The organism is Bradyrhizobium sp. USDA 3311, from assembly GCF_054062495.1.
Genome location: NZ_JBSSFI010000001.1, coordinates 6,481,030 through 6,535,346, shown reverse-complemented (window position 1 = coordinate 6,535,346; position 54,317 = coordinate 6,481,030). Strand labels below are relative to the sequence as shown.

General features: G+C 64.5%; 60 protein-coding genes (2 of these 60 only partly in view). 32 read left to right on the top strand and 28 right to left on the bottom strand.

Features of this window, described 5'->3' with window-relative positions; all coding sequences use genetic code 11:
* Window positions 1-106: the 3' portion of a phosphoribosylformylglycinamidine cyclo-ligase gene (purM, locus tag ACVWW6_RS31560; protein ID WP_456682012.1), read on the top strand. Its footprint begins 968 nt before the window's first position; the window shows 106 of its 1,074 coding nt (coding positions 969-1,074); its start codon lies beyond the left edge, outside the window; the stop codon is at window positions 104-106.
* Window positions 106-759: a phosphoribosylglycinamide formyltransferase gene (gene purN / locus ACVWW6_RS31555; protein ID WP_304565163.1), complete on the top strand. Its 654-nt coding sequence runs from the start codon at window positions 106-108 to the stop codon at window positions 757-759. The genes purM and purN overlap by 1 nt, the downstream gene beginning before the upstream one ends.
* Before the next feature lie 86 nt (window positions 760-845).
* Here the strand turns inward: purN and ACVWW6_RS31550 are convergent, their stop codons facing one another.
* Window positions 846-1,052, bottom strand: a complete 207-nt coding sequence (locus ACVWW6_RS31550) for a cold-shock protein (RefSeq protein ID WP_008129967.1) — start codon at window positions 1,050-1,052, stop codon at window positions 846-848.
* A 378-nt stretch (window positions 1,053-1,430) separates the two neighbouring features.
* On the opposite strand from ACVWW6_RS31550, the gene ACVWW6_RS31545 reads away from it, so the two are divergent.
* A complete protein-coding gene (locus ACVWW6_RS31545; protein WP_456682011.1) occupies window positions 1,431-2,594 on the top strand; it encodes an autotransporter outer membrane beta-barrel domain-containing protein in 1,164 nt (387 codons plus the stop codon).
* An 18-nt stretch (window positions 2,595-2,612) separates the two neighbouring features.
* Here the strand turns inward: ACVWW6_RS31545 and ACVWW6_RS31540 are convergent, their stop codons facing one another.
* Window positions 2,613-3,653: a LysR family transcriptional regulator gene (locus ACVWW6_RS31540; protein ID WP_011086903.1), complete on the bottom strand. Its 1,041-nt coding sequence runs from the start codon at window positions 3,651-3,653 to the stop codon at window positions 2,613-2,615.
* 74 nt (window positions 3,654-3,727) lie between these two features.
* On the opposite strand from ACVWW6_RS31540, the gene ACVWW6_RS31535 reads away from it, so the two are divergent.
* From ACVWW6_RS31535 to ACVWW6_RS31515, 5 genes are all read left to right on the top strand, one after another.
* Window positions 3,728-4,339 (top strand): hypothetical protein, encoded by a 612-nt coding sequence (locus ACVWW6_RS31535; RefSeq protein WP_456682010.1) that lies wholly within the window; start codon window positions 3,728-3,730, stop codon window positions 4,337-4,339.
* Window positions 4,326-4,946: a GNAT family N-acetyltransferase gene (locus ACVWW6_RS31530; protein ID WP_011086905.1), complete on the top strand. Its 621-nt coding sequence runs from the start codon at window positions 4,326-4,328 to the stop codon at window positions 4,944-4,946. Before ACVWW6_RS31535 ends, ACVWW6_RS31530 begins: the two co-directional genes overlap by 14 nt.
* 25 nt (window positions 4,947-4,971) lie before the next feature.
* The gene (locus tag ACVWW6_RS31525; protein ID WP_028171114.1) at window positions 4,972-5,535 is read left to right on the top strand and encodes an isochorismatase family protein; all 564 of its coding nucleotides are present in this window, start codon (window positions 4,972-4,974) and stop codon (window positions 5,533-5,535) included.
* 34 nt (window positions 5,536-5,569) lie between these two features.
* Window positions 5,570-5,743 (top strand): hypothetical protein, encoded by a 174-nt coding sequence (locus tag ACVWW6_RS31520; RefSeq protein ID WP_165448152.1) that lies wholly within the window; start codon window positions 5,570-5,572, stop codon window positions 5,741-5,743.
* Window positions 5,744-5,886: 143 nt separating this feature from the next.
* The gene (locus tag ACVWW6_RS31515; RefSeq protein ID WP_456682009.1) at window positions 5,887-7,269 is read left to right on the top strand and encodes an aspartate aminotransferase family protein; all 1,383 of its coding nucleotides are present in this window, start codon (window positions 5,887-5,889) and stop codon (window positions 7,267-7,269) included.
* A 197-nt stretch (window positions 7,270-7,466) separates the two neighbouring features.
* Here the strand turns inward: ACVWW6_RS31515 and rnd are convergent, their stop codons facing one another.
* The gene (rnd, locus tag ACVWW6_RS31510; RefSeq protein WP_011086908.1) at window positions 7,467-8,615 is read right to left on the bottom strand and encodes a ribonuclease D; all 1,149 of its coding nucleotides are present in this window, start codon (window positions 8,613-8,615) and stop codon (window positions 7,467-7,469) included.
* 354 nt (window positions 8,616-8,969) lie between these two features.
* Window positions 8,970-9,869: a LysR family transcriptional regulator gene (locus ACVWW6_RS31505; protein ID WP_456682008.1), complete on the bottom strand. Its 900-nt coding sequence runs from the start codon at window positions 9,867-9,869 to the stop codon at window positions 8,970-8,972.
* A gap of 102 nt (window positions 9,870-9,971) precedes the next feature.
* Between ACVWW6_RS31505 and ACVWW6_RS31500 the strand changes: the two genes are divergently transcribed.
* Window positions 9,972-10,961, top strand: coding sequence for a zinc-dependent alcohol dehydrogenase family protein (locus tag ACVWW6_RS31500; RefSeq protein ID WP_456682007.1), 990 nt, complete (start codon window positions 9,972-9,974; stop codon window positions 10,959-10,961).
* Window positions 10,962-11,038: 77 nt separating this feature from the next.
* Here ACVWW6_RS31500 and ACVWW6_RS31495 read toward each other — a convergent pair whose 3' ends face one another.
* From ACVWW6_RS31495 to ACVWW6_RS31475, 5 genes are all read right to left on the bottom strand, one after another.
* Window positions 11,039-12,373 carry an ABC transporter substrate-binding protein gene (locus tag ACVWW6_RS31495; RefSeq protein ID WP_028171118.1) on the bottom strand — a complete coding sequence of 445 codons (1,335 nt, stop codon included), beginning with the start codon at window positions 12,371-12,373 and terminating at the stop codon, window positions 11,039-11,041.
* Window positions 12,374-12,384: 11 nt separating this feature from the next.
* Window positions 12,385-13,254, bottom strand: a complete 870-nt coding sequence (locus ACVWW6_RS31490; RefSeq protein ID WP_060911762.1) for a carbohydrate ABC transporter permease — start codon at window positions 13,252-13,254, stop codon at window positions 12,385-12,387.
* Window positions 13,251-14,201 (bottom strand): carbohydrate ABC transporter permease, encoded by a 951-nt coding sequence (locus tag ACVWW6_RS31485; RefSeq protein ID WP_456682006.1) that lies wholly within the window; start codon window positions 14,199-14,201, stop codon window positions 13,251-13,253. The genes ACVWW6_RS31490 and ACVWW6_RS31485 overlap by 4 nt, the downstream gene beginning before the upstream one ends.
* A gap of 1 nt (window position 14,202) precedes the next feature.
* Entirely contained in the window at window positions 14,203-15,054 is an 852-nt protein-coding gene (locus ACVWW6_RS31480; RefSeq protein ID WP_456682005.1) for a phosphodiesterase, read from the bottom strand.
* A 210-nt stretch (window positions 15,055-15,264) separates the two neighbouring features.
* Window positions 15,265-16,740 (bottom strand): protein adenylyltransferase SelO, encoded by a 1,476-nt coding sequence (locus ACVWW6_RS31475; protein ID WP_456682004.1) that lies wholly within the window; start codon window positions 16,738-16,740, stop codon window positions 15,265-15,267.
* Between the two features lie 196 nt (window positions 16,741-16,936).
* On the opposite strand from ACVWW6_RS31475, the gene aspS reads away from it, so the two are divergent.
* A complete protein-coding gene (gene aspS, locus ACVWW6_RS31470; RefSeq protein ID WP_456682003.1) occupies window positions 16,937-18,709 on the top strand; it encodes an aspartate--tRNA ligase in 1,773 nt (590 codons plus the stop codon).
* Window positions 18,710-18,864: 155 nt separating this feature from the next.
* On the opposite strand, the gene ACVWW6_RS31465 is transcribed toward aspS, so the two are convergent.
* Window positions 18,865-20,835 carry a hypothetical protein gene (locus ACVWW6_RS31465; RefSeq protein WP_456682002.1) on the bottom strand — a complete coding sequence of 657 codons (1,971 nt, stop codon included), beginning with the start codon at window positions 20,833-20,835 and terminating at the stop codon, window positions 18,865-18,867.
* Window positions 20,836-21,081: 246 nt separating this feature from the next.
* Here ACVWW6_RS31465 and ACVWW6_RS31460 point away from each other — a divergent pair, with 246 nt between their 5' ends.
* A complete protein-coding gene (locus ACVWW6_RS31460; RefSeq protein ID WP_456682001.1) occupies window positions 21,082-23,391 on the top strand; it encodes an NADP-dependent malic enzyme in 2,310 nt (769 codons plus the stop codon).
* A gap of 354 nt (window positions 23,392-23,745) precedes the next feature.
* Window positions 23,746-24,198, top strand: a complete 453-nt coding sequence (locus ACVWW6_RS31455; protein ID WP_011086919.1) for a DoxX family membrane protein — start codon at window positions 23,746-23,748, stop codon at window positions 24,196-24,198.
* 33 nt (window positions 24,199-24,231) lie between these two features.
* Here the strand turns inward: ACVWW6_RS31455 and ACVWW6_RS31450 are convergent, their stop codons facing one another.
* The 4 genes from ACVWW6_RS31450 to ACVWW6_RS31435 form a co-directional block, all read right to left on the bottom strand.
* Entirely contained in the window at window positions 24,232-24,783 is a 552-nt protein-coding gene (locus ACVWW6_RS31450; RefSeq protein WP_404522516.1) for a dihydrofolate reductase, read from the bottom strand.
* A 7-nt stretch (window positions 24,784-24,790) separates the two neighbouring features.
* Window positions 24,791-25,798, bottom strand: coding sequence for a polysaccharide deacetylase family protein (locus ACVWW6_RS31445; RefSeq protein WP_011086921.1), 1,008 nt, complete (start codon window positions 25,796-25,798; stop codon window positions 24,791-24,793).
* 163 nt (window positions 25,799-25,961) lie between these two features.
* Complete coding sequence (locus tag ACVWW6_RS31440) at window positions 25,962-26,531, bottom strand: glutathione peroxidase (RefSeq protein WP_011086922.1); 570 nt, start codon at window positions 26,529-26,531, stop codon at window positions 25,962-25,964.
* A 135-nt stretch (window positions 26,532-26,666) separates the two neighbouring features.
* Entirely contained in the window at window positions 26,667-28,280 is a 1,614-nt protein-coding gene (locus ACVWW6_RS31435) for a L,D-transpeptidase family protein (protein WP_456682000.1), read from the bottom strand.
* A 208-nt stretch (window positions 28,281-28,488) separates the two neighbouring features.
* Between ACVWW6_RS31435 and ACVWW6_RS31430 the strand changes: the two genes are divergently transcribed.
* Window positions 28,489-29,037, top strand: coding sequence for a CreA family protein (locus ACVWW6_RS31430; protein ID WP_456681999.1), 549 nt, complete (start codon window positions 28,489-28,491; stop codon window positions 29,035-29,037).
* Window positions 29,038-29,049: 12 nt separating this feature from the next.
* Here the strand turns inward: ACVWW6_RS31430 and ACVWW6_RS31425 are convergent, their stop codons facing one another.
* Entirely contained in the window at window positions 29,050-29,259 is a 210-nt protein-coding gene (locus ACVWW6_RS31425) for a hypothetical protein (protein WP_028171130.1), read from the bottom strand.
* Window positions 29,260-29,673: 414 nt separating this feature from the next.
* Between ACVWW6_RS31425 and ACVWW6_RS31420 the strand changes: the two genes are divergently transcribed.
* The gene (locus tag ACVWW6_RS31420) at window positions 29,674-29,838 is read left to right on the top strand and encodes a hypothetical protein (RefSeq protein WP_166466013.1); all 165 of its coding nucleotides are present in this window, start codon (window positions 29,674-29,676) and stop codon (window positions 29,836-29,838) included.
* A gap of 34 nt (window positions 29,839-29,872) precedes the next feature.
* Complete coding sequence (locus ACVWW6_RS31415; protein WP_038966792.1) at window positions 29,873-30,235, top strand: hypothetical protein; 363 nt, start codon at window positions 29,873-29,875, stop codon at window positions 30,233-30,235.
* Window positions 30,236-30,247: 12 nt separating this feature from the next.
* Here the strand turns inward: ACVWW6_RS31415 and ACVWW6_RS31410 are convergent, their stop codons facing one another.
* Together ACVWW6_RS31410 and pdxR are read right to left on the bottom strand one after the other, a co-directional pair.
* Window positions 30,248-30,493: a DUF6719 family protein gene (locus ACVWW6_RS31410; protein WP_011086926.1), complete on the bottom strand. Its 246-nt coding sequence runs from the start codon at window positions 30,491-30,493 to the stop codon at window positions 30,248-30,250.
* A gap of 67 nt (window positions 30,494-30,560) precedes the next feature.
* A complete protein-coding gene (gene pdxR / locus ACVWW6_RS31405) occupies window positions 30,561-32,030 on the bottom strand; it encodes a MocR-like pyridoxine biosynthesis transcription factor PdxR (protein ID WP_456681998.1) in 1,470 nt (489 codons plus the stop codon).
* Between the two features lie 75 nt (window positions 32,031-32,105).
* Between pdxR and ACVWW6_RS31400 the strand changes: the two genes are divergently transcribed.
* From ACVWW6_RS31400 to kynU, 5 genes are all read left to right on the top strand, one after another.
* The gene (locus ACVWW6_RS31400) at window positions 32,106-32,831 is read left to right on the top strand and encodes a pyridoxamine 5'-phosphate oxidase family protein (protein WP_028171134.1); all 726 of its coding nucleotides are present in this window, start codon (window positions 32,106-32,108) and stop codon (window positions 32,829-32,831) included.
* Window positions 32,832-32,884: 53 nt separating this feature from the next.
* Window positions 32,885-34,162, top strand: coding sequence for an ArgE/DapE family deacylase (locus ACVWW6_RS31395; protein WP_456681997.1), 1,278 nt, complete (start codon window positions 32,885-32,887; stop codon window positions 34,160-34,162).
* Window positions 34,163-34,392: 230 nt separating this feature from the next.
* The gene (locus ACVWW6_RS31390; protein WP_271556804.1) at window positions 34,393-35,202 is read left to right on the top strand and encodes an alpha/beta hydrolase; all 810 of its coding nucleotides are present in this window, start codon (window positions 34,393-34,395) and stop codon (window positions 35,200-35,202) included.
* Between the two features lie 34 nt (window positions 35,203-35,236).
* Window positions 35,237-36,076: a tryptophan 2,3-dioxygenase gene (gene kynA, locus ACVWW6_RS31385; protein ID WP_011086931.1), complete on the top strand. Its 840-nt coding sequence runs from the start codon at window positions 35,237-35,239 to the stop codon at window positions 36,074-36,076.
* Between the two features lie 2 nt (window positions 36,077-36,078).
* Window positions 36,079-37,293 (top strand): kynureninase, encoded by a 1,215-nt coding sequence (gene kynU, locus ACVWW6_RS31380; RefSeq protein WP_011086932.1) that lies wholly within the window; start codon window positions 36,079-36,081, stop codon window positions 37,291-37,293.
* A gap of 114 nt (window positions 37,294-37,407) precedes the next feature.
* On the opposite strand, the gene ACVWW6_RS31375 is transcribed toward kynU, so the two are convergent.
* Window positions 37,408-38,196: a cobalamin-binding protein gene (locus tag ACVWW6_RS31375; protein ID WP_456681996.1), complete on the bottom strand. Its 789-nt coding sequence runs from the start codon at window positions 38,194-38,196 to the stop codon at window positions 37,408-37,410.
* Between the two features lie 119 nt (window positions 38,197-38,315).
* Here ACVWW6_RS31375 and ACVWW6_RS31370 point away from each other — a divergent pair, with 119 nt between their 5' ends.
* Window positions 38,316-38,717, top strand: a complete 402-nt coding sequence (locus ACVWW6_RS31370) for a PaaI family thioesterase (protein ID WP_038966793.1) — start codon at window positions 38,316-38,318, stop codon at window positions 38,715-38,717.
* A 150-nt stretch (window positions 38,718-38,867) separates the two neighbouring features.
* Window positions 38,868-39,473 (top strand): GNAT family N-acetyltransferase, encoded by a 606-nt coding sequence (locus ACVWW6_RS31365; protein ID WP_011086935.1) that lies wholly within the window; start codon window positions 38,868-38,870, stop codon window positions 39,471-39,473.
* A gap of 60 nt (window positions 39,474-39,533) precedes the next feature.
* Here the strand turns inward: ACVWW6_RS31365 and ACVWW6_RS31360 are convergent, their stop codons facing one another.
* The 4 genes from ACVWW6_RS31360 to ACVWW6_RS31345 all read right to left on the bottom strand — a co-directional run bounded on the left by ACVWW6_RS31360 (window position 39,534) and on the right by ACVWW6_RS31345 (window position 42,177).
* Window positions 39,534-39,839: a hypothetical protein gene (locus ACVWW6_RS31360; RefSeq protein WP_028171140.1), complete on the bottom strand. Its 306-nt coding sequence runs from the start codon at window positions 39,837-39,839 to the stop codon at window positions 39,534-39,536.
* A gap of 103 nt (window positions 39,840-39,942) precedes the next feature.
* Window positions 39,943-40,629, bottom strand: a complete 687-nt coding sequence (locus tag ACVWW6_RS31355) for a DUF2161 domain-containing phosphodiesterase (RefSeq protein ID WP_456681995.1) — start codon at window positions 40,627-40,629, stop codon at window positions 39,943-39,945.
* Window positions 40,630-40,729: 100 nt separating this feature from the next.
* Window positions 40,730-41,410, bottom strand: a complete 681-nt coding sequence (locus ACVWW6_RS31350) for an SDR family oxidoreductase (protein ID WP_271612824.1) — start codon at window positions 41,408-41,410, stop codon at window positions 40,730-40,732.
* A 23-nt stretch (window positions 41,411-41,433) separates the two neighbouring features.
* A complete protein-coding gene (locus tag ACVWW6_RS31345) occupies window positions 41,434-42,177 on the bottom strand; it encodes a tyrosine-protein phosphatase (RefSeq protein WP_011086938.1) in 744 nt (247 codons plus the stop codon).
* 48 nt (window positions 42,178-42,225) lie between these two features.
* On the opposite strand from ACVWW6_RS31345, the gene ACVWW6_RS31340 reads away from it, so the two are divergent.
* The gene (locus ACVWW6_RS31340) at window positions 42,226-42,552 is read left to right on the top strand and encodes an MliC family protein (protein WP_456681994.1); all 327 of its coding nucleotides are present in this window, start codon (window positions 42,226-42,228) and stop codon (window positions 42,550-42,552) included.
* 110 nt (window positions 42,553-42,662) lie between these two features.
* Here ACVWW6_RS31340 and ACVWW6_RS31335 read toward each other — a convergent pair whose 3' ends face one another.
* Together ACVWW6_RS31335 and ACVWW6_RS31330 are read right to left on the bottom strand one after the other, a co-directional pair.
* Entirely contained in the window at window positions 42,663-42,866 is a 204-nt protein-coding gene (locus ACVWW6_RS31335) for a DUF2735 domain-containing protein (RefSeq protein ID WP_011086940.1), read from the bottom strand.
* A complete protein-coding gene (locus ACVWW6_RS31330) occupies window positions 42,844-43,131 on the bottom strand; it encodes a hypothetical protein (protein ID WP_162185834.1) in 288 nt (95 codons plus the stop codon). The genes ACVWW6_RS31335 and ACVWW6_RS31330 overlap by 23 nt, the downstream gene beginning before the upstream one ends.
* A 273-nt stretch (window positions 43,132-43,404) precedes the next feature.
* Between ACVWW6_RS31330 and ACVWW6_RS31325 the strand changes: the two genes are divergently transcribed.
* From ACVWW6_RS31325 to ACVWW6_RS31310, 4 genes are all read left to right on the top strand, one after another.
* Window positions 43,405-44,439, top strand: a complete 1,035-nt coding sequence (locus ACVWW6_RS31325; protein WP_011086942.1) for a glutamine synthetase beta-grasp domain-containing protein — start codon at window positions 43,405-43,407, stop codon at window positions 44,437-44,439.
* 196 nt (window positions 44,440-44,635) lie between these two features.
* Entirely contained in the window at window positions 44,636-45,337 is a 702-nt protein-coding gene (locus ACVWW6_RS31320) for a GrlR family regulatory protein (protein ID WP_456681993.1), read from the top strand.
* Between the two features lie 18 nt (window positions 45,338-45,355).
* The gene (locus ACVWW6_RS31315; protein WP_456681992.1) at window positions 45,356-46,042 is read left to right on the top strand and encodes a substrate-binding domain-containing protein; all 687 of its coding nucleotides are present in this window, start codon (window positions 45,356-45,358) and stop codon (window positions 46,040-46,042) included.
* A gap of 32 nt (window positions 46,043-46,074) precedes the next feature.
* Window positions 46,075-46,896: a tetratricopeptide repeat protein gene (locus ACVWW6_RS31310; protein WP_161535132.1), complete on the top strand. Its 822-nt coding sequence runs from the start codon at window positions 46,075-46,077 to the stop codon at window positions 46,894-46,896.
* 97 nt (window positions 46,897-46,993) lie between these two features.
* Here the strand turns inward: ACVWW6_RS31310 and ACVWW6_RS31305 are convergent, their stop codons facing one another.
* Window positions 46,994-47,452, bottom strand: a complete 459-nt coding sequence (locus ACVWW6_RS31305) for a hypothetical protein (RefSeq protein ID WP_304553053.1) — start codon at window positions 47,450-47,452, stop codon at window positions 46,994-46,996.
* 114 nt (window positions 47,453-47,566) lie between these two features.
* Here ACVWW6_RS31305 and ACVWW6_RS31300 point away from each other — a divergent pair, with 114 nt between their 5' ends.
* The 4 genes from ACVWW6_RS31300 to ACVWW6_RS31285 all read left to right on the top strand — a co-directional run bounded on the left by ACVWW6_RS31300 (window position 47,567) and on the right by ACVWW6_RS31285 (window position 50,625).
* Complete coding sequence (locus ACVWW6_RS31300; protein ID WP_271612829.1) at window positions 47,567-48,037, top strand: hypothetical protein; 471 nt, start codon at window positions 47,567-47,569, stop codon at window positions 48,035-48,037.
* A gap of 57 nt (window positions 48,038-48,094) precedes the next feature.
* On the top strand, window positions 48,095-48,244 hold the full coding sequence (locus ACVWW6_RS31295) for a hypothetical protein (protein ID WP_007609497.1): 150 nt from the start codon (window positions 48,095-48,097) through the stop codon (window positions 48,242-48,244).
* A 265-nt stretch (window positions 48,245-48,509) separates the two neighbouring features.
* A complete protein-coding gene (locus tag ACVWW6_RS31290) occupies window positions 48,510-49,214 on the top strand; it encodes a hypothetical protein (RefSeq protein WP_028171147.1) in 705 nt (234 codons plus the stop codon).
* 61 nt (window positions 49,215-49,275) lie between these two features.
* Window positions 49,276-50,625, top strand: coding sequence for an IS701 family transposase (locus tag ACVWW6_RS31285; RefSeq protein WP_456680778.1), 1,350 nt, complete (start codon window positions 49,276-49,278; stop codon window positions 50,623-50,625).
* 201 nt (window positions 50,626-50,826) lie between these two features.
* Here ACVWW6_RS31285 and ACVWW6_RS31280 read toward each other — a convergent pair whose 3' ends face one another.
* The 3 genes from ACVWW6_RS31280 to ACVWW6_RS31270 all read right to left on the bottom strand — a co-directional run bounded on the left by ACVWW6_RS31280 (window position 50,827) and on the right by ACVWW6_RS31270 (window position 53,917).
* Complete coding sequence (locus tag ACVWW6_RS31280) at window positions 50,827-51,354, bottom strand: hypothetical protein (RefSeq protein WP_039184394.1); 528 nt, start codon at window positions 51,352-51,354, stop codon at window positions 50,827-50,829.
* A 124-nt stretch (window positions 51,355-51,478) separates the two neighbouring features.
* Window positions 51,479-51,712: a DUF3551 domain-containing protein gene (locus tag ACVWW6_RS31275; protein ID WP_074077712.1), complete on the bottom strand. Its 234-nt coding sequence runs from the start codon at window positions 51,710-51,712 to the stop codon at window positions 51,479-51,481.
* A gap of 1,242 nt (window positions 51,713-52,954) precedes the next feature.
* Window positions 52,955-53,917, bottom strand: coding sequence for a cupin domain-containing protein (locus ACVWW6_RS31270; RefSeq protein ID WP_456681991.1), 963 nt, complete (start codon window positions 53,915-53,917; stop codon window positions 52,955-52,957).
* A gap of 215 nt (window positions 53,918-54,132) precedes the next feature.
* Between ACVWW6_RS31270 and ACVWW6_RS31265 the strand changes: the two genes are divergently transcribed.
* Window positions 54,133-54,317 carry the 5' portion of an alpha/beta hydrolase gene (locus ACVWW6_RS31265; protein ID WP_456681990.1) on the top strand. The gene runs 586 nt beyond the window's last position, so 185 of the gene's 771 nt are visible here — the first part of the coding sequence; its start codon is at window positions 54,133-54,135; its stop codon lies off the right edge, out of view.

The window sequence follows — 54,317 nt, the reverse complement described above, 5'->3', positions numbered from 1 at the left end:
GGTCTTCACCGAAGCAGGCGAGAGCGTGGCGCAGCTCGGCACCGTGATCCCCGCCGAGGGCGAGCATCGCGTCGTCTACAATGGCCATCTCGATCTGGCGCCGTGATGAAGCGCCGCGTCGCCATCCTGATTTCCGGCCGCGGCTCCAACATGGTCGCGCTGATCAAGGCAGCCAGCGCGCCGGATTTTCCGGCGGAAATTTCCCTCGTCATCTCGAACAAGGCCGATGCACCTGGGCTCGAACGGGCCAGGGCGAGCGGCGTGAACACGCTGGTGATCGAGAGCAAGCCGTTCGGCAAGGATCGCGCCGGCTTCGAGGCGGTGCTGCAGGCCGCGCTCGATCAGCACGGCATCGAGCTGATCTGTCTTGGCGGCTTCATGCGCCTGTTCACGGCCGAATTCACCAGGGCCTGGTACGGGCGGATGCTCAACATCCATCCCTCGCTGCTGCCGTCCTTCCCCGGCCTCGACCCGCACGGTCAGGCCCTGCGCGCCGGCGTGAAACTGTCTGGCGCGACGGTGCACTTCGTGATCCCCGAGACCGATGCCGGCCCGATCGTGATGCAGGGCGCGGTTCCCGTCAGCGACCACGATACGGCGGACACGCTGTCGGAACGCATCCTCGAAGTCGAGCACCGCATCTATCCGGCCGCGCTGCGGCTATTGGCGACCGGCAAGGTCCAGATCGAGGGCGATGTCTGCAAGACGGCGGGCAGCGGACCGTCGGAGAATTTCCTGGTTTCGCCCGTGGCGAGCTGAGGCGCCGTCGCGTTTCGTCGTCACAAACAAAATCCCCCGGCAGAGCCGGGGGCATCGTCGTGATGTCTCGCGTGTGGAACGAGAGATCAGGAGACCTTGAGGTTCTCCGCGGATGATTTTCCGCGGTTCTCCACGAGGTCGTATTCAACCACCTGGTTTTCGTTGAGGGTGGAGAGTCCAGCACGCTCGACGGCGGAGATGTGGACGAACACGTCCTTGTCGCTGCCGTTCGGCTTGATGAACCCATAGCCCTTGGTCGGGTTGAACCACTTGACGGTGCCCTTTTGTGGCATCGTTCGTCTCCTCCGCTAGATACAAAAAAGACGCGGCCGCTTTTCGCGTGCCACGCCACAAACGGGCTTCCGGAAGTCTGTTCGAGTCTTGAGTCTCAATGTCGCGAAACGCACAGCCGAGCGCCAATTCCGATTGTGTCGGATATTGCAACACGAAAATCGCGCGTTAGCAAGCCATGCGCGAATTTCAAGGCCGGGCCGGGAGTGCCCGTCTGCAATTTCCGACCTGTGGCCGCGGAACCACAATCGGGAGCAATCACCCCCGTCTCAAGGCGCCAGCCGGTTGACCCTCCGTAACAGTTCGGCGCAAATCGCAGCATGCGTGCGCCGCTCGTGTTGCATTTTTGCGCGCCGCCATTTGCTTCGGGATTTGTCGTCATGCGCTGCACATCGCAGCCCTCCGGGACACGGCAGACGATCGGGCTGAACCGCGTCCGCCGGGGCGCGGCAGCGATCGCGATGTTGCTTGCGCTCGTCGTGGCGATGTTGGCGGCGACGCCCGGCTACGCGCAGACCCCGACGCCAACGCCGACCCCAACCCCAACGCCCACGCCGTCGCCGACGCCAATTCCGATGCCGACCTCGACCAATTACGACCAGTCGGTCGGTAACAGCACGCTCAATCTCGGGTCGGGGTTTCTGGAGCGGCTCGGCAACCAGGCGTCGGGTGGTTTCAACCGGGCGTTCCGGACCAATCCGGGCGGCGGCGGCGCGTCCGCAAGCACGGAAGATCCCCGTTACCGCACCTGGTTCGAGGGCTACGGTATTTCGGTCCGCACCGATGCGCAGGGGGATTTCGTCGGCGACAAGCGCAAGACGTTTGGCGGCGTCGCCGGCTTCGGCGCGCGACTCGCGCCTGGCGTCAATCTCGGCTTCTCCGTCGATCAGAGCCACACCGATATCGACGTGCCGCTCGCGCTCCAGTCGGCGACGCTCGATTTGACCCAGGTCGGTTTCAACGGCTCGATCGACAAAGGCCCGTGGACCTGGGCGTTCGCGGTGGTGCGCGGTTTCGGCAAGGTCCGTTCCAGCAGGGATACCGGCTTTGGCGTTGCCTCCGCCGGCTATCGCGCCGCGGTCGACGGCGCACTGACCGAGATCAGCTACTACTGGACCAAGGATCAGATGCGCGTCGTGCCCAAGGGCGCGCTCGAATATGTCCGCGCCACCAGTGCGGCATTCCAGGAGGCGGGCGGCCTCGATCCGCTCAACGTCGGCTCGACGGCGCTCTCGCGCGCGCGTGTCATGATCGGGGCCGAGGTCGGGCGCTACTTCATCTTCGACCAGAAGATTCTGGATCTCTCAGCGTACGGCAAGTTCGTTGACAATTTTTACCAGAACCTCGGCTCGGTCCAGGTCAGCCTCGGGACCCAGAGCATCGCCGTCCCCGGCATCGGTGAGAGCCGCTACGGCATGGATGCCGGCGCCTCAGCCTCGCTCAGCCTGACCAACACCGCGCGGCTCTACGTCAATTACGACGGCAAGTTCCGCAACGAGCTCACCTCGCACCAGGGCACGGTCGGCTTCGAGTATCGGTGGTGAGGCACAGCTCGCCTGCGCCTATGTCGGCGTCGTCGCGACATAGCCTTTCAATCCAAAGCCTTCGCGCGCGGCCGTCATCATCGGCACCAGCGCATTCGGATGGATGAATTCGTCGCGGAAGCAGGGATAAGTCTTGGGGTCGAAGATCTTCTTCAGCCAGTCGACCACGATCTTGTGGCGCTCGGAATCGCGAAACTCCTTGTGATAGGTGAGCCATAGGTCGGCGTGGTGGCTCACGCCGAGATCGACGGCAATGAACGGTGCGCCGAGCGCGATCGACACCGTCGGCAGGAAGCCGATGCCGGCGCCGCGCTCAACCGCATAGAGGACGCCGACCGAGGAGTTGGTCTTGATTCCGACGATGCCCTCGAGCGTTTCCAGCCCGAGCACGCGGGCGTAGGCGGTGTCGTCGACCTGCGGAGCACTCTGCTTGATGATGCGGTGGTTCTTCAATTCGGCGAGCGTCGCCGGCAGGCCGTAGAGGCTTTCGTACTCCTTGGAGACGAAGGGATAGATGTGCAGACGGCCGAGCTTTGCGACGATCAGATCGGGGTTGGTCGGCGGCTCGAGCTGGATCGCGATATCGGACTCGAGCCGCGCGACGTCGGCCTGCTCCATCGCACAGCGCAGATCGACGGTGATCTTGCGATAGGTTTTCTGGAAATCGATCAGCCGCGGCAGGATCCAGAAATTGCCGGGACCTTCCGTCACTGCGACGCGCACGGTGCCCGACGTGTCGTTCGACGAGCGCGAGGCGCGCCGGAAGACGTTGAAGGCATGACGCTCCATATGCGCGACGTCGGCAATCATTGCCGTGCCTTCGTCGCTGAGCGTGAGCCCGCTCTGATCGCGCAGGAACAGCTTGCAGTCGATGCTCTCTTCGAGCCGGTCGATCCGGCGCATCAGCGTCGTCGAGGTGAGGCCAAGCTCTTCGGCGGCGTTGCGGAAACTTTTATATTTTGCGCACGCTAGAAATAGCTTCAAATCGTCCCAGGACGCGTCCAGGGCTTCTTCACGGTGCTGCGTCATCGCAGCACCCCGGTGCAATAACTGCTGCATACTCCAGGTCCCCAACCGCTAAGCTCGACATAGCGGGGCACGAAAGCCGCAGACGATAGAAGGGCGATCAGGCTATGGAAAGGGGCTCCTTTGCCGCAAGGCATGATTTCGACGCGCTGCCGCTCAGTCCGGATGTCGACGTCCGTTGCGCGCAATTTTCTGAAATTGCGGCACTTTCCGAGATGGCGCGCCGGCTGGTGCCCGGCGTGCAGCTCGGAACCGCGGAGCTTGCAAAATACTTCACCTTCGATCCTCAGAGCATCCTGACGTTCAGCCGGAACGGCAAGCTGCTCGGTGGCATGGCCTTCCTGTTCCTGAGCGACCGCGGGCACGATGCCTTGTTGCTCGACGAGATTTGCCTCACCGCGCCGGAGACGCACTATCTGGCTTCCGCGACGGAGGAGGTTGCTGCCATCTACATCTGGGCGGTCGCGGCGACGGGCCGTGGCATCGCTGGTCTCGGCGAGGCCGCGGCGCACCTCCGACAGCCGAGATTTCGCGGCGCGGATTGCTATGCGCAGCCTTCAACCGTGGCCGGACGCGACATCATGAGGGCGACCGGCTTCGAGCCTGTTCCGAGCTTCCAACCCGACCTGTGGTGCTACGAGCGCCCATGGCACCGGCGGCCGATGCGCATGCCGGGCGCGATCATCCAAGCAAGGAGTTTTGCAGATGCACGGCACTAGGATTCCCCCGGCGAAGCCCGACTCCCGCGCCATCACCATCCGCCTTGCGCGCAATCCCAACGATCTCATGCTGGTCACCGCCATCCGCTCGGCGGTCTATCTCGCCGAGCAGGATTGTCCGTTCGAGGAGGAGTTCGACGGCAACGACATGGTAGCCGCGCATTTCATCGGCTTTGTCGGCAGCGAGCCTGCGGGCTGCCTGCGGGTGCGCTTCTTCGGCGATTTCGCCAAGGTCGAGCGGCTCGCGGTGCGACACCAATATCGGCGCTCGCGCGTCTCGTTCAAGCTGGTGCAGGCGAGCGTCGACTATGTGAAGCGCAAGGGCTTTCGCAAGATCTACGGCCAGGCGCAGGACCGGCTGGTCGATTTCTGGGCCCATTTCGGCGCCAAGCCGCTCGGCCACAATCGCAAGATCACCTTCTCGGATTTTTCCTACACGGAAATGCTGCTGGAGATCGAGCCGGGTCCGGATGCAATCACGCTGGACAGCGATCCCTATGTCATCATCCGTCCCGAGGGCGATTGGGACCGGCCGGGCGTGCTTGACGCCTCGGCGGGGCGGGCGGTGACCTCGCCGCTGCGGGATCTCGCGCTCGCCGATCACTGAAACTGGTGCAGCTCTGCGCAAGATAATGCTGACTTCCAACACCGATGATCCGCCAATCCTGGTTTGTGCGGATCTCCAGGTCGAATATCTGACCCCAGGGCGTCGCCACGTCATCCTCGACGGCGAGGCGGCCACTGCGCGCTGCCTGGAACTCCTGATGCTGTGGCGCGACAATCTCTGGCCCGTGATGCATCTGAAGCGCATCGCCCAGGCGGCCTGGTTCAATCCGGCATCCAGGCTGACCGATTGGATCGCCGAGACCAAGCCGCGGCCCGGCGAGATGACGTTCGAGCACCCGCTGCCCTCGGCCTACAGCTCGGCGCGGTTTGTGGATTACATGTCCAATATCCGCAATGTGCGCTGCGTGTTGGTCGGCTTCTCCCTGGACGAGACCATCCTCGCCACCGCCATTGACGGGTTTCACCGCAGCCATCGTTATCAGGTGGTGGCCGACGCCGTGGCCTGCCGCCAGCCGGGCGCGGGCGATGCCGCCGCCTACAAGCATGCGGTAGTGAATGTCATCGGTAACTTTGCTACAATCCAGTCCAGCGCCGAACTGATCAGAACCAGCGGCGCCGTTGCGGTATAGGCGGCCGCGATCGGCGGATGGATGGGGTGGGACATTGTCACGGGGAGACGAGCTCAAGGAGCTGGCAAGCGACCTGTCGCGTGCCGTCGAGACGGCGCGCCGCGTCGGCTTGCCCACGACCGTCTATCTGCTCTCGATGGCGCTCGTGGAGGTGCGGGAAGCCGCTGCTGCCGCCGACGATGGTGATGATGATGACAGCGCGGCCTGAGAGCTGTTCCGCATGCGGCTTTGTGCAACGCTGCTGAGCGCCTGCTGCCGACGAATTGGCGTTGCAAGTTCTGCGTTGTCGCAATAGCCAAGAGATGACGCTGGCCGCGCCGGCGATGTGACGACCTTGAGGATCTTTCGCAAATGTCCATGCTGCCGAATTCGCAAGAGGCCCGGGATGTGGCCTACCAGCTCCATCCCTACACCAACGCGCGCACCCATCAGCAGGCCGGTCCCCTGGTGATCGAGCGCGGCGAGGGCCCTTACGTCTTCGACGCATCGGGCAAGCGCTATTTCGAGGCGATGGCCGGCCTGTGGAGCGTCGGGCTCGGCTTCAATGAGAAGCGCCTGGTCGAGGCTGCGCACAAGCAGATGCTGGCGCTGCCGTTCTACCACACGTTCTCCGCCAAATCGCACGGGCCCTCGATCGATCTCGCCGAGAAGCTGGTGGCGCTCGCGCCGGTGCCGATGAGCAAGGTGTTCTTCACCAATTCCGGCTCGGAGGCGAACGACACCGTCCTGAAGCTGATCGCCTATCGCTCCAATGCGCTCGGCCAGCCGCAGCGCAAGAAGGTGATCAGCCGGATGCGCGCCTATCACGGCGTCACCATCGCGTCGGCCAGCCTCACGGGCCTGCCGAACAACCACCGCTCGTTCGACCTGCCGCTGCCGAACATCCTGCACACGGGCTCGCCGCACTTCTACAAGGACGGCGCGCCGGGCGAGAGCGAGGAGGCGTTTGCCACGCGCCGGGCCGAGGAGCTCGACGCGCTGATCCAGAAGGAAGGGCCGGATACGATCGCAGCCTTCTTCGGCGAGCCGGTGATGGGAGCGGGCGGCGTCATCGTGCCGCCGGCGACCTATTGGGACAAGATCCAGGCGGTCCTGAAGAAGTACGACATCCTGCTGGTCGCCGACGAGGTGATCTGCGGCTTCGGCCGCACCGGCAAGATGTTCGGCTGCGAGACCTATGGCATCAAGCCGGACGCGATCGTTGTCTCCAAGCAGATCACCTCGAGCTATTTCCCGCTGTCGGCGATCCTGATGAACGACCGCATGTTCGAGCCGATCGCGGATGAGAGCAACAAGATCGGCGTGCTCGGCCACGGTTTCACCGCGGGCGGCCATCCGGTCGGCTCGGCGATTGCGCTGGAGAACCTCAAGATCATCGAGGAACGCGGCCTGGTCGCGCATGCCGCCGAGCTTGGCGGCTACATGCAGGGCAAGCTGCGTGAGCTTGCCAGCCACCCGCTGGTCGGCGAGGTCCGCGGCGTCGGCATGATCGCGGCGCTCGAGCTGGTGCTCGACAAGCAGCGCAAGACGGCAGCGGCGACACCCGGCGCCGTCGGCGGCATTGCCAGCCGCATGCTCCAGGAGCGCGGTGTGATCTCCCGCAACATGCTCGATGCCATCGCCATCTGCCCGCCGCTGATCGTCAACAAGACCCAGATCGACGAGCTGGTGGCGGCGATATCGGGCGTGCTGGAGGATATGAAGGCGGAGGTGGCGAAGCTGACGCCGGCGTAAGGTCGAGCGTTTCAGTGTGGCCGGAGCAGCCGACCACATTCACCGGTGTCGTCCTGGCGAAAGCCAGGACCCATACCGCGTGATCCATCGATTTGTGGCGGTTGGAGTACCGAACGCAGAGTCTTCGCCAAACTCCGCCATGGAGTAATGGGTCCTGGCTTTCGCCAGGACGACGACGGAGGGAGAGCGGGGCGCGCTTACGCCCGCTCGACCCCGATCACGCGACCCTTCTCGATCGCCAGCGCCAGCTCGCCGCGCTTCAGTTTCAGTGCGGCATCGCCGAACAGCTCGCGGCGCCAGCCGCGCAGGGCAGGGACGTCGGCCTCGTCACTGGCTGCGATCTCCTCGAGATCGTCGACAGTCGCGATCACCTTGCTTGCGACCGCATGGCGCTCCGCGGTCATCCGCAGCAGGACCTTCAAGAGCTCGACGATGGCCGCGCCGTTGGAATTGTTGCGCGGCTTCTCCAGCTTCGGCAGCGTCGAGAAATCCCGCGCCAGGCCGCGCTCGACCGCGGCGACGATGTCCGCGCCCCATTTGGATTTCTCGAACCCCTTCGGCACCGAGCGCAGATGGGCGAGCTTTTCCAGCGTGTTGGGGGCGTGGGTGGCGATGTCGCTGACGGCCTCGTCGCGCAGCACGCGGCCGCGTGGCACGTCGCGGCTTTGCGCCTCCTGCTCGCGCCAGGCCGCGACCTCCATCAGCACCGCGAGGTCCTTCGGCTTGCGCACCCGCGTCTTCAGCCGCTCCCAGGCGCGCTCGGGGTGGAAGTCGTAGGTGCGGGGCGAGGTCAGGACCTCCATCTCGATGGAGACCCATTCGCTGCGGCGGCGCTTCTTCAGGTCGGCATCGAGCGCCGCGAATACGTCGCGCAGATGGGTGACGTCGGACACCGCGTAGTGCATCTGCTCCTTGGTCAGCGGGCGGCGCGACCAGTCGGTGAAGCGGTGGGTCTTGTCCGGGCGGTGGCCGGTGACCTTCTCGACCAGCTGGTCGTAGGCGATGCTGTCGCCATAGCCGAGCACCATGGCCGCGACCTGGGTGTCGAACACCGGATGCGGGATGATGTTGGCCTGGTGCCAGATGATCTCGATGTCCTGCCGGGCGGCGTGGAACACCTTCAGCACGGCCTCGTTGCCCATCAGCTCGAAGAACGGCTTGAGGTCGATGCCCACGGCCAGGGTGTCGATGACGATCGCTTCCTCGGGGCTGGCCATCTGCACCACGCACAGCAGCGGGTAATAGGTGGTCTCGCGCAGGAACTCGGTATCGACAGTAATGACGGGGTGCTTGGCCAGTCGGCTGCAGGCAGCCGCAAGGTCAGCGGTGGTGGTAATCAAATCCATGAACGGCCCATGACACTTGATATCAGCCGTTCTGCCGAAAGCGCTGTGATGTCAAGGGGCTCGAAGCGAATTCGAGCCTTGCAATTGGGCCGGAATCGCTCCTTCCGACGAAATTCCTATTCGTAACGGACCCTTTGCGAGGGTTTTCGGGCGCAGGGCAGCGCCACCACGACCACGCACATGGCGACCAGCGCCAGTCCCAGGAACTCGAAAACCAACAGATCCACGGCAAAATCCCCCGACAGAACCGTTAGACTTGTCGGGAGCGTGTTGACGGTCTGTTAATTCCAATGGTTACCGGCGGTGCGGGCGGCCGGATGGTGGACAGCGGGTTAACGGCGCGGACGACCACCATCACGTCATCAGTTTCGGCAAGACGGCGGTGAGGGCGTCCACGGTGGCGCGGACCTTTAGCGGCATCCGCGGCGAACGTGGCCACAGGGCGTGGCAGTCGTACAGGAATTCCGGCTGGCCCCCGAAGAGACCGACCAGCGCGCCGTTGTTGAGGCGTTCGCGGACCAGCCAGCAGGGTAGCCAGGCGAGCCCCATGCCCTGTGCCGCGGCGTCCGCGATCGCCTCGAGATCGTCGAGCCTGAGCCTGCCGGCCGGCATGATCTCGCGCGGAGGCTGACCGTCCCGCGGAAACAGCCAAGGCCGGACCCGCCCGGAGCGGCGATAGATGATCGCCTGGTGGGCGGCGAGATCGTCGATCGATTTCGGTTTGCCATGGGCGCGCAAATAGGATCGCGCGCCGCACACCACCATTCGCTGGCGAGCGATGCGCCGCGTAATCAGGCCGGACTGGTTATCGAGATCACCGGTCCGGATCGCAAGATCGTAGCCGCCCTCGACGATGTCAGCGATCGGGTCGCCGAAGGAGAGGTCGAGCTCGAGATGCGAATGTTTGCGCGCCAGCTTCATCAACAAGGGCGCGATGCAGTGCCGCCCCAGCAGCGCGGGCATTGTCACGCGCAGCCTGCCGCGCGGTTCGGATAATTCGTCGGCAACTACGGCGTCAGCCGCTTCAGCCGCGTTGAGCACGGCACGGCAGCGCTCGTAATAGGCTTGCCCTGCGTCGGTCAGGCTCTGGCGCCGCGTGGTACGGTTGAGGAGGCGGGCGCCGAGGCGCTGTTCGAGGAAGCGCACATGCTTGCCGACCATCGGCCCCGACAGCTCCAGCGCGTCGGCGGCGGCTGCGAACGAGCCGAGATCGACGGCCTTGACGAACACGGCCATGCTGGTCAGGCGGTCCATATTGAAAACTCCTGGTTTCGACTGTTCGCTTGTTTGGGTGATTTATCCGCTTCCACGGGACCGGCATAGCTCCATTCAGTTCAACTGATTGGAGTATATCCCATGACCCGCATCGTTCGCTTTCACCGGCACGGCGGTCCCGAAGTGCTGTGCATCGAGACCGCCAGCGTTCCACCGCCGGCAAAGGGCGAGGTTCAGATCCGGGTCAGGGCACTCGGTCTCAACCGCGCCGAGGCGCTGCTGCGGAGGGGCACGTATATCGAGTCCGCGAAATTTCCGTCCGGCCTTGGTCTGGAGGCGGCCGGCATCGTTGAGGCGGTCGGCGAAGGCGTGGCCGGCTTTGCGCCCGATGACACTGTGAGCATCGTGCCGCCGCTGTCGATGGTGCGATGGCCGGCCTACGCCGAGCTCGCGACGTTTCCGGCCGAGCTCGTCGTGAAGCATCCGCCCGAGCTTGGCTTCGAGGTCGCGGCCGCGATGTGGATGCAATATCTGACGGCCTACGGCGCGCTGGTCGATATCGCCGGAGTAGGGCGAGGGGACGTCGTCGCCGTCACGGCGGCATCGAGCAGCGTCGGGCTTGCGGCCACCCAGATCGCGAACCGGGTCGGCGCTGTCCCGGTTGCGCTAACGCGGACCTCGACCAAGCGGCGCGCCTTGCGCGATGCCGGCGCCGCGCACGTGATCGCCTCGGACGAGGAGGACATCGGAGCGCGGCTCGCGGAGATCGCCGGTTCAAACGGCGTCCGCGTGGTGTTTGACGCCGTCGGCGGTCCCGCATTCGAGCCGCTGACCGCGGCGATGTCGCCGGGCGGCATTCTGATCGAGTATGGCGGGCTCAGTCCGGCGCCGACGCCGTTCCCGCTCTTCAACGTGTTGACCAAGAGTCTGGTCCTGCGCGGCTACCTCGTGCACGAGATCATCCGCGATCCCGTGCGCCTTGCGAAGGCCAAGGCATTCATTCTTGATGGGCTGTCGGACGGCACGCTGAAGCCGATCATCGCCAGGACATTCCGATTCGAGGAGATCGTCGAGGCGCATCGCTTCCTGGAGTCGAACGATCAGTTCGGCAAGATCGTGGTGACGATCTAAACGCGCGCATCTCGCGAAACGCATTCGGCGCCCCGCATGACGGAGCGCCGAAGTTCGTTTGGACGTTAGCGTCGGCCTTACGGCAGCTTCAGCGACGTCTCGGCATTGTAGGGCTTCAGCGTCTCATCCGCGGCCTTCTGGGCGGCGGCGAGCGCCTCCTTCGGCTGCTTCTTGCCGTTCAGGACCAGCATCACCTCGTCCTCCAGCGTCTTGCGGACCGGGACGGTCTTGTAGGTCGCGAACCAGGGCTTTGCGACGTCGAGCTGCTCGACGGCGGTCTTGGCGTCCGGGTTCTTGTTCAGGAAGTCGACCATGTCAGGCGTCTTGTAGGCGGCCATGTTGGGGGCGAAATAGCCGGTGGCGCGGCTCCACCAGGCGCTCTTCTCGGGCGAGGTCATCCACTTGATCAGCGTCCAGGCGGCCTTCTGCTTGTCGGCTTCGAGACCGGCCGGAACGATCAGCGAGGCGCCGCCGATCGGCACGGCGTTGCGGACGTTGCGCGGGATGAAAGCGACCTTGTAGTTGAACTTGGCGTTGTCGCGCACATAGGTCAGCGAGCCCGTGGACAGCATCATCATCGCGGCGTTGCCGGAGATGAAGGAGGTGCTGACGGCGGGACCGGGCGTCGCGCCAGGCGCGTGGACCTTGTGCTTGTAGACGAGGTCGTTCCACCAGGTCAGCGCGCCGAGCATCGAGGGCGTGTCGTAATAGACCTCGCCGCCGAACTCCTCGTTGTAGTAGCGCCCGCCATTGGTCATGGTGAGCGTTTCCATCATCCAGCCGCAATAGTCATAGGCGCAGGGGATCGCGATGCCCCATTGGGTCACCTTGTCGCCCTCGCGCTTGGTGAGCTTCTTGGCCCAGTCGGTCAGCTCCGCCCAGGTCTGCGGCGGCTTGTTCGGATCAAGGCCCGCTTCCTTGGCCTTGTCGGCGTTGATGTAGAGCAGCGGCGTCGAATTGTGGAAAGGCACGCCATAGACCGAGCGGTTGATCACCGCGTTGCCCTGCAGTGCCGGGAAGAACTGGCCGAGGAACTGGTCCTTGGTCTTGCCGTCGGCGGCGATCAGGCCGTCGAGATTGGTGAGCTCGTTCTCGATCTGCATGTCGAGCAGGAAGTTCGCCGACATGATCACGGCGGACGGCGGCTTGCCGGCCTTGATGGCCGCGCGCGTCTTGATCAGCGTGTCGTCATAGGAGCCGGTGTAGACCGCGGTCGCCTTGACCTCGGGATGGGTCTCGTTGAACTCCTTGATCAAGGTGCCCATGTCGCGGGCGAGCTTGCCGTCGACGGGGACGGGGAAGAACAGGTCGATCTCGGTCGGACCTTCGCCGGCGAGCGCGGGAAAGGCGAGGGCGCCTGCCATAGTGCCTGCCATGGCGAGGCCGAGCATGAGCCTGCGGGAAAACAGCATCGGAAAATCTCCTATTTGATGCCTGAGGTGACGAAAGAGCTGATGAAGCGCTTCTGGAAGATCAGGAAGGTGACGAGCAGCGGCGCGATTACCATCAGCGTGCCGGCGGCGATGGTGCCCCAGGCCTGGGTGCCTTCGGCCGTTGCGGTGAAGACGGAGAGGCCGACGGTGAGCGGCCGCTTGTCCGGCGAATTGATCACCATCAGCGGCCACAGGAAGTCGTTCCAGTGGCTGGTGACCGAGATGATGGCGAAGGCGGAGAAGCTCGGCATCGACAGCGGCACGTAGATGTGGCGAATGCGCTGGAACAGGCTGGCGCCGTCGATCAGCGCGGCATCTTCCAGCTCGGTCGGGATCGCCTCGAAGGCCTGCCGCATCAGGAAGGTGCCGAAGGCGGAGGCGAAGAATGGCATCATCACGCCGGTGAGCGTGTCATAGAGGCCGAGCTGCGCCACGAGCGTCAGGTTCGGCACGATCAAGAGCACCGGCACCAGCATCAGCTGCATCAGGAACAGATAGAAGATCAGCGTCTTGCCGGCGAAGGCGAGGCGCGCAAAGGCAAAGCCCGCCAGCGTGATCGTGACGAGCTGCACCAGCAGGATGCCGGTGCAGATGATCGTGGTGTTGAGGGCGTAGCGCGGGAAATCGCCGATCTCCCAGGCATCCCTGACATTGTCGAGCGTCGGCTTCAGGCTCGGCATCAGCTCGGCCATGGCGTTGATGCCGTCCGAGGCGGGGCGCAGTGTCGCAACGCCCATCCAGAGGAAGGGGATGAGCCAGATGATCGCGAGCAGCACGGTCAGCACGAAGCCGAGCTTCGGCGTGATCTCGCGGCGCGTGGCGAGCGGGGCGTCCTTGAGCAGCCAGTCGATCAGCTTCACGGCCCGCCCTCCCGGTTCGCCATCGTCCGGAACGAGAGCGCGGTGAGGCCCATCAGCACGGCGAGCGTCAGCAGCGTGGCCGCCGAGGCCTTGCCGATGTCGTAGTGCTCGACGGCCTGCTGGTAGATGTAGAACAGCACGAGATTGGTCGCGTTGGACGGTCCGCCCTTGGTCATGACGAAGACGTGGTCGACCTGTGTCACCGCATTGAGCGTTGCGATGACAGTGACGAACAGGAAGGTGGGCTTGAGCTCCGGCAGGATGATGTGGCGCAGGCGCTGGTACGGACCGGCGCCGTCCAGATGGGCGGCTTCCATCACGTCCTCAGGCACCGCTTGGAGGCCGGCGAGGAAGAACAGCATGTAGTAGCCGGCGTTCTTCCAGATGGTGATGACCATGATGGCGTAAAGCGCGATGTCGGAATCGCCGAGCCAGTTCGGCAGCACCGGCAGCACGCGGCCGATGTAGTAGTCGAGCAGGCCGACATTCGGCAGGAAGATGAACAGGAACAGCGCGGACGCCGCGACCATCGGGATCAGCACCGGCAGGAACAGCGCGGCGCGCAGCACGCTGTTGAAGGCGTTGGTGCGCGACAGCGCCAGCGCAAACAAGAGCGCCAGGCCGATGCTGGGGATCGCGGTGCCGACGGCATAGACGAGATTGTTGACGATCGCCCCGGTGAAGGCGGGATCGGCGAGCACCGCGTTGATGTTCTCAAAGCCGACGAAGCGGACCGGCGCCTTGGGCGTGGCGCGCTGATACAGCGCGTCGATCATCACGCGTCCCATCGCGCCGTAAGTGAACAGCGCGAGGAAGATCAGCGAGGGCAGCAGCAGGAGATAGGCCGGCAGCGAGGTTTTGAAGCGGGCGGAGAACCGCTTCAGGAGAAGCAGGCGCGGCGGCGCAGTTGCCGCGACCGGGAGAGTCGCGGGTTCAGCGAGGCTCATCTCACCGCGCCGGGAAGTTGAGCGCATAGTCGCGGCCGTCCACTCCTGCCGGTGGCTCGAAGGGGAAGCGCAGACTTTCGTCGAGGAAGTCGTGGCTGTGCACGACCAGGTTCTCGCCGTCGATCAGCACCACGCCATAGGCCGGCGGCTCGTGGCTGGCGAGATGCTCGGCGGCGGCAGCGTCAAGCTCGAACCAGACCTGGTGGTTGGTGCCGCGCAGCGTCGAGAACGGAATCTTGCCGTAGCTGCCGAAGATCGGCCGGTGGACATGGCCGAAGAAGAGGTGGCGGATGCGCGAGCGATAGGGCGCGATGACTTCCGCGAATTCGGGGCTCTGCTTCAGCGCGATCTCGTCCATCGCGTGGACGCCGACCGGGAAGGGCGGATGATGCATGAAGACGACGAACGGCGTGTCGGCGGGCGCTGCGGCCAGCGTGCTTGCGAGCCAGCCGAGACGCTTGGCGCACATCTCGCCGGCGTGGCTGGTCTCGTCCAGCGTGTCCAGGAAGACGAACAGGCCGTGCTCGGTGGTGCGCGTGCCCTGCACGAAGCCGTCGGAATCGCGCGGTGCGGCCTTCAGGCCGTCGAGGCAAGCTACGCGTTTGTCGTGGTTGCCGACCATGGCGATGTACGGGATTTTCAGCGCAGCCATCGCGTCTGCGAAATTGGCGTAGGATTCAGGCTCGCCCCAATGGGTGAGGTCGCCGGTCACGACAGCAAATGCAGCGTCGGACTGGTGCTTGTTGATGTCGGCGATCGCCGCGTCCAGCCGGGCGCGCGGATCGAGCCCATAGAGCTTCAGCCCGGGGTTCGCGAGATGCGTATCGGTGATGTGAATGAATTTGAAGGGCATGGCGCGCTTTGTCGGGACTTGTTGGAGGACGGGCGCCTCCGGCAAGATGGCGCTGACAGGCCGTTAGAGCGCGAGTGTTTCAGTTTGATGACAGCGGTTCCCGCGGGCAGGACGTGTCCACAACGTCCACCGGACAGGAATGGATTAGCGCAAGGCGCAATCCATGCCGTGAATCAATTAGAGATGGTGATGGGGGGGGCGTGCGAGCTTTCACGTCCCGCAGAACGTCTGCAACACCCGCTGGTCCGGTAGCGGCGGATCGGCGTAGGCGGCGTAGTCCGGCTGGTCCTCGAACGGTTTCGCCAGCACCTTCACCAATTCCTCGAACGGTGCGTAGTTGTCATCGCTGACGGCCGCCTGGATCACGGCTTCGACGCGGTGGTTGCGCGGGATGAAGATCGGGTTGACGGCGTTCATGGCGGACTGCCGCTCGGCGGCGGATTGCGGCTCGGCGGCGAGACGCTCGCGCCACCGCCGGGCCCACTCATCGAAGGCTGCGGGGTCCATGAACTCTGCGCGGGCGTCGTCCGCGGCCGGATCGCCTGCGGCGTCACCCAGCCTGCGGAAGGTCAGGGTGAAGTCGGCCTGGTTCTTCGCCATGGTGTCGAGCAGGTCCTGGATCAGGGCCTCGTCGCCGTCGCGCTCCGTGAACAGGCCGACCTTCTTGCGCAGGCCCGCCTGATAGGCCTTGCTGAATGTCTCGGGGAATGCGCCGAGAATGTCCTGTGCCTGCTCGACCGCCTTCTCCTGCTCCTCGCCGAACAGCGGCAGCAGGCACTCGGCCAGCCGGGTCAGATTCCACAGCGCGATGCGCGGCTGGTTGGCGTAGGCGTAGCGGCCCATCTCGTCGATTGAGGAGAAGACCTGCGCGGGGTTGTAGGCATCCATGAAGGCGCAGGGGCCGTAATCGATGGTCTCGCCCGAGATCGAAGAATTGTCGGTGTTCATCACGCCGTGGATGAAGCCGACCAGCAGCCAGCGCGCGACGAGCTCGGCCTGGCGCGCGACGACGCCGGCAAGCAGCGCGTGATACGGCCGCTCGGTGCCGAGCAACTCTGGGTAATGACGGGCGATGACGTGATCGGCGAGCCGGCGGATCGCGTCGGTATCGCGGCGGACGGCAAAGAACTGGAAGGTGCCGACGCGGATGTGGCTCGCGGCGACGCGGGTCAGCACCGCGCCAGGCAGCGCGGTCTCGCGGATGACGTGCTCGCCGGTGACGACGGCGGCAAGCGAGCGTGTGGTCGGAATACCCAACGCGTACATCGCTTCGCTGACGATGTATTCGCGCAAGACGGGCCCGAGCGCAGCGCGGCCGTCGCCGCGGCGGGAGAACGGGGTGGGACCGCTTCCCTTGAGCTGGATGTCGCGGCGGACGCCGTCCCGGTCGATGACCTCGCCGAGCAGGATCGCCCGGCCGTCGCCGAGCTGGGGCACGAACTGCCCGAATTGGTGGCCGGCATAGGCCATGGCGATGGGGTCGGCTCCATCAGGAACCGTCTTGCCCGCCAGGATCTCGGCGCCCTCAGGGGTCTCCAGCATATCCGGGTCGAGGCCGAGCTGGACCGCCAGCGGCCGGTTCAGCTTGATGAGCCGGGGGGCTGCGACCGGGGTCGGCGCGACCCGGGCAAAGAAGCTGTCCGGCAGCGCCGAATAGGAGTTCTGGAAGGGGAAATGGACGGTCATGGAGGTAAAGATAGGCGGGGAACGCCTGATGGCAAAGGCTTGAGCCCAGATCGGCCAAAAATGGGCCTTCCGGGCCCCAAACAGGCCGTTCCCTTGGTTGCCGCCTTGGGCCTCGTCGGGTAAACCCTGCCGCAACTTTCGGACCGGCCACCTCAGTCGTCCGATTCGCTTCCTCAGACATCAATTTGGGACGACCATGCATCGCTACCGGTCACATACATGCGGCGCGCTCCGCGAGAGCAACATCGGCGAGACGATCCGCCTCTCGGGCTGGGTCCATCGCGTTCGCGACCATGGCGGCGTGCTGTTCATCGACCTGCGCGACCATTACGGCCTGACCCAGTGCGTGGTCGACCCGGACTCGCCAGCGTTCTCGCTGGCCGAAAAGCTGCGCTCGGAATTCGTGGTCAAGATGGACGGCAAGGTCCGCCGCCGCCCTGAAGGCACCGACAACGACGATTTGCCGACCGGCAAGATCGAGATCTATGTCAGCGAGATCGAGGTGCTGGGCCCGGCCGGCGACCTGCCGCTGCCGGTGTTCGGCGATCAGGAATATCCTGAGGATATCAGGCTCAAATATCGCTTCCTGGATCTGCGTCGCGAAAAACTGCACCAGAACATCATGACGCGCGTCGAAATCATCAAGTCGATGCGTCGGCGCATGGAGGGGCAGGGCTTCTTCGAGTTCAACACCCCGATCCTGACCGCGTCCTCGCCGGAAGGCGCGCGCGACTTCCTGGTGCCCTCGCGCATCCATCCCGGCAAGTTCTACGCGCTGCCGCAGGCGCCGCAGCAGTACAAGCAATTGCTGATGATGTCGGGCTTCGACCGCTACTTCCAGATCGCGCCGTGCTTCCGCGACGAGGACCCGCGCGCCGACCGTCTGCCGGGCGAGTTCTACCAGCTCGACGTCGAGATGAGCTTCGTCACGCAAGAAGACGTCTTCGGGGCGATGGAGCCCGTCATCACCGGCGTGTTCGAGGAGTTTGCCAAGGGCAAGCCGGTGAGCAAGAACTGGCGCCGCATCCCGTTCGCCGAAGCGCTGCGCAAATACGGCAGCGACAAGCCGGACCTGCGCAACCCCATCGAGATGCAGGACGTCTCCGAGCACTTCCGCGGCTCCGGCTTCAAGGTGTTCGCGCGCATGCTCGAAGACCCCAAGAACCAGGTCTGGGCGATCCCGGCGCCGGGCGGCGGCAGCCGCGCCTTCTGCGACCGCATGAATTCGTGGGCGCAAGGTGAAGGCCAGCCCGGTCTCGGCTACATCATGTGGCGCGAGGGCGGCGAGGGCGCCGGTCCCTTGGCGAACAACATCGGACCTGATCGCACCGCTGCGATCCGCGCGCAGATCGGTGTCAAGGAAGGCGATGCCGCCTTCTTCGTCGCCGGCGATCCCGACAAGTTCTGGAAGTTCTCGGGTCTTGCCCGCAACAAGGTCGGCGAGGAATTGAACCTCACCGACAAGGAGCGGTTCGAGCTCGCCTGGATCGTCGACTTCCCGATGTACGAGTACAATGAGGACGACAAGAAGGTCGACTTCTCGCACAACCCGTTCTCGATGCCGCAGGGCGGCCTCGAGGCGCTGAAGGGCCAGGATCCGCTGACCATCAAGGCGTTCCAGTACGACATCACCTGCAACGGCTACGAGATCGCTTCGGGCGGCATCCGCAACCACGTGCCGGAAGCGATGGTGAAGGCGTTCGAGATCGCCGGCTATGGCGAGCAGGAGGTGGTTGACCGCTTCGGCGGCATGTACCGCGCCTTCCAGTACGGCGCGCCGCCGCATGGCGGCATGGCCGCGGGCGTTGACCGCATCGTGATGCTGCTGTGCGGCACCACCAATTTGCGCGAGATCTCGCTGTTCCCGATGAACCAGCAGGCCATGGACCTCCTGATGGGCGCACCGTCGGAAGCCACGACCAAGCAGCTCCGCGAGCTGCATGTGCGAGTGAACCTGCCGCAGAAGTGAATGCGTACCCCGGACGCAGCGCAGCGCTTCTTCAGCGGTGCGCTGCAGAGCCGGGCCCAGACTTCACGGACGGTGACCCTGGGTCCCGGCTCTGCGTCGCGTCATTTCATGCCGCGCCGCGTCCGGGACACGAGACCGCCGAGCGAACGCTCGGCCTACAACCCCGTCGACGCCTCGATGCGGAATTGTGCCAGCGCGACGATCGGCTCGTTGTTCAGGGCGCCGAGCAGCTGAAGCATCGGCACCTTGCCGAGCGGCGTCAGCTTGATGGTGAGCGTTTGCCCTGACGTCTCGACGAAGCCGGCGATGGCATCGACCGCGGTCTTGGCATCGGGATTGGCGGCCGCGATCTTCTCGCCCTGTGCCCGGATCATCTCGACGATGGCGCCGCGCGCCGCGTCGCGGCTGACATTCTGCATGCGGGAGAACTGCGCCACGAGCAGATCGACGACGCCGCTGTCGCGCAGGGAGAGCTCGATCGCGCCGGCTTCGATCTGCCCGGCCTGGCTCATGGCTTGCACCGGGTCGGCCGTGAACACGCCGCGTGGCACGTTGGCGAGTGCGAGGCGGGCCTGCGCCTTGGCGAGGTTGCCGAGGTCGATGGTGGCCGGCGCGAGCGCCAGCGCGCCCGAGGACTCCGTCCAGGCCGCGCCGAGATCGAGGTTGATTGCCAGTTTGTCGATGCCGGCCATCGTCAGCGGCAGCTGCGTGGGATTGGCCGGATCGGTGGGAGCGACCATCTTCACGACCAGATTGGCCTTGCTCGGGATCGAGCCGACCAGCTGGCCCCAGTTCAGGCTGATCGTGTCGATGGTGACGAGCTGCCGCGTGTTCTTGTAGGGCGAGACCACGCCCTTGATCTCGGCGCCTTCGAGCACCCGGAACAGGCCCAGCATCTGATCGGGCGAGGGCGGCTGCCCGGGCGTGGTGAGGCTCGCGGCCCAACGAAACAGGTTCGCCAGGCTGAGCGATTTGAGCGCGAAGCGCTCCATCTTCACTTGGCCTTGCGGCGTCGGCGCATCGAGGCCTTCGAGCGCGAACTCGCCCTCCTGGTACCTGATTGCCCTGAGCCGGGGCGTCCCTTGCGGGGTCGTGATCGACATGGTGCCGATCTCGATCTTGCCGACGCGAAGGCCGTCATAGAGGCCGGCGAGCTTCTCCATCATCTCGCGCGATTGCGCCGGGGTCGGCTGGATGGAGCGGTCCGTCGGCAGCAGTGCCAGAATCTCGACCGGCCGGAATTTTGACGGCTGGACCGCGATATCGGCGATCGCGATGCCGTCGACCTGCATCCGCACGCCGTGCGTCGACGTCGCCACGTAAAGGCCGCTCGACATTTGTCCGTAAACGCGATGGTAGCTGTCGTCGTTGGCCTTCTGCGGATCGAGGGCGGCGGCGATTGCGGTCGAGTCGAAATCATTGATGATGAGGTCGGACATCTCGCCGGTCAGCTTGTCCGCCTTGCCGGCCTGCTCCACGTTGATCGTGAAGGAGGCGCGGTCGGCCTTCATCGCGTCGACCTTGCCCTTGCCGAGCTTCTGGATCGCGAGCCCCGAATAGACGACCTCGCCACTGCCGGCGGCGCCTTTGCCGGCATCGAAAGCGATGGTGAGGGTCGGTGCCGTGACTGAAGATGCGGTCACGCTCGCATACTGATCGAGCACAAATCGGTACAAGTCGATCAGGGCGCCTGACGCCGGCGCATTCTGGACGTGAACAGGGCCCGCGTAATCGCGCATGATCATCTGCGGGATCTTGTAGGAGGCTTTCAGCTTCCCGGGGCCGACTTCGTCCAGCGCAACCTCGAAACCGGAGATCTCGATGCTGTCGGCCGCAAAGCGGGTCTCATCGGTCTGGCGGAGGCCCATTCCCTTGATGCCGGCGATCTTGACGTGCGCCTGTGGCTGCCCGGCGGGATCGACTGCGATGTCCTCGATGGTCAGCGTCCGGCTCGTCACGTCGAACGCCACCTTGCCGTGGCTTGCCTTGCCGCCCTGGCTGCGGATCCGGTCGAAGACGGCCTCGATCTCCGCGGTGGCGCGATGTCTGGCATAGAGGTTGAAGCCGAACCATCCGCCCGCGGCGAGCACGGCGAGTGCGATCAGGCCGATCAGGATCCGCTTCATTCTCAGCTCCAGTTGCTCGTTTTGCACTGCGCAACCTGCCATATTCGCAAAGCGCGGGGCGGTCCAGGGAAAGCTATGGTTTTCAATTATTTGACCGCGCGGCCTGTTGATGGGGGCGGAATCCGATGTTGCCACCGGGGCGCCGGCCGTGCTTCATCCCGTTTCCATGACCCGGAATACCGCGACCCGCGACAGACCGGTCAGGACAACGTAGTTTGAGGCCGGTAACGCGAGGCAAGAGACCGCATGTCGTCCTATTCTGATGACCTCCACAAGGCGGCGCTCGCCTATCATCGTCTGCCGCGCCCCGGCAAGCTCGAGATCCAGGCGACCAAGCCGCTTGCCAACCAGCGCGACCTCGCGCTTGCCTATTCTCCGGGCGTTGCGGCTGCCTGCACCGAGATCGCCAAGAACCCGGCCGAGGCGGCGACGCTGACCACCCGCGCCAACCTGGTCGCCGTGGTCTCGAACGGCACCGCGGTGCTCGGCCTCGGCAATATCGGCCCGCTGGCCTCCAAGCCCGTGATGGAGGGCAAGGCGGTCCTGTTCAAGAAGTTTGCCGGCATCGACGTGTTCGATATCGAGATCGCCGCCGACACCATCGACCGGGTGGTCGAGACCGTGGCGGCGCTCGAGCCGACTTTCGGCGGCATCAATCTCGAGGACATCCGCGGGCCGGAGTGCTTCGAGATCGAGGCGCGGCTGAAGGAGCGCATGAAGATCCCGGTCTTCCATGACGACCAGCACGGCACCGCGATCATCGTCGCCGCCGCCATCACCAACGGCCTCAGGCTGAACGGCAAGAAGCTGTCGGACGTCAAGATCGTGGCGTCAGGGGCAGGTGCTGCCGCGATTGCGACGCTCAATCTTCTGGTGTCGATGGGCGCGCAGCGCAAGAACATCTGGGTCTGCGACATCGACGGCCTCGTGCATGAGGGTCGCAACACCTCGATGGACCGCTGGAAGGCGGTCTATGCGCAGAAGACCGACAAGCGCACGCTCGCCGACGTCATCGGCGGCGCGGACATCTTCATCGGGCTGTCGGCACCGGGCGTCCTCAAGCCTGAGATGGCCAAGGCGATGGGCGACAAGCCGCTCATCATGGCGCTCGCCAATCCGACGCCCGAAATCATGCCGGAGGAAGCGCGGAAGGTGCGCCCCGACGCCATGATCTGCACCGGCCGCTCGGACTATCCGAACCAGGTCAACAACGTCCTGTGCTTTCCCTTCATCTTCCGCGGCGCGCTCGACGTCGGTGCCAGCGCCATCAACGAGGAGATGAAGCACGCCGCGGTCGAAGCCATCGCGCAGCTCGCGCGCGAGGCGCCCTCGGATGCGGTGGCGCAAGGGGTCGACACCGGCGAGATGGGCGGCTTCGGTCCGGGCTCGCTGATTCCGAGCCCGTTCGATCCACGGCTGATCCTGCGCGTGGCGCCGGCGGTTGCGAAGGCCGCGATCGAGTCGGGCGTCGCGACGCGTCCCATCACCAATTTCGACGAATATGCCGCGCAGCTCATGCGCTTCGCCTTCCGCTCCGGCCTCGTCATGAAGCCGATGTTCGCCAAGGCCAAGACCCAGCCGGTGCGCGTGATCTATGCCGAGGGCGAGGACGAGCGCGTGCTGCGCGCCACGCAGGTGGTGCTGGAGGAGAAGCTGGCGACGCCGATCCTGGTCGGTCGTCCGTCCGTGGTGGAGGCGCGCATCAAGCGCTTCGGCCTGTCGATCAAGGCCGGCAAGGATTTCGACCTCGTCAACCCCGAGGACGATCCGCGCTACCGATCCTACGTGCAGTCCTATGTCGAGGTCGCCGGCCGCCGCGGCGTGACGCCGGATGCGGCGCGCACGGTGGTACGCACCAACAACACGGTCATCGCCGCGCTCGCGGTGACGCGCGGGGAGGCGGATGCCATGCTCTGCGGCGTCGAGGGCCGCTACATGAGCCATCTGCGCCATGTCCGCGAGATCGTCGGCTTCTCGGCAGGGATCAGCGACTATGCGGCGCTGGCGCTGCTGATCACCAGCAAGGGCGCGTTCTTCATCGCCGATACGCAGGTTCGCCCCAATCCGAGCGCGGAAGAACTCGCCGAGATCGCCTCGCTCGCGGCGGTCCACGTCCAGCGCTTCAACATCAAGCCGAAGATCGCCTTCGTCTCGCATTCCGATTTCGGCAGCTACGACACCGAGTCCTCGCGCAAGATGCGCCGGGCGACCCAGCTTCTGAAGGAGAAGCATCCGGAGATCGAGGCCGACGGCGAGATGCAGGGCGACACGGCACTTTCGGCCGCTGCGCGCAAGATGGTGCTGCCGCACTCCAACCTCGAGGGCGAGGCCAACATCATGATCATGCCGACGCTCGACACCGCCAACGTCGCCTATCAGATGATCAAGTCGCTCGCGGATGCACTGCCCGTCGGCCCGATCCTGATCGGCCCGGCGCGCCCGGCGCATATCCTCACCCCCTCGGTGACCGCGCGCGGCATCCTCAACATGACTGCGGTCGCCGTCGTGGAAGCGCAGGAGCGCGCGGCGCGGCAGCAGCCGACGTTGTTTACGTAAGGCGGGACCTCTTCGCCTCTCCCCGCTTGCGGGGAGAGGCCGGATCGCATCGTCAGATGCGATCCGGGTGAGGGGGACTCTCCGCGAGTCCAATTCTCACCGCCCCCGTGGAGGCTCCCCTCACCCCAACCCTCTCAGCGCGAGCGAAGCTCGTCGCGGCCCCGCATCCGCCCTCGCCAAGGCTTCTGCGGACAAGAGCGGGGCGAGGGAGCACACCTCCGGCGCATCCGCCCTTCAATCTTTTCAAAACAGTTCTCCATTTCCCCGTTTGTAAACCGGCCAACGACTCTTCATAATCGCTCGGGACTTTCGTCCAAGTTCCGATCTTAGAAAGCCTGAGCCAAGAGGCCGATCATGCCAGCGTTCGTGACTTTCGGGCGAATTCTGTTCGCCGTGCTGTTCATCTACACGGGCGCGACGAAACTCTTCGCTATCCAGGCGACCGCCGATTTCATTGCCACCAAGGTCGTGGTGCCTGACATCATCGCGCCTTACGCCAAGCAGATCGAGACGGCGACCGCCATGACGACGCCGCAGCTGCTGGCGATCGCGGTCGGGGCGCTCGAGATCATTGCGGGCTTGATGATCGCGCTGAACTTCGGGGCGCGGTTCTTCGCCATGCTGCTGATCGTCTACGTCGCGGTCGCAACCGTGCTGTTCTACGACTTCTGGAATCTGGCGGCGCCCGACAACGCAAAGATGCTGGTCGATGCGCTGAAGAATCTCTCGATCATCGGTGCGCTCTGCATGATCATCGGCTATGGCCGCGCCACGCGGCCGGTCGAGGCGGCTTACGGGGACGTGTAGGGCGTTTTTGCAGGGAGCGTTGTTGCAGTGCACCTACGCCCGACGCCACGGTGTCACCGTGACGTCATGCGCCGCGTCGAGCACATAGGGCGCGTCCGGCTTCATCCCGTGTGACGCCAGCACCTCGTGCGGGGTCCGCTCGGGCACGCCGACAAAACAACCTTCGCCGCCGGGCAGGCGCAGATGCGGGGCTTCCGACAGCCAGAACGTGTCGTAACGGTCCATGAACATGTCGAACACGACGGGACCGCCGATGATCGCGACCATGCCGGAGGCGACATCGGCGAAGGCGCAGGCCTCCTCGAAGCTCGCGTGATCCGGATTCCACAATGTCGCGTTCGGCATCTCCGGATCGACGGTGAGGGCCTTGATCTTGCGGGTCGTGATCAGCCGCTTGCGCTTCGGAGAGTTCGGCTGCTGCTCATGTGAGTGCCGGCCGTGCACGATCAGCGCGGCGCGATCGAGCGCCTGCTCGAAGAACAGCTTGTCGCCTTCGAACTTCAGGCTGTCAGGCATGACATGGCTCGCGTCGGCGAGCATGCCGTCCGCGGAGACGATGACGTAGCCTTCGATACGGAAAGACAATTGCCGGCTATTCCGAAACGGTCGTCACCACGGAATTGACCGGGCGCTGGCTCACCGTCGGCAGCTTGACGTCCTTGAGCAGCTCCTGGTCGTATTCGGGCAGCGAAGACGCCGGGAACTTGGCGCGCATCGCCACCACCTTGTAGCCGCCTGCCTTCAGGCGCTTGAGGAGCTCGGGCAGGGCTTCTGCCGTATGCTTCTGGAAGTCGTGCATCAGGACGATGCCCTTGCCCTTGCTGTCGAGCTTCTTCATCACGGTCTCGATCACCTTCTCGGGCTTCGAGGCCTTGAAGTCGAAGGAGTCGATGTCGCAGGAGAAGATCGCCGTGTTGCGGTTGCCGAGATAGGTGACCATCTCCGGCGGATGCTGGAGCGCCGGGAAGCGGAAGAACGGCGAGGGCGAGATGCCGCCGAGCGCCCACTTTACCGCCGAAAGGCCCTTCTCGATTTCTTCCTTGCGCTGCGCTTCCGTGAGCTTCTTGTTGTTGAGATTGGCGTGCGACCAAGTGTGGGTGCCCACGGTGTGGCCCGCCGCGTAGACCTGCTTCAGGATCTCCGGCTCGTAGGTCGCGTGCTTGCCGATCGAGAAGAAGATGCCGGTGGTGCATTCATCGGCGAGCGCCTTCAGCACGGCGGGCGTGTTCTTCGGCCAGGGGCCGTCGTCGAAGGTCAACACCACCTCCTTGTCGCGCAGGAAGTCGAGCTCCTTGAAGTGCTCGAAGCCGAAGCCTGGACCGCCTGTCGTGTCGATCTCGACGGTGCGGGCGACCCCGAGCGCGTCGGGTGTGTTGCAGGCCGCGCGTGCGGGCTGCGGCGCCTGCTTGGGCGGTGGCGGATTGACGAAGCCCGCTGGCGCGGCAGCCGCTGCGGGGGCCGGTGCTGCGGCGGGCGCCGCCGCGGCCGGCGTCGCCGCCGTTGCGGCGGCGGGCTTCGCGGCCGGGGCCTGCGACCATGCCGCGCCGGTCATGCCTAAAGACATCGCGCTTGCCAAAATCAGTCCTGCCGCCACACGCATGGTGTTGTCCTCGAGATTGATCCCGTTGTTCCGCCGTGGCTTTTCGCCTCCGGCAAAACCATCCTGCCCCAAACGATCTTAGCCTAGATGGTGGGCCATCGCCATTGCAACGGCTGTTTGGCATCCCGCCACAATTGTGCCCAACCGGATGGGGCGCGTTGCATCAAGTGTCGGCCAGCGTCTTGGCAATCGCCGTCTTGATTCGCGTATCGGTCGGCTCGATGTTGGAGGCAAACACCTCGGCGATATAGCCGTCACGCCCGATCAGGTATTTGTGGAAGTTCCAACGCGGAACATCCTTCGGGCGCGCGTCGGCCGCCCATTTGTAGAACGGATGCGCCCTCGCGCCGATCACTGTGGCCTTGGCCGCGATCGGGAAGGTAACGCCGTATTGGTGGTGCGCGGTCTCCGTGATCTCGCTCGTTCCGCCCGGCTCCTGGCCGCCGAAATCGTTGGAGGGCACGCCGATCACGGTGAGCCCGCGCTCGCCAAACTCGCTCCAGAGCTCTTGCAGCCCCGCGTATTGGGGCGTGTAGCCGCAGAGCGAGGCGGTGTTGACCACCAGCAGCGGTTTGCCGGTGAAAGCGGCGAGGCGGATGTCGTCGCCGGACAACGCGGGAAAGGAGAAGGCGTAGGCCGAGATCCGGCTCATGCCGCCACCGGCGACCGCGCGCGTCACCGGCGCGACGGCGCCTGCAAGCGCCGCGATGAGCATGGTCCTTCGGTTCATCATGACGGCGTCCCCCGAAATGATCCGGGATGCATGTTACTCCGCCGTTGCGATCGGCCTCGTCAACACCGCGTTATCGGGAGCGGCGAAGCGCCTGGAGCCATTTCCGTTCCGATGGATCGGGCGCTCGAAAACGCTCTAGTAGAGCCGGACGATGAAATCAGTGCCTTCGCCGGTTTCGCCCTGGTTGATGCCCTGGTCGGAGACGATGACCGAGCCGCCCGAGGTCAGCATCTCGTTGATCTTCGCCATGGTGTCGGCGGGGATCGCGATGCGGTCGAGCGCCTCAGCCGGGGTGTCCGGCGTGACCACCGGCTTTGCGGCGACGGGGATCACGGCGGCGCCACGCTGGCGGCGCGTCACGCGGCTGTCATCCTCGCGCGCGGCGGCGCGAGCGGAGACCGGCAGCGACACCACCGACCAATGCAATGCATTGGCGTCGGTCTTGTCGACTTCGGCGGTGAAGACGTGCGTGCCGAGCGGCCGGTCGCTCGCGGCGATCGTGACCGGCACCTCGAACAGCGGCGCGAAATTCTGCCGCACGTAGAGCTTGGAATCCTTGCGGCTGATGAAGACGGCGATCTGGCCGGCCCGCTTGGGCGCTTCCGGCTTCGCACCCGGCGCAGGATCGGCAACGCGGCTCTCGTCCTTCTTGGCGTCCGGCACGGGTGCCGTAGTCGTCACGGCGGCATCAGGCTTCCTTGCGGCGTCGGCCGCGTCAGTCTTGACGGGCTCGGACTTGACGGCCTCGACCTTGTCGGCGGGCCTGTCGTCGGAGGCCGTGGTCGCTTTGGGTGCCTCGGCGGAATCGGTCGGCTTCGCATCAGCGTTTGCCGGCCTGGCCGCGTCAGACGCTTCGGCGGATTTCGTTGCGTCAAGCTTGTCGGCCGGTGCGGCCGCTTCCGCGCGGGCCGGCGCATTGCCCGTCGTCATGTCCGACATCACGGTGTGGCCGACCGACGAGCGCAGCTCGAGCACGCTCTCGGCGCTGGCGGTCTTGGTCTCGGGCGGTTTGGCTTCAGTGGTCTTGGTTGGTGCGCCCTTGTCGGCCTTGTCGCCGATGTTGGTCTGAGGCTCGACGCTGGCCGCGGGCTGCGGCGGCACGCGCACGGAGGCGAGCAGCGGGTGCTGGAAGCTGTGCGGCGTCATCTCGCCGGGCGAGACGATGACGCGTGCACCCATCTTGGTCCAATTCCACATCTTCACCGCGAACGCCATCGGCATGCGGATGCAGCCATGCGAGGCCGGATAACCCGGCAGCACGCCGGCATGCATGGCGACACCGGACCAGGTGATCCGCTGCATGTACGGCATCGGCGCGCCGCTATAGATGTTGGAGTGGTGGAATTTGTGCTTCTGGATGACGCTGAACACACCCATCGGCGTCGAGTGGCCCTTCATGCCTGTCGATACCGGGGATTCCGCGAACACGCCGTTGGTGTCGTAGACCGTCACCTTCTGCCGGTCGATCGAGACGACGATGACGAGCGGCCCTTGCGGCTTGGTGCCGACTTCCTTCTCGGCAACCGCGTCCTTCTTGCCGGCCGCGCCGCGCTTCTGCGGCTTCTGGCGCGGGACTTCGAGATGCCGATCCTGACGGGAGGCGTAGGACCCGTCGGAATAATCCGTCCAGTAGTAAAATGCTGCGTCCGCCTGGCTTGCCGTACCGATCGCACCAGCCGTCGCCAAAATGGCGACCTGCCACAGCCGCGCCGGCTTGGCAGAAGAACCGGACCCCTTCACGCTATTCATCCTCGAATCCATAATCCAAATCAGACATTAGTCTCGTAGAGGGGATACGCGTTCACCAGCAAGGCAGTTCTGCCATCAGCTACATTTGTCCAAGACGTAGCAAAAAAGCCTCACGGAGCGGTAAACGGCGGCCGCCCCTCGCGGCCAGTCGCCTTCCTGTCTGGCTGTCTCATCCCTACATTGCGGGTACTTGTTACCGGAGAACTTCATGTCATCTCGTTTCCCCGGTCTTTCCGGCATCCGCTTGAAAGGCCTTGCTTTATTCCTCCTGGTTCTGGTCGTGCCGGTGGCTTCCGCCCAAGCTGCCGACGAGCCGGATCTGATCTTCCGCCGCTCGACCGTCTTCAAATGGGTCAGCCCGAATGACAAGCTCGCGACCTACGGCCTCGATGATCCCGAGGTGGAAGGTGTCGCCTGTCATTTCACCGTGCCGGAGAAGGGTGGTTTCAAGGGCTGGCTCGGCCTTGCCGAGGAGGTCTCGGACATCTCGCTCGCCTGCCGCCAGGTCGGGCCCATCAAGTTCAAGGACAAGATGGAACAAGGCGACGACATGTTCCGCAGGCGACGCTCGCTGTTCTTCAAGAAGATGCAGATCGTGCGTGGCTGCGACGCCAAGCGCAACGTGCTGGTCTACATGGTCTATTCGGACAAGCTGATCGAGGGCTCGCCGAAGAACTCGACCTCGACCGTGCCGATCATGCCGTGGGGACCGGCGGACGCCAACGTCCAGAAGTGCGGCGAATTCTTCACTCAGTGACGCCGTTTGCGTTCACTCGGTGACGACAGCACGGCTGACGCGCGGTTTTGCGAGGTGCGAGCCGGTCAGCCGCACGAACATCTGCGGCGCGGCCTCAAAGCCGCGGCTCGATTGCAGCGCCATTTCGCTCGTCGAAGTGACGGGGCCGCGAACAGGTCGTTGATCTCCGCGGTCCGTCCGCTGCTCCGCCTCGCGCGTCGTTGCGCGTTTTCCCGCCATCATGATGGCCATCCCTCACGTGATCGCGCCCGGTGATCCGGGCGTCTCGGTTTCGATGGCTTGGGTCGCAGCCGAAGCGCCCCCGGTTCGACAGGGCCCAACCTTCGTTTGGTTTCTCTTCAGCAGAAAAACGTAAAATGCGTATGAAGCGTGCAAGGCGCGCGCGTGACAGCGCGCCCCCGGCGCATGTTCGTGCTGGAACAAGGACTTGCCGGGTTACGTTGAGTTGCGGCGCAACCTGACTGAAATGATTGGCATTTTCCGAGAATTGTTTCGTCGCATCGGACCGGACGAAACAATTCTCACGGAGATGAAACCATTTTCCGCCTTTGGCGCATCACGCGCGAAACCACCCATGGTTATCAGCTTCACAACGACGGCGGTGCACCGCCGGCGACGGAATTGAGGGACAAGACCATGCGCGCGCTCAGCTTCATCCTTGCTTTCGGTTTTGTCCTCGCCGGTTCCTCGTTCGCAGGCGCGCCAGATGGCAGTCTGCCGGGTATCGGCACCTTCCAGTACAGCGGCTCGCCGGTCATTACCCCGGCGCCGCAGCCGATCGTGGTCGCCGCGCGCTTCTGATCGCCAACAAGAAAATCAGCCGTTAAAGGCCATCATGAATCTTCGCATTTGCGCCGCAGCGCTCATTTCCCTTCTGACGATCAGTTCCGTCCAGGCGCAAGTGCGCTCTCCCTCCAGATTGCCTGATCCCCGCACCGAGTTCGTGCGGCAGTGCGCGCCGCGCATGCTCGGGCGCTGGGAGCATCCGGAGGAAGTCTGCGGCTGTCTGCATGACCATGCCGCCGCGGTCGTCGAGGACCGCGATCTGCGCGAGGCGCTGCTGCGCGGCATCAGCGAGACCGGCGTTCCGACGATCGAGACCGATTGGGTGCCGACGTCCAAGCAGGGCGAGATCGGCCCGACCTTCACCAAGATCGCCAAGCCCACCTTGCAGTGCATGTTCGATCCGGCGAAGTAGCCTCTCCGATTATCATTTCGATTTCGGCCCGTGCCGCGGCACGCAGGAACTCGTTTGCGCGATCCCCTTGTCGGTCATCTTCGCGCCGCGGACCTCCTTGACCTGTCCGGCCGGGCAGGTTCCGTCGTCCACCAGCACGCGCTGGCCAAGTTTCAGATCCACGATGTCCTGCTCGCGCCCGACGGTGCCTGCGCGCGCCGTCGAGGCAAGCGCGATGGCGATCAGGAGCGAGAGGCAGGCTGCGCGGCGGAGTGACATGATGAGGGCTCCCGGAATCGATGCCGCAATGTAGGGAGCGGTCGCCGATTCTGATAGCAAAGCTTCGTCACGCGCGCCGGGCCGATCTGCCCTTCACGCGCAACGCCGCACGCGATTCCCGCGCGAGCCGTTCCGCGGATGCCACGAGCTTCGGAACCGCATGCCCGGAAAATCCCAGCACGAAGCCGGGCAGGGGGCGTGTGCGCGAATAGGTGTCGGCCAACAGCCAGCCTTCGGCGCCGGCGGCCAGCTTCGCCTCGGCCGCGACCGACAGATCGACCGACGGATCGAACCTTGCGACAAGATGCAGGCCCTGCGAGGGGACCGGCACGGACAGCATACCGTCGGATCTGGTCTCCAGCGTCTCGGCCAGCGCATCGCGAGCCTCGCGATAGAGCTTTCGCACCCGCTTCAGGTTCGCCGCAAAGGCGCCGGAGTTGAGCATGTCGGCCACCGCGCCTTCCATCAGCGTGCCGGGAAAGCGGTCGAGCGCGGTGCGCGCGGCCGTCACGTCGGCGATGAGGCGCTCGGGCAGGGCGCAATAGCCAATGCGCAGGCCCGGAAACAGCGTCTTGGCGAACGTGCCCATGTAGATCACGCGCTGGAGATGATCGATGCCGGCAAGCGACATCAGCGGCGCGCCGTCATAGCGGAACTCGCTGTCGTAATCGTCCTCCAGCACGAAGGCGCCGGCCTGCTTGGCCCAGTCGAGCAGTTCGAGCCGGCGCGGCATCGACATCTGCACGCCCAGCGGAAACTGGTGCGACGGCGTCACATAGGCCGCGCGCGCGGACGGTGCCGCCGTGCGGCCCTTGGCGATGCGCATCCCGTGCTCGTCGACGGGGACGGGCACGGCGCGATAGCCGCAATGCGCGATGGTCTTGCGCGCGGCGGGGTAACCTGGGTCCTCGCACCAGACCTGGTCGCCCGCCTTCAGGATCGCACTCAGCACGATGCGCAGGGCATGCAGCGTGCCCGACGTCAGCATGATCTGATCGGGGTCGCAGCGCAGGCCGCGCGCCGACAATAGATGATCGGCGATCGCCGCACGCAGCTCGCGGCTGCCGCGGGGATCGCCATAATGAAGATGCTCGGACCCGAACGCGCGCATGCGCCGGCCGACAAAGGCGCGGAAGCGCTGCACGGCGCGTTCGTCGATATGGGTGCAGCCGAGCGAGAACGCGCCTTGCTGCGGTGCTTCGACGATCACCTTCGGCTTCTTAGGCTCGGCGGCACGCGCTGGAATCCGCGCGGCGACGAAGGTGCCGGAGCCGACGGTGGCATCGGCAAAGCCGTCGGCGATCAGGCGTTCATAGGCGGTGACGACGGCGTTGCGTCGGAAGCCCGTTTGCTTGGCCAATGTGCGCGACGGCGGCAGCGGCTCGCCAGGCTTGACGAGGCCGGAGACGATCATCTCGCACAGCGCCTGGTAGAGCCTGTGCGCCGCCGATGCGCCGGCGGTGATGTGCGCCCCGGTGAGGTCGAGCGGCAGTTCGGCCTTGGCGGGCGAGGGCGAATTGGTCGGGATTTTTTGCATGGAATTGGCACTATCGCAGACCAAATCGGTCGCTACAACTGCCCTGGAACTGTTCCATTCACGACAGGAGCGGCTGTGAGCCAGACCGAGACTTCAAATTCCTATCCGACCTCAGCGCGCAACCAGGTGAAGCGCCGTCACGACCGCGGCTTCTACGATCACGACACGGTTCATCGCATCCTGGATTCCTCGATGCTCTGTCATGTCGCCTATGTCATCGACGGCCAGCCCTATTGCACGCCGACCTTCTTCTGGCGCGAGGGGACGAAGCTCTATTGGCACGGCTCGAGCGCCAGCCGCATGCTGCGCAACCAGACCAGGGGCGAGCGCGTGTGTCTCACCGTCGCCCATCTCGACAGCCTCGTGCTGGCGCGCTGTGGCTTCAACCACTCCGCCGACTATCGCGCGGTGATGGCGTTCGGCACCGCCTATCTCGTCACCGACCCCGAGGAGAAGGAGCGGGCGGTGATCGCCATGGTCGACCGATTTTTCCCGGACCGCACCGCGAGCCTGCGGGCGAGCAACACGCAGGAGATCAAGGCGACCTCCTTCATCGCCATGGAGATCGAGGAGGCCTCGGCAAAAATCCGCGCCAAGGGTGTTGCGGACGACGACGAGGACTATGCGTTGCCGATCTACGCCGAGCGCATTCCCGTGCGCACCGTGCTCGGCGCGCCGGAGCCGTGTCCGCGCCTGCTCGAGGGTGTGACGCGCCCCGCGACGCTCGATGGCTATTCGGAAGGCCGCCTGCTCGAAGATGCATTGCGGGATGCATATTTTGTGGAGTACCCGAACGGCTGAAATCGGCTAGCTTGCGCGCTCCTTGGGACCATTCGAATGCCTGGAGTTGCCTGATGAATGCCGAAACGCAGCAGAGGATTGTTGACGCCGTCGATGCCGGCTTCGAAGCCCAGCTTGCGACCACCCGTGATTTCGTTGCGATCCCCTCGACCCGCGGGGCCGAGGGGCCGTGCCAGGACATGATCGGCGACCTCCTGCGCGCGCGCGGCTACGAGGTCGATGACTGGCACATCGACGTCGACGATTTGAAGGATCTGCGCGGCTTCGGTCCGATCGAGCATGATTTTTCCAGGGCGCGCTCGGTGGTGGGCACCTACCGTCCGCAAACGGGCGGCGGCAAATCGCTGATCCTCCAGGGCCACTGCGACGTGGTGCCGGCAGGCCCGCTGGAATTGTGGGACACGCCGCCATTCTCACCCGTCATCAAGGACGGCAAGATGTTCGGCCGCGGCGCCTGCGACATGAAGTCGGGCACGATCGGCGCGCTCTATGCACTCGATGCCATCAAGGCCGCCGGCCTCAAGCCGACGGGGCGGATCCACTTCCAGTCCGTCATCGAGGAGGAGAGCACCGGTGTCGGCGCGCTCTCGACGCTCCAGCGCGGCTATCGCGCGGACGCCTGCTTCATTCCGGAGCCGACCGGCGGCAAGATGGTGCGCTCGCAGGTCGGCGTGATCTGGTTTCGTCTGCGGGTGAAGGGCCATCCGACCCATGTCGCGTTCGCCGGCTCCGGCTCCAATGCGATCATGGCGGCCTATCATCTGGTCCATGCGCTGCAAAAGCTCGAGATCGAATGGAACGAGCGGGCCAAGGACGATCGCCATTTTGGGACGATCAACCATCCCATTAACTTCAACCCCGGCATCATCAAGGGCGGCGACTGGGCCTCCAGCGTCCCGGCCTGGTGCGACGTCGATTGCCGCATCGCGATCCTGCCGGGCTGGTCGGTGGCCGATCACCAGAAGGAGATCATGGCCTGCGTCACTGCTGCCTCGCGCAACCACCGCTTCCTCGCCAACAACCCGCCGGAGGTCGAATGGTCGGGCTTTTTGTCGGAAGGCTATGAGCTGACCGACGCGGTAGCGCCCGAGGCGGCATTCGGCAAGGCCTTCAACAAGGTCTATGGCGGCGCAGTCGAGGACCTCGTCTTCACCGCGCTCACCGACACCCGCTTCTACGGCCTCAATCACGGTATCCCGAGCCTCTGCTTCGGCGCCAGCGGCGGCGAGATGCACGGCTTCAACGAATACGTTGATCTGGAGTCGCTGAAGAAGACGACCAAGGCCATGGCGCTGTTCATCGCGGAGTGGTGCGGGGTGGAGAAGGCGTAGGTCACTCTCCGACGTCATTGCGAACAAAACGTTTGGTCATTCCGGGGCGCCTAAAGGGCGAACCCGGAATCTCGAGATTCCGGGTTCGATGCTTTGCATCGCTCCGGAATGACGAGTGGAGAGGCTAGCGGTGCCCTCATCCAGATACTTTAAGCTTAAAATAAAGACTAGGATGCGGCCGTTCCCGGTGGCAGACTGGCGGCCGCCTTGAGTCCGCCGAGGGAGTAACGATGCGCGATTGGGACGACGCTTACGCCAATTCGGCCCATATCCCGGGCTCAGACAAGATGCCGGCGCAGTGGGCGGAGCGGGCGGCGGCCTACCGCGCCGGGCTGAAGGAGTTTCGCGCCGACATCGCCTATGGCGCCGGTGAACGCCAGCGCTTCGACCTGGTCCTGCCCGACGGCGACAGCAAGGGCCTCGTCGTCTTCGTCCATGGCGGCTACTGGATGCGCTTCGACAAGTCGGCGTGGACCGATCTTGCCGAAGGCGCGCGGCACCAGGGCTGGACCGTGGCGCTGCCGAGCTATACGCTGACGCCGGCTGCGCGCGTCTCCGACATCACCGCTGAGATCACCGCCGCGATTGCGACAGCGGCCTCGTTTGTCGCAGGTCCCATCCGCCTTGCCGGCCACTCGGCCGGCGGCCATCTCGTCACGCGCATGCTGTGCGATGACAGCCGGCTGGAGCCCGCCGTCTACAACCGCATTGCCGGCACGCTCTCGATCAGCGGGCTGCACGACTTGCGTCCGCTGCTCAAGACCAAGATGAACGAGACGCTGCGCATGACCATGGAGGAGGCGACGCTCGAAAGCGCGGCGCTGCATCTGCCGCGCGGGCATTCGCCTGTGACCGCCTGGGTCGGCGGCGGCGAGCGGCCCGAATTCATCCGCCAGTCCGATCTACTGGCCAATGTCTGGACCGGCTTCGACGTGCCGACGCGCCTCGTCGTCGAGCCGGCGCTGAACCATTTCACCGTGATCGACGGGCTCAAGGATCCGTCGTCGCAGATCACCGCGCGCCTGATCGGCCTCGACTGAGCCGGGCCGGAATGATCGATCGGGAGGGCCAGCCATGACGTCCAGCGATTACGATCCTGCAAGCGAAGGCGCCGAGACCGACTTCTCCCGGCGCATGTCCTATGGCGACTATCTGGCGCTGGATGCGATCCTCGGCGCGCAGCATCCGCTGTCGGAAGCGCATGACGAGATGCTGTTCATCATCCAGCATCAGACCACGGAGCTGTGGATGCGGCTCGCCATTCACGAGCTCAGCGCCGCGCGCCGTGCCATCGCCAGGGACGAGGTGCAGCCCGCGATGAAGATGCTGGCGCGGATGTCGCGCATCTTCGAGCAGCTCAATAACGCCTGGGACGTGCTGCGCACGATGACGCCGAGCGAATACACGCGCTTCCGCTCGCAGCTCGGCCAGTCCTCGGGCTTCCAGTCGCGGCAGTACCGGCTGATCGAATATCTGCTTGGCAACCGCAACCACGCCATGCTGAAGCCGCACGCGCACGATGCCGAGGTGACGAAGCTACTCGAGGCCGAGCTCGCGACGCCGAGCCTCTATGACGAGGTGCTGCGGCTGGCCGACCGCAACGGACTCACGATGCCGGCCGCGGTACTGTCGCGCGACGTCCGCGAGACCCACAGCTTCAACGAGGGCGTGCTGCAGGCCTGGCGTGTCGTCTATGAAGCGCCGGAGACGCACTGGATGCTGTACGAGCTCGCCGAGAAGCTGGTCGACTTCGAGGACTATTTCCGGCGCTGGCGCTTCAACCACGTGACGACGGTCGAGCGGGTCATCGGCTTCAAGCGCGGCACCGGCGGCACCGGCGGCGTCAGCTATCTCAAGCGCATGCTGGAGGTCGAGCTGTTCCCCGAACTTTGGCGCGTCCGCACCATCCTCTAGAGATGTCCATGACCAAGTCGAAGCTTCGCGTCTATGACGACACCAGGGCGATGTTCCATCTGCCTGACGGCGTGATCTATCTCGACGGCAATTCACTCGGCGCGCTGCCGCTGGGCGTTGCCGAGCGCGTCAGCCGCGTCATCACCACCGAGTGGGGCGACGAGCTGATCCGAGCCTGGAACACCGCGGGCTGGTATGCCCAGCCGCGCCATGTCGGCGATCGCATCGCCCGGCTGATCGGCGCGGAAGCCGGCTCCGTGATGGTCGGCGACACGCTGTCGCTGAAGGTCTACCAGGCGCTTGCGGCCGCGCTCGACATGAGCGCATCGCGCAAGGTCGTCCTGTCCGACACCGGCAATTTCCCGACCGACCTTTACATGGCCGAAGGCCTGATCGCGACGCTCGGGCGCGGGCATCAATTGCGACTGGTCGCGCCGGAGGAGATCGAGGCTGCGTTGTCGGAGGAGATCGCGGTCCTCTACGTCACCGAGGTCGATTACCGCACCGGCCGCCGGCACGACATGGCGAAGCTGACGGCGAAAGCCCATGCGCTCGGCATCGTCACGGTCTGGGATCTCGCCCATTCGGCCGGCGCACTGCCGGTCGATCTTGCAGGGTCAGGTGCCGATTTCGCCGCGGGGTGCACCTACAAATACATCAACGCCGGCCCCGGCGCGCCAGCCTTCCTTTACGTCGCGCCGCGCCACGCCGACAGTGCGCGCGCCGCGCTGTCGGGCTGGATGGGCCACGCGAAGCCGTTCGCGTTTGAACTCGCCTATGTCGCCGCCGGCGGCATCGAGCGCATGCGCGTCGGCACCCCGCCGGTGCTGGCGATGGCGGCGCTGGAGGCTTCGCTCGACATATGGGACCGCGTCGATATCGCCGAGGTCCGCGCGCGCTCGCTGGCACTCGGCGATCTCCTGATCGCGGAAGTCGGGCGCCGCTGTCCGTCCCTAGAGCTGGTGACCCCGCGCGCGCATGAGCGCCGCGGCTCGCAAGTTTCCTTCGCCTTCGATGGCGGCTACGCCGCCATGCAGGCCCTGATCGCCCGCGGCGTCATCGGCGATTTCCGCGCTCCCGACATCATGCGCTTCGGCATCACGCCGCTGTATATCGGCGAGAGCGAAGTGATGAGGGCGGCTGAGATCATCGAGGAGGTGATCGCAGGCGAGGTATGGCGCCGGCCGGAATATCAGGTCGTGAACGCGGTGACGTGAGGACGGTGCCCGCCCATCCGTCATCGCGAGGAGCCCTTGCGACGAAGCAATCCAGGATCCTTCCGCAGAGACGCTCTGGATTGCTTCGCTTCGCTCGCAATGACGCAGGAGAGATCAGGAGCGCTCGCCCCACAGCGCCTGCACGATCGCATCGAGCCCGTCGGTGAGCGCGGCCGGCCCCGGCTGGAGAATGATCGGTGACTTAATCTCGACGATGCGGTTGTCCCGCACGGCCGGAATTTCATCCCACCCCTCGCGCGCGCGGATGCGGGCAGGCACAACCTTCTTGCCGCACCATGATGCGAGGATCACGTCGGGGGCGGCCTGACGCACGTCGTACGCCGAGACGATCCGATCCTTGGCCGCCTGCCGATGCCGTAGCTCCGGAAATACATCCGCGCCGCCGGCGATCTCGATCAGCTCGGACACCCAGCCGATGCCTGATATCAACGGGTCGTCCCACTCCTCGAAATAGACCTTTGGCTGCGGCGAGGGACGGGGCGTTGCGACGATCGCGGCGAGACGCAGCTCGAATCCCTGGGCGAGTTCCTGGGCGCGCTTGGCGGCGCCGACCAGCGCGCCCAGCGTCCGGATCATCGCCAGTATTCCCGCAACGTCGCGCTGGTTGAAGACGTGGACGTCGAGCCCGGCGCGCACGAGATCGGCGACGATGCCGGCCTGGAGATCGGAGAAGGCGAGCACGAGATCCGGTTCCAGCGCCAGAACCTTCGGGATGTCCGCCGACACGAAGGCCGACACCCGCGGCTTCTCGCGCCGCACTTGCGGCGGGCGCACGGCGTAGCCGGAGACGCCGACGATGCGGTCCTGCTCGCCGAGCAGATAGAGCGTTTCGACCGTCTCTTCGGTCAGGCAGACGATGCGGCTGGGAGGGAAGTGACGCATGGGAGCAGCATATGCACAAATGCGGGCGCCGATGTCAGCATGGCCATGACCTCGGACGTCATTGCTTTGCCGCGCGAAGCAATTCACGCTGGGACAACAACGAATTGGGAGGAAATCCGATGACGCCGCTCGAGAAACTTAAAGCGATGAAGATGCCGTTCGCCGAGCTCAAGGGCGTCGAATTCGTCGAGGCCGAGAAGGACCGCGTGGTGGCGCGGATGACCGTCCGCCCCGATCTCTGCACCCTCCACCACACCATCCACGGCGGTGCGGTGATGGCGCTGGCCGATTCCGTCGGCGCGGCGGCGACCGTCATCAACCTGCCCGAGGACGCCAAGGGGACGACCACGCTGGAGAGCAAGACCAATTTCATCGGGGGCGCCAAGGAGGGAACCACGCTCATCGCCACCGCCACCCCCGTCCACCGGGGCCGGCGGACCCAGGTCTGGACCACCCGTTTGGAAACCGAGGACGGCAAGCTGGTCGCGGTGGTGACCCAGACGCAGCTGGTCCTCGTATAACCACGGGCCTTTGATTTTGTTAACGAAATAGTCGCTCCCGATGCCCTTAACTTGGGCAGGTTCCAGTCTTGAAAATTATGGTGCGATGCACAACATAGGGAGCCTAGGGATTCGAACGCCTCCTCGAGGGACACCAAGAGGAGTTTTGACGTGGTACTTGAAGAGACGCTCCGCACCGCCCCAGGCTATGTGCGGACCCTGATCCAGCAGGAAGAATTGCCGCTGCTGCGCGACCATCTGCTGAGGCTCGATGCCGAAAGCCGGCATGATCGTTTCAACGGTTTTCTCGACGACAGCTTCATCGAGCGTTACGCCGCCCGCTGTGCCGAAGACGGCACCGTGATCGTCGCCTATATCGTCGACGGCGTGGTCCGCGGTGCGGCCGAGCTGCATCCGCCGGAGCACGATTCGCTGCCCGAAGTCGCCTTCAGCGTGGAGGCCTCCGCACGCCGCCAGGGCGTCGGCACCGTGCTGTTCCGCCGCCTGATCGCGGAAGCGCGCTGGAGAGGCTACAAGCGCCTGCGCATCACCACCGGCGCGGAGAATCACGCGATGCGGGCGCTCGCCAGGAAGTTCGGCGCCCATCTCGCCTTCCACCATGGCGAATCGACCGGCACGATCGATCTCGCCAAGACGCCGGAAGCCGAGCTGGCCGACCTCGCGGCCGCGCCGTTCACGGCCGGGCGCGCGCTTCTCAGCTTCAACTCGACCTGCTGGAAGATCATCTCCAGCATGTACGGCAATCGCGCCGCCTGAATCAAAAAGCGGACCGGCAAAACCGGTCCGCTCTTGTATTGGGGAGCGTGGATGGGGCGCTCAGGTGCCGGTGCGTGTACCGGTGCCGAAGCGGCGGACGACGCGGCGCTCGACCACCACCGAGCGCTGTGCGCCCTGTTCGCCGGCGATCACGCGCGTGGCGGTGATGCGGCTGTTGGTGCGGGCCTGCTTCTTCACCTCGGCCTGGACGACATCGAGCGGCATCCCCATCAGAGCTGCGGCGATCTCGGCCTGCTGCTCCTGGTCGTCGGTGATGCCGACGGCGGCGAAGATCGCCTCGTCCAGGGTGGGCGGATCGTGACGCACGCGCCGCGTGCCGTACTTGGTATTCCAGTCTGCGCTCATGGGGGCCTCGTTTCGATCCGGGATACCTAGTGCCGCCTATGTTGCATTGCAATATGAATTTGGTGTGGCAGCTCAGCTATTCACGGCTTGCATCGATCCCGTGTCAGGACGGTGACGGAGCACCGGCGTCGATCTCGATCCGTTGCTGCGGCCAGCGCTTCAGCGCGGAGTGTCCGGCGGCGGTCAGCCCGTAGATTCCCCGCTCGGTGCGTTCGAACCAGCCATACACATTGTTAAGCAAGATCTTGCCGGCATCCGGACAGCGCTCGCGCAGCTCGCCCACGCGCCGTGGGCCGTCGGCGAGCGCCGCGGCGCAGGCCAGTGCCTGCTGCCGATAGGCGGTCATGATCGGCGCGCGGGTGCTGCCGCCGAGCGCCGGATCGCCCTGGCGGCGCTGATGCTCGGCAACGAGGCGCGAGCGCTTCTTCGGCTCGCGTCGCGGCGCCGCGGTCGGCGGCTTCACCAGCACCTCGACCTGGCCGCGGTCGGTGACCCCCAGCATACCGAAGCCGAGGCGGCGGCAGAGATTGCGATAGCGCGAGTCGCTCTCGCGGCCCTTGCCGCGCACCGACATCTTTGCCGCAATCCAGACCTCGTCGCCGGCCGGCGCGCGGTCGACCGCCTGGAGGATCAGCTCGAGATTGAAGGCGAGCTTGAGCTCGCCGATCACCACCACCGGCGGGTCGCCGGCGCTGAGGCCGACCAGATCGCAGCCGCCGATCTCGCCCTTGACCGTGAAGCCGAGCTCTTCGAGGAAGCGTTTGACGGGCACGTAGAGCGCGGTTTCCACAGGTGTTCCGATCGGAGAATCAATTGTGGACAGTCTAGAGCGTTCAGGGCTCGGATTGAATCAGAGCCGGCACTCATCAGACGACCGGATCGGACTTCGACTACACCCGCCCGCCCACCGGGATCAGCGCGCCGGTGACGCCGCTCGCGGCGTCGCTGGCGAGGAACAGGATGACCTCGGCAAGCTCCTGCGGCGTCACCCATTTGGTGAAGTCCGCCTTCGGCATGTCGGCGCGGTTGGCCCTGGTGTCGATGATCGACGGCAGCACCGCGTTCACCGTCACCTTGCCCTTCCACTCGCTGGCCAGCGCCTCGGTGAGGCGATGCACGCCGGCTTTCGATGCCGCGTAGGGACCCATGCCATTGCCGGCCTGGAGCGCGCCCATGGCGCCGATGTTGATGATGCGTCCGGCGCTGGATGCGGCGAGATGCGGCAACGCCGCGCGCGAGGCGTTGAGCGCGGTCAGCACGTTGAGTGCATACATGCGCTGCCACGTCTTGGTGTCGCCGTCGCCGACGGTCTCGAAGGCAAAGCCGCCGGCGATGTTGATCAGCGCATCGAGCCGGCCAAAGTGCTTCGCGGCCGCATCAACCGCGGTCTTCGCCTGCGCCGCGTCGGACAGATCGACGCCGCCGATCTCGATGCGCTCGGGCGTCGCTGGTACTTGCGAGGGCGCGTAATCGATGCCGGCGATCCGTGCGCCGCGAGACTGCGCGATCTCCGCAACCACTTTACCGAGAGCGCCGAGCGCGCCGGTGACGATCAGAACCTTGCCTTGCATTGTCGTTCTCCCGGCGCGGCCGCCTACGATTGCAGATAGCGCGCCTTCAGTGCGGTCCGCTCTGCTGTGCCGACCTTGAGCCCGTCGCGCAAGTAGGTTTCGAGGTCGCCATAGTCGCTGCCGACGGCTTCGAAAGCCGCCGCAAGGTACGAGGCCTCGACGGAGCCGATCGCGTCGAGCACGTCGGCGGGAAGATCGGAGGCGTTTGACGCATCGCGCCTGTAATGCCGGTTGGTCAGGAGGTAGTCCTCGGCAATGACGTCGTCGGAAACGCCGAGCGCATGCAGGATCAGCGCGCTGGCAAAGCCGGTGCGGTCCTTGCCAGCGGTGCAGTGGATCACGAGCGGGGCGCGGTCTTCCAGCAGATGGCCGAACAGCGCGCGAAAGCTGTGCGTGTTGTAGCGGACATAGTTGCGATAGGACTCGCGCATCAGCTCCAGCGCGACCGGCGCGGTCAATGTGCCCCGGGCGAGCTCGGCGCGCAGCGCGGCAACAACCGTCGGTTCGATCGGCAGCGAGTGCACGGTGATCTCGTTCACGACGCAGACACCGGCCGCGCGCTCCTCCAGCCCGCGAAAGTCGAACGCGCTCCTGACGCCGAGCGCGCGGACGATTTCGATGTCATCGGCGGTGAGCTGACCGAGATGGTTGGAGCGGAAGATGTGCCGCCAGCGCGTGGTGCGGCCATCGATGGTCGGATAGCCACCAAGATCGCGGAAATTGCTGGCGCCTTGCAAGGCGAGGTGGCGGGCAGGGGGCTCTGACATCGGATATGCTTTTGTTATGTTGCCGGCGGATCATTACAGGGGGCGATCATGAACCGGCACAAGGCCATTGTCTTGGCGATCACCACGCTGGCGAGCGGAATCTTTGGCATGCGGCCGGCCGGTGCACAGACGTTCCAGACCTACCGCTGCGCCGATAGTACGCAGTTCATCGTCGGGTTTTATGACGCGGACAAGCGCGCCTTCCTCCAGATCGACGGCGAACCCGTCACGCTCGCCAAGCGGCTGACGGTCTCGGGCGCACGCTATTCGGGGGCGGGGGTCACGCTGAGGATAGGCAAGACGGGAGCGACCACCGTCAAGCATCTGAAGCGGCCGGTCACGGCCTGCGCAATGGTCGAAAAGCCCGGGCTCTAGCCGCGCTGCCATCAAGAATCAAAAAGGGTCGAAACCTCATTGTTTCGACCCTCTTCAAACTGCTGCCGGTCGCTCCAGGGAGCGTCGCGGGATTGAACCAAACGCAGGCATTAGCGATCCCATTTCGGCTTGGCTTCGTCGACGGCCTCCTGATGGTACCAGCTTCCGCTGCAGATCGTCTCGTTCACAGGAAGCGAGAGACGGTCGGCAGGAAGGCGGGCCTCACCGTAGCGGCGACCTCCGAGAGCCGCGCGGCCCCCGGCGGGGAATTGATAGATCTTTGCAGATCCCTCACTCAGACCATTGTTCATCATTGCGGTATCTCCTCGGGTCGAAGCGCTTGGCCTCCATGGTGCGCCCGACTCGTTCGATTGTGGTTACTGGAATCCCCATATCGGCCGCGCGCCCCGAAATGCAAAGTGCTGAAAAGGAAATCAGTTTCAGCTTATTTTCTAGGCAGCGTGCATTCTGCATCCTCCAAGGCACCAGCTTGGTGACTAACGCTTGGGCCATTGCGAAGGTTGCCGGCGATGGGGCGAAGACTTTGCGAAAATTGCCGGACGTTGATGCGCGTTTCATCGGCAACCTCCGGCACCGCCCGGCCTGCTCCAGAATCAGGCGTTTTCCGCGGGATTTTTGCAGTGCAGCTTCACGCAAAGGTGCGCCGCTATGACGCACGCCGCCGGGGACGACCGGCCGCTCGCGGGGAGGGGGCGGCCGCGGTGGAAAACCTCCCGCAATGCGGCCTTTTGGCACGCAAAATGCTTGTAAACGGTCGGCCGATGGTGGCCGGGTACAAACGTGGGGGGCCCCCGGGCCCCCAACCTTTCGCATCATCTACAGAGAGGCTCAATGACCAAGTATAAGCTCGAGTACATCTGGCTCGACGGATATACGCCGACTCCGAACTTGCGCGGCAAAACTCAGATCAAGGAATTCGCGTCGTTCCCGACGCTCGAGCAGCTTCCGCTCTGGGGCTTCGATGGCTCCTCCACCCAGCAGGCCGAAGGCCACAGCTCTGATTGCGTGCTGAAGCCGGTCGCCGTCTTCCCGGACGCCGCGCGCACCAACGGCGTGCTCGTGATGTGCGAAGTCATGATGCCCGATGGCAAGACCCCGCACGCCTCCAACAAGCGCGCCACCATTCTCGACGACGCCGGCGCCTGGTTCGGCTTCGAGCAGGAATACTTCTTCTACAAGGACGGCCGTCCGCTCGGCTTCCCGACCTCCGGTTATCCGGCGCCGCAGGGCCCGTACTACACCGGCGTCGGCTTCTCGAACGTCGGCGACGTCGCCCGCAAGATCGTCGAAGAGCATCTCGACCTCTGCCTCGCGGCCGGCATCAACCATGAAGGCATCAACGCGGAAGTCGCGAAGGGCCAGTGGGAATTCCAGATCTTCGGCAAGGGCTCCAAGAAGGCCGCTGACGAAATGTGGATGGCCCGCTACCTGATGCTGCGCCTGACCGAGAAGTACGGCATCGACATCGAGTTCCACTGCAAGCCGCTCGGCGACACCGACTGGAACGGCTCCGGCATGCACGCCAACTTCTCGACCGAGTACATGCGCACGGTCGGCGGCAAGGAGTACTTCGAGGCGCTGATGGCTGCCTTCGACAAGAACCTGATGGACCACATCGCCGTCTACGGCCCGGACAACGACAAGCGTCTGACCGGCAAGCACGAGACCGCGCCGTGGAACAAGTTCAGCTACGGCGTTGCCGACCGCGGCGCTTCGATCCGCGTGCCGCACTCCTTCGTCAACAACGGCTACAAGGGCTATCTGGAAGACCGTCGCCCGAATTCGCAGGGCGACCCATACCAGATCGCTTCGCAGATCCTGAAGACGATCTCGTCCGTGCCGACCGAGAAGAAGGCGGTCGCCTAAGATCCTCCCGGCCCGGGCGAGGGGGCTGGCCCGGGTTGGCATTCAATCCGCCGGAGCTGAAAGGCTCCGGCGGATTTTTTGCGTTTTGTTGACGGCCGTTCCTGTGGTCTGCCGGCGGTGATGGCGCGAATTTTGTCCATCGCCATCGAAAGCGGGATAGACTGTGCCCGGATGTGCGCAGGGCCGGGGACGGCTGGTGTTTGAGGGTTTCTACAAGGTGCGGTTTCAGCTCGGCGACGCCGTTGGCCGGAGCGTGATGCATGCCGGTAATGGCAAGATGCTCGGCGGCAATTCGGCCTTCGCCCATATCGGCACCTACGAGAAGACCGATGACGGCGTCGACATCGTCATCAAGACCGTCCGCCACAACCCCGATCCGAACTACCGCGCCATGGCCGGCACCGATGACGCGACCCTGCTGGCGAAAGGCCGGGCCGACGGCGATCTCTATCGCTTCAAGGGCGAGCTGAAGGAGCTGCCGGGCGTGCCGTTCCAGTCGGTGATGACGCCGATCACGGAGGACGAGGTGCCGATCGCCGGCGGCGTCGGCGAGGGCGGCATCGCCGATGGCCTCTATTCGATCCACCTGCGCATGCTCGACGGCGTCGACGGCGGCCTCACCGGCGTGATGCTGCTCAACCACGGCCGCATTCTCGGCGGCGATGCCGCGTTCTACTATCTCGGCAGCTACACCGCCGCGAACGGCCGCTGGAAGGGCCAGATCCTCAATCAGGAGCACACGCCGGCCAAGGACGATCCGATCTTCGGCGGCCACGAGGTCGGCATCGGCTTCTCCGGCAGCTACGACGCGGAGCAGGCGGTGCTGGAGGCAACCGCGCTTGCCGGCAAGCGCAGCCTGCGCCTGACCGCAGCGCTCAAGCTGATGCACCGCGCCTGATCTCATCCGGGAAGACACATGGAAAAGACCATCCGCATGCTTTCGACGCTCGGCCTGATGGGCGCGATGCGCAGCCTGTCCACCGCCTTCGAGACCGCTAGCGGCATCCACGTCGATTCCGACTTCGCGCCGACCCTGGCGCTGCTCAAGCGGCTGCGCGACGGCGAGGCCGCCGATCTCGTCATCCTCACGCGCGAGGGGCTCGACGAGATGATCGGCGAGGGCCGCGTCGTCGCGGAGGGCGCGGCCGATCTCGCGCGCTCCTTCGTCGGCATTGCCGTGCGGGCAGGGCAGGCGCATCCCGACATTGCCACCGAAGCTGCGCTGCGCAAGACGCTGCTTGCGGCGCGGTCCGTCGCCTATTCGCGGCTGGGCGCCAGCGGCGTCTACTTCGCCCAGCTGATCGTCCGGATGGGGATCGCGGCCGAGATCAACGCCAAGGCCACCATCGTCGAACAGGGCTTTACCGCCGAGCGGCTCGTCAACGGCGAGGCGGACCTCGCCGTGCAGCAGATCAGCGAGCTGAAACAGGTCAACGGCATCGAAATCGTCGGCCCGGTCCCGCACGATTTGCAGGCACCGGCCGTGTTCTCCGCCGGCCGCATGGCGAACGCGAAACAGGCCGACGCCGCGTACCTGCTGCTGCGCTACCTTGCTTCACCGGAGGTCGTGTCCGTTCTCCGTCAATCCGGACTCGAGCCTTGAATTTGCCGGGGCGGAGACGCAACGTGGTGCTCATGCGGACCTATCTTCTTGCCATTCTCCTTGCGCTTGCCGCGCCCCTCGCGGCGCATGCGCAATCGGCCGACCTCGTCCTTTGCGACCGGGTTGCGGCCGATCCCAGCGATCCCGACAAGCCGGCCGACGTGAAGGGCGTGGCGGAGGTCGCTGCCTCCGACGTCGCGACCGCCATCAAATTCTGCAGGCAGGCCGCGCCATCCTCGCGGCGCGCGATGTTCGAGCTCGGCCGCGCCTATGCCGCCGGCCGTCAGATGGCGGAGGCGATCGCCGCCTGGCGCAAGGCGGCCGACAAGGGATCGAGCGCGGCCATGGTCGAGCTCGGTGTGCTCTACGGCACAGGATCAGGAGTCGCGAAAGATGAGGCGCAGGCGCGAAAGCTGTTCGAGAAGGCGGCGCAGGCCGGCAATCCCCGCGGCGTCAGCAATCTTGCCGCGCTCGGCGGCGCCGGTGGCGCCGCGCCGGCCGATCCCGCGCAGGCTCGCGCACTGCTGGGCAAGGCCGCCGAGACCAACGCGGAGGCGCAGTATCAGCTCGGCCTGATGCTCTCCGAAGGCACGGGCGGTGCGAAGGACGACGTCGCGGCGCGCGCGCTGTTCGAGAAGGCGGCCGCGCAAAACCATCCCGGTGCGCTGGAGCGGATGGGCGCCTTCGCGCAGGAAGGCCGCGGCGGGCCGAAGGACAAGGATGCCGCAAAAGCCTATTACGAGCGTGCTGCCGCGCTCGGCGACGAGGACGCCAAGGCTGCGCTGGAGCGGCTGCGCTGCCCCTACGCGATCAAGGACAAGCAGGGCAAGCTCGTCACCACGCTGTGCTTCTGATCAAACAGCAAGTTTGATTGAACTCGGTGGTGGCCGAGAAGCTCGTCCACTTCTCCCCGTCGGGGAGAGTTGGAGGCTCTCGCTGTGCCGCTTCAGCTCACTTGTAGTAGTAGGCGAGATTGTTGCGGGCGTCGCGATAGGTCGTCTCGAGAAAATCGGGATATTCCGCGGCGGCCTGCGCCACGGCGCGTACGACGCAGTCCCAGAAATCACCGTCCCATTTGAAATGCGCTTCAGTCGCGCCCTCGAATTTGACGGCGGTGATGATGGCCCGCCTGATCGCGGCGTCATCGGCGCGCGGATGGGCGCGCTTCACATAGCCGAACATCGGCCCCTCATGGGCATGGTCGCGGTCGTAGCGATATTTCTTGGCCATCTGCTGCGGCGTGAGGGTGCGATTGATGCGGACCTGTTCGGCGGTTGGGCGCCCCTCGATCGAATCCAGTCGGTAGCGCCAGCGCCAGAGTTCGAACGCGGCATCGAGCAGCGGTTGCTTCGCCGCGCTGGCGATGAAGGCCTCGATCTGTTCTTCGGCGGATGGTTCGGTCCGGTTCATGCCCCTTTGTCGTGCGCGTGCGACGACGGGTTCGACGCCGCCCTTGATCGAGCGCAAGGCTCCCGGGCACCGCGCCGGCGTACACTTGCTTCTGACGGGAAATGGAGACCTGCGATGAGGCTTCGGGGTTGGATGCTGGCGCTGGCCGGCTTGGGCGCGCTAACCGCCGTGGCAACGGCGCAGGACCTCAAATCGCCATCCTCGGACCAGTATGTGCCGCGCCTCGGCGACATCATGGGCGCCGCGCAGACGCGTCACCAGAAACTCTGGCTGGCCGGCAAGGCCCAGAACTGGGAGCTCGCGGCCTATGAGCTGCGCCAGCTCAAGGCCAGCCTGGTCGAGGCCGCCGTATTCTATTCAGGCATTCCCGTCGGTAATGTCACGACCTTGGAGCCATCGCTGCAATCGATGTCCGACGCGCTCACGGCGAAGGACGGCCGCAAATTCGCAAAGGCCTTTGGCGATTTGACCGAGGGCTGCAACACCTGCCACCGGTCGATGAAGCGCAACTTCGTCGTCATGAAGGTTCCTTCCGACCAGGCGCCATTCGCCAATCAGCAGTTTGCGCCGCCATCCAAGCCGTGACGGAACGGATTTCGCGCGCAGCGGGTTGAATCCGAAAACCCGACAGGAGGCGTGATCATGATCCGCAAACTGGCATCCGGCGAGTATCGCCTTTACTCACGCAAGGTGAATCCGAAGACCGGCAAGCGCCGCAACCTCGGCACCTTCAAGAGCCGCGCGGCGGCCGAGAAGCACGAGCGCGAGGTGCAATATTTCAAGCGTCACTAGCGCGGGGCGAGGCGGCCGGGACCACGCAGAACAAAAAAGTCGAAGAACAACCCCATGCACAGTAGCCGGGGCACTGAAATCGCAACGAAATCACGGATTGCGGATTTGGCGAATCTCGGTTGACCCGTCGGGCAAAACAGGGGCATGATGGCATCATGCAGCGAGGGGTCCGGCGAGCGGCCCTGCGCGCAAAAGCCGGATGGCCTTGGCGCGGCGGCAGTGCTAGGTAGCCTCGATTCTTTTCCGATTTTGCGAGTTGATTGCGTTGCTGGACGGACTCTACAAGGTTGAATACGGCGTCAACGATGCGTTCGGCCGCAGCATCATGTGCCTGCACGACGGCAAGATGCTGGGCGGCAATTCGGGCTTCGCGCATCTTGGCACCTATGTCGAGCGCGATGGCGAGATCATCGCCGAGGTCATCACCGAGCGGCATAATCTGGATCCGAACTACAAGCCGCTGATGGGCGCCGACGTCGCCTCGATCGGGGCACGGGGGAGGCTGCACGGCAACCAGATCCGTCTGGAGGGCGGCGCGGACACCATGCCGGGCGCAAAATTCTGGGCCAATCTCACCCGGCTCGACGACGAGGCGGTGCCTCCGAGCGGCGCGGTCGGCCCTGGCGGCATCGTCAACGGGCTCTATGGGATGAGCCTGCGCGCGCTTGACGGTGTCGATGCCGGACTCTCCGGCGTGATGCTGCTGATCGACGGCCGCATCCTCGGCGGCGATGCGTTCTTCTACTATCTCGGCTCCTATTCATCGGCCGACGGCCGCTGGAAGGGTGAGATGCTCAACCAGGAGCACACGCCGGCGAAAGGCGAAAATCCGGTGTTCGGCGGCTATGAGGTCGGGATTGGCTTCTCCGGGACTTGCACGGCGGATAGCGGCGAGCTCGAAGGCATCGCGCTCGCCGGCAAGCGCAGCCTGCGCCTTGCGGCCTCGCTCAAGCTGATGCGGCGGGCCTAGCACTACTTTGGCAGATTGTTGATTTCACCTCGATTTATTGGATTCCCGAATCAATTTTTCAATGATTCATGGGTGGTCGGCTCTTGGAGGGCTGACCATGCCGGGATGGGAAGACGAACTCGAACGCTGGCTGATGCCGTTCTTGGACCGGCTGGGTCATAAGACCCGACAGCGGATGTGTCCTCTATATGTTGCGGGATTGATCGGTCCTGGCGATCGCAAGAGCGTTCAGCCGATGGCGGAACGCCTTGCCACGAGCAACTACGACCAGTTGCACCATTTCATTGCGGACGGTGTCTGGGACGCGACGCCGCTGGAGACAGAGCTGCTCAACCAGGCGGACCGACTTGTCGGCGGCAGCGATGCGGTGCTGGTTATTGATGACACCTCACTGCCGAAGAAGGGTGAGCGCTCGGTCGGTGTTGCGGCTCAATACGCGTCGGCTCTCGGTAAAACGGCAAATTGCCAAACGCTGGTGTCTTTAACGCTTGCGCGCGGCGAAGTGCCAGTGATGGTCGCGTTACGTCTCTTTTTGCCTGACAGTTGGACAAGCGACATGTCTCGTTTGAAGCGCGCTCGCGTGCCAGTCGAACACCGAACGCCACGGTCCAAGCCGGAGATTGCTTTGGCCGAGATTGACCGCGCGATGGCAGCCAACGTGCGCTTTGGATGTGTGCTGGCGGATGCAGGATACGGCCTCAGCGCACCGTTTCGACAAGGGCTAACAGAGCGCGGGCTGGCCTGGGCTGTCGGCATCCCTCGGCACCTGAAAGTGTATCCGGTCGATGTGAAGCTCATTTGGCCGATTACCAAAGTCCGCGGGAAACCACGAAAGCACCACGTGCCCGATATCTTATCGATTGCGGCAGAACAAATGCTGGCCAGCGCCAAATGGAAAACCGTGAGTTGGCGTAGCGGGACGAAAGGTCGGCTCAAAGCCCGATTTGCTGCTCTCCGTGTCCGGACCGCCGACGGCCCTCCGCAGCGGATATGGGATAAAGGTCAGCAGCATCTCCCAGGCGACGAAGCCTGGCTCATTGGCGAGCAACGCGCCTCGGGAGAGAAGAAATACTATCTCGCCAATCTTCCGGCGATGACGGATCTGCGCACGCTGGCCGCCACCATCAAGGCACGGTGGATTTGTGAGCAGGCGCATCAACAGTTGAAGGAGGAACTTGGACTTGATCACTTCGAAGGGCGATCATGGCAAGGTCTTCATCGCCACGCCCTTATGACAATGATTGCCTACGCCTTCCTGCAACATCGTCGCCTCGCAAACGCGGGGCGGAAAAAAAAGAATCAACGGGCCTCCGCCTCAACCAACCATGCCCGCCGTACGTCACGCCATCGTCGATCTCATCCTTCGGCCGCCGCCCCAGCAGTGCCCATATTGCCGAAAGCAAATCCTTGAAAAACAGCGGCGAAAACACATTCTGCCAAAGTAGTGCTAGGGCGTGTCCTCATAAATTCGTCGCGTCCGCTTTGCTGTTGGAAGGCGACGTTGAATCCGATACGTCTGGATGTCGGCCGTGGGCCAACAGGCGACATCACGCCCTTCGTCGATCACAAGGGCATGCGTTGCGCATCAAGTTCGTTATGGGTCAACTCAGGCTCATCCGCCTCGCGCGTCGCGTACCGCCTGCGCGACTTTCGTCGCCTGCGACACTCGTCCGATCTTTGCGCCTGCAATGGTCTTTCTTCGGCGTGTGCTTGCCTTCGGCACCATGCCTTCGTTCGCGGTGGCTCCGGCTGGGGGATAAATCGTGAAGTTCGCCGCTCGATGCAGCGCGAGAGCCTTTCGAGCCGCTTCGACATGCGCGGTCCGAGCTGCCAGGTTGTGAAGACGCCGAAGCTCGTTGTTCAACCGCTTCAGCGCCGCGGCGAAGACTTGCTTGCGTTCTGATGCATGCTCGGCGGTTCCTGGAAAGCTGGCTCCGCGAGCCTCGGCTTTTCCGCGCCCCTGTCGCTGCCTTTGTCGGCCGAGCGTTCGCTCCTTATTGCGCATCTTGCGCAAGCGGGGTCGCATGGCCTCAAGCTCAGCGATTTCGACGTCATAGATGGCAGGATGGTGCGTGAGGCGGATCGTCTCATATTCTTCGTGGCTGAGGAGGCTGCGTTCGAACTTGCAGGGGACCGACATTCTCATCCCTCCATTCGATTCCTTGAAATTCAGGCAGAACGGGACTCATCCAGGTCGACGATTTTCTCAATAATCAAGCCGCATCCACCAACAATTATCGGCCCGGTGCGCCCGCGGCGCTCAACTACTGTCTGCCCTGCCGCGAGCGTCCGAATGCATGGCGCGGATTGACCCCGCAGGACGCATGTGTGCCGGAGGCAGCCGTCCTGCACTGCTGGAGAGTCGAGAACTGGCAGTTGCCGGGATGGCCCCAGCGGCGGCCTTGTAGGCAGTAGCGATCTGCGACCGCGGGCGAGAGTGATCCGACTGTGACCAAGATCAAAATGGTGGAGACCGCAGCAAACAGAATACGGCACATCGGAGTCCTCCTGTACTCGTTGGGTGAGTGCTCACCTGTGCTCCACTGGGTTGGAAAGGCACCGGGACCAAGGTCGACTGTAGCTTCAGCGTTCCGGATGATCATCCGATCAAACCCTTAGAGTTCGCAGTGAATTTCCCGAGATCCTGCGTCGGTGCGGAGTTTTCATGCCGGAGGGCCGGTTGGGGTCAAAAGCGCCGTTTGGAAGGTCGGCCAGTTGCTTTCTCTCTACCCCGATAAGCGAACAATTTCGGCGCTAGCTGCGGAGATCTGCTATTTGATCACCTCGTCGGCGCTTGCACTCGACATCTGCGTCGCAGGGGAATGAAAGCAGCCCGCTCCGCATTTGGGCAAAGCCGGACATCAACCGGCGGACATTCAATTGTGCTCAATTTGCCCGCCAACTCGCTGAGCCGAGAGTAGCCTCAAGAGAGGCTTCAATGATCCTTCCCGTAAGGGATGCCTGCCAGATCACGAACAGGGCATCGCGGCGGGACTAAAATGCCTCGCGCTGACCATGATTTCGAGCGTATATTTGCCAAATCTGGGCGATGGCAGGGCAGTTGCAGTGACGGCTCAGTCCCACAAGACCGCAGAAGAGGAGTACGAGGAGCAAGTTCGCATCCTCGTCCGTATCGTTTCATGCTGCACATTGGGGCTTTTCGCTTTCGCTGCGGGCCTGCTGATTGGGACCTTTCTGTTCTCGTGATCGAAGATGAATGACCGGCCTCCGGGCGCGGTTCTGTTTGGCTTGGCTTCACGAAAGTTGCAAGTCTCGCTTTGCCATGGATTTCGCATGATCACGTGCATGCCGTTGGACGACAACGGCTTGATCCATGTCGTCAAGTGTCAGCTATCGCAACATGCATCCTTCGAGGGGGCGACATTGCCGGGCTGCAATATCCTAACTCAGCCTCAATGTCCTTGAGGGTCAAAAAGCCGACATCGGGCCAACGGCCGTAGTACGTCGGCGGGCGACGTCCGCTTTATCTTCGGAAGCCGACGGTCATGAGTACTCGCCCTAGCGCCTCGTCACGGAGCCGGACACGCCGCCCCGGTCTTCACCCAGGCATCGACCAGCGCGCCGGCAAGCGCAGCCTGCGGCTGGCGGCTTCGGCTCAAGCTGATGCGGCGGGCGTAGGGCGGGTACTCATAAATTCGTCGCGTCTGCTTTGCTGTTGGAAGGCGACGTTGTCGGCGATGGGCCACTTGCAGACATGGCGACGGCGCGCGTGCTCGAGGTCAATCGGATACGTGTACTTCCGAATTGCCCGATTGCGCGTAGCCTCGGTCGGCGCGTCGAGAGGCTCGGTAGCGGCCTGGCGAATGTCCGTGATGCCGGTGAAACAGCTTCGAAAACGCCGCCGCTGTCTCGTAGCCAACCCGGCTGGCAATCCGCGCGATGGGCTCATCGCTTGTTTCGAGCAGAAACGCCGCCTCGGCCATTCGGCGTTCGATCACATAACGGTGCATGGACTGGCCGACGAGCCTGGTAAAGCGCGCCGAAAATGCCGAGCGGCCGAGCCCGACGCGACGGCCAAGGTCGCTCAGCGTCCAGAGCTGCTCCGGACTTTCGTGAATTAGCTTCAGCGCCGGTCCGATATGGGGATCAGAAATGGCCCCGATCCAGCCGCCTTGTCCGGGACTGAGAGACGCGATCCAGCTTCGCAGCACCTCGACAAAGAGCACTTCCGTCAGTCGTGAAAGCGCGACGCCTTGGCCAGGACGCTCGAGCGCGGACTCGCTCATCATGCGGCGCAGGATTGCTTCAAGCCAACCGCGGTCCGCCGTCGGCTTCAGCAAGAGCACGGGTGGAAGCAACTCCAGCACGCTGCCAAACATCGGCCGCGACACCGTGAAATTGCCGCAGAGCATGGTCGAGAGCGGCTTTGCACGGCTGCCGTGACGAAGGAATCCGAGGCGTGGCGACGACCGTTCGATATCCGCGATGCGCAAAGGCTCGGCCCGGCGATCCGAATAAAACACATGGGGCTCGCCGCGCGTGATCACGACAAAATCGCCCTCGGTCATCTGGATTTCTTCTCCCTGTTCGAGCGCGAGGGTCGCCGAACCCTGGCTGAGATAGTGAAACAGGGCGTAGGTGCGCGCCGGCAACTCAAGATGCCAGGGATGGCCGAGCTCGAAGTGAAAGAGCAGCGTCCCGCCGAGACGAACCCGATCGAGCACCTGGGTGAGGATGTCCATGCGGTCCAGATTAGACCGGTGGACGATCGGACACAACATGCGGACGATTGATCCCTATCGTCCGAAATGCCCGCGCACTAGGTCATGTCGCAGCGGGCCGACAGCACGCGCGGCAACCATCTCGCCGACGGCAGATGGAAGAACCGCGACCTGGCTGGAAACGCCTGTCCATTCCCCCGGACTGATTTCGTCCGACATGCCAACAGGAACATTCAATGCGAAATATTCTTCTCTCAGCCGCCACCGTACTCCTGGCCGGATCGACATTGGTCGGCTCTGCTTCCTCCGCCGAACTGCCCAAGGGAGCCGCCCACAACATCGTGCTCGTGCACGGCGCATTCGTGGACCAGACGAGCTGGCAGCCGGTTGCCGATATTCTCACGAAGAAAGGCTACAACGT

Bases quoted from the DNA above. Each gene is read 5' to 3' on its own strand.
- ACVWW6_RS31540 (WP_011086903.1), bottom strand. From the start codon at position 3,653: ATGCAGCAGTTATTGCACCGGGGTGCTGCGATGACGCAGCACCGTGAA.
- ACVWW6_RS31345 (WP_011086938.1), bottom strand. From the start codon at position 42,177: ATGTCAGAGCCCCCTGCCCGCCACCTCGCCTTGCAAGGCGCCAGCAAT.
- ACVWW6_RS31395 (WP_456681997.1), top strand. From the start codon at position 32,885: ATGAATGCCGAAACGCAGCAGAGGATTGTTGACGCCGTCGATGCCGGC.
- ACVWW6_RS31410 (WP_011086926.1), bottom strand. From the start codon at position 30,493: ATGTCACTCCGCCGCGCAGCCTGCCTCTCGCTCCTGATCGCCATCGCG.
- kynA (WP_011086931.1), top strand. From the start codon at position 35,237: ATGACGTCCAGCGATTACGATCCTGCAAGCGAAGGCGCCGAGACCGAC.
- ACVWW6_RS31285 (WP_456680778.1), top strand. From the start codon at position 49,276: ATGATTCATGGGTGGTCGGCTCTTGGAGGGCTGACCATGCCGGGATGG.
- ACVWW6_RS31375 (WP_456681996.1), bottom strand. From the start codon at position 38,196: ATGCGTCACTTCCCTCCCAGCCGCATCGTCTGCCTGACCGAAGAGACG.
- ACVWW6_RS31360 (WP_028171140.1), bottom strand. From the start codon at position 39,839: ATGAGCGCAGACTGGAATACCAAGTACGGCACGCGGCGCGTGCGTCAC.
- ACVWW6_RS31270 (WP_456681991.1), bottom strand. From the start codon at position 53,917: ATGGACATCCTCACCCAGGTGCTCGATCGGGTTCGTCTCGGCGGGACG.
- ACVWW6_RS31460 (WP_456682001.1), top strand. From the start codon at position 21,082: ATGTCGTCCTATTCTGATGACCTCCACAAGGCGGCGCTCGCCTATCAT.
- ACVWW6_RS31535 (WP_456682010.1), top strand. From the start codon at position 3,728: ATGGAAAGGGGCTCCTTTGCCGCAAGGCATGATTTCGACGCGCTGCCG.
- ACVWW6_RS31310 (WP_161535132.1), top strand. From the start codon at position 46,075: ATGCGGACCTATCTTCTTGCCATTCTCCTTGCGCTTGCCGCGCCCCTC.
- ACVWW6_RS31340 (WP_456681994.1), top strand. From the start codon at position 42,226: ATGAACCGGCACAAGGCCATTGTCTTGGCGATCACCACGCTGGCGAGC.
- ACVWW6_RS31485 (WP_456682006.1), bottom strand. From the start codon at position 14,201: ATGAGCCTCGCTGAACCCGCGACTCTCCCGGTCGCGGCAACTGCGCCG.
- pdxR (WP_456681998.1), bottom strand. From the start codon at position 32,030: ATGCAAAAAATCCCGACCAATTCGCCCTCGCCCGCCAAGGCCGAACTG.
- ACVWW6_RS31550 (WP_008129967.1), bottom strand. From the start codon at position 1,052: ATGCCACAAAAGGGCACCGTCAAGTGGTTCAACCCGACCAAGGGCTAT.
- ACVWW6_RS31350 (WP_271612824.1), bottom strand. From the start codon at position 41,410: ATGCAAGGCAAGGTTCTGATCGTCACCGGCGCGCTCGGCGCTCTCGGT.
- ACVWW6_RS31295 (WP_007609497.1), top strand. From the start codon at position 48,095: ATGATCCGCAAACTGGCATCCGGCGAGTATCGCCTTTACTCACGCAAG.
- ACVWW6_RS31300 (WP_271612829.1), top strand. From the start codon at position 47,567: ATGAGGCTTCGGGGTTGGATGCTGGCGCTGGCCGGCTTGGGCGCGCTA.
- ACVWW6_RS31425 (WP_028171130.1), bottom strand. From the start codon at position 29,259: ATGATGGCGGGAAAACGCGCAACGACGCGCGAGGCGGAGCAGCGGACG.
- ACVWW6_RS31315 (WP_456681992.1), top strand. From the start codon at position 45,356: ATGGAAAAGACCATCCGCATGCTTTCGACGCTCGGCCTGATGGGCGCG.
- ACVWW6_RS31415 (WP_038966792.1), top strand. From the start codon at position 29,873: ATGAATCTTCGCATTTGCGCCGCAGCGCTCATTTCCCTTCTGACGATC.
- ACVWW6_RS31530 (WP_011086905.1), top strand. From the start codon at position 4,326: ATGCACGGCACTAGGATTCCCCCGGCGAAGCCCGACTCCCGCGCCATC.
- ACVWW6_RS31325 (WP_011086942.1), top strand. From the start codon at position 43,405: ATGACCAAGTATAAGCTCGAGTACATCTGGCTCGACGGATATACGCCG.
- ACVWW6_RS31545 (WP_456682011.1), top strand. From the start codon at position 1,431: ATGCGCTGCACATCGCAGCCCTCCGGGACACGGCAGACGATCGGGCTG.
- ACVWW6_RS31455 (WP_011086919.1), top strand. From the start codon at position 23,746: ATGCCAGCGTTCGTGACTTTCGGGCGAATTCTGTTCGCCGTGCTGTTC.
- ACVWW6_RS31430 (WP_456681999.1), top strand. From the start codon at position 28,489: ATGTCATCTCGTTTCCCCGGTCTTTCCGGCATCCGCTTGAAAGGCCTT.
- aspS (WP_456682003.1), top strand. From the start codon at position 16,937: ATGCATCGCTACCGGTCACATACATGCGGCGCGCTCCGCGAGAGCAAC.
- ACVWW6_RS31475 (WP_456682004.1), bottom strand. From the start codon at position 16,740: ATGACCGTCCATTTCCCCTTCCAGAACTCCTATTCGGCGCTGCCGGAC.
- ACVWW6_RS31420 (WP_166466013.1), top strand. From the start codon at position 29,674: ATGCGCGCGCTCAGCTTCATCCTTGCTTTCGGTTTTGTCCTCGCCGGT.
- ACVWW6_RS31505 (WP_456682008.1), bottom strand. From the start codon at position 9,869: ATGGACCGCCTGACCAGCATGGCCGTGTTCGTCAAGGCCGTCGATCTC.
- ACVWW6_RS31495 (WP_028171118.1), bottom strand. From the start codon at position 12,373: ATGCTGTTTTCCCGCAGGCTCATGCTCGGCCTCGCCATGGCAGGCACT.
- ACVWW6_RS31370 (WP_038966793.1), top strand. From the start codon at position 38,316: ATGACGCCGCTCGAGAAACTTAAAGCGATGAAGATGCCGTTCGCCGAG.
- ACVWW6_RS31275 (WP_074077712.1), bottom strand. From the start codon at position 51,712: ATGTGCCGTATTCTGTTTGCTGCGGTCTCCACCATTTTGATCTTGGTC.
- rnd (WP_011086908.1), bottom strand. From the start codon at position 8,615: ATGGATTTGATTACCACCACCGCTGACCTTGCGGCTGCCTGCAGCCGA.
- ACVWW6_RS31330 (WP_162185834.1), bottom strand. From the start codon at position 43,131: ATGAAACGCGCATCAACGTCCGGCAATTTTCGCAAAGTCTTCGCCCCA.
- ACVWW6_RS31515 (WP_456682009.1), top strand. From the start codon at position 5,887: ATGTCCATGCTGCCGAATTCGCAAGAGGCCCGGGATGTGGCCTACCAG.
- purN (WP_304565163.1), top strand. From the start codon at position 106: ATGAAGCGCCGCGTCGCCATCCTGATTTCCGGCCGCGGCTCCAACATG.
- ACVWW6_RS31445 (WP_011086921.1), bottom strand. From the start codon at position 25,798: ATGCGTGTGGCGGCAGGACTGATTTTGGCAAGCGCGATGTCTTTAGGC.
- ACVWW6_RS31435 (WP_456682000.1), bottom strand. From the start codon at position 28,280: ATGAATAGCGTGAAGGGGTCCGGTTCTTCTGCCAAGCCGGCGCGGCTG.
- kynU (WP_011086932.1), top strand. From the start codon at position 36,079: ATGTCCATGACCAAGTCGAAGCTTCGCGTCTATGACGACACCAGGGCG.
- ACVWW6_RS31335 (WP_011086940.1), bottom strand. From the start codon at position 42,866: ATGATGAACAATGGTCTGAGTGAGGGATCTGCAAAGATCTATCAATTC.
- ACVWW6_RS31280 (WP_039184394.1), bottom strand. From the start codon at position 51,354: ATGTCGGTCCCCTGCAAGTTCGAACGCAGCCTCCTCAGCCACGAAGAA.
- ACVWW6_RS31390 (WP_271556804.1), top strand. From the start codon at position 34,393: ATGCGCGATTGGGACGACGCTTACGCCAATTCGGCCCATATCCCGGGC.
- ACVWW6_RS31525 (WP_028171114.1), top strand. From the start codon at position 4,972: ATGCTGACTTCCAACACCGATGATCCGCCAATCCTGGTTTGTGCGGAT.
- ACVWW6_RS31500 (WP_456682007.1), top strand. From the start codon at position 9,972: ATGACCCGCATCGTTCGCTTTCACCGGCACGGCGGTCCCGAAGTGCTG.
- ACVWW6_RS31305 (WP_304553053.1), bottom strand. From the start codon at position 47,452: ATGAACCGGACCGAACCATCCGCCGAAGAACAGATCGAGGCCTTCATC.
- ACVWW6_RS31465 (WP_456682002.1), bottom strand. From the start codon at position 20,835: ATGAAGCGGATCCTGATCGGCCTGATCGCACTCGCCGTGCTCGCCGCG.
- ACVWW6_RS31480 (WP_456682005.1), bottom strand. From the start codon at position 15,054: ATGCCCTTCAAATTCATTCACATCACCGATACGCATCTCGCGAACCCC.
- ACVWW6_RS31440 (WP_011086922.1), bottom strand. From the start codon at position 26,531: ATGATGAACCGAAGGACCATGCTCATCGCGGCGCTTGCAGGCGCCGTC.